The sequence below is a fragment of the Streptococcus sp. HMSC073A12 genome, from assembly GCF_001812815.1.
GTDB classification, from domain to species: domain Bacteria; phylum Bacillota; class Bacilli; order Lactobacillales; family Streptococcaceae; genus Streptococcus; species Streptococcus vaginalis.
This window is the reverse complement of sequence record NZ_KV810536.1, coordinates 75,499-132,322: the sequence shown is the minus strand read 5'-3', so window position 1 is coordinate 132,322 and position 56,824 is coordinate 75,499. Positions and strand designations below refer to the sequence as shown.

Sequence of the window (56,824 nt, the reverse complement as noted above, 5' to 3'; positions counted from 1 at the left end):
AAAACAAAGTCTGAAAACGACAGTATAACGTGCCAAAACGAAAGGGAAATAAAATGACAAATAATTTAACAAAAGTATCGCACAAAGATTTTTTTAATGCACCGGCAGTAAAAGCGAAATTTCAAGAGGTGTTAAAAGGCAAAGAAAACGAGTTTGTAGCTAGCTTGCTGTCAGTTGTCACAAATAATAACTTGCTGATGAAAGCAAGCAACGAATCTATCATGACTGCAGCGATGAAAGCAGCAGTATTAAACCTGCCGATTGAACCAAGTTTAGGTCAGGCTTACATCGTTCCTTACGGACAAGAAGCACAGTTCCAATTGGGCTACAAAGGACTGATTCAGCTTGCGCAACGGAGCGGAAAGTATAAGAGTATCAACTCGGGTGTTGTCTATAAAGAACAATTCATCTCATACAATCCACTTTTTGAAGAATTAGAAATCGACTTTACGCAGCCGCAAGATGAAGTTATCGGCTACTTTGCAGCTTTTAAACTGCTAAACGGCTTTGAAAAAGTCACTTATTGGACGAAAGAACAAGCGTACGCTCACGGCAAACGATTCTCAAAATCCTTTAATAATGGACCTTGGAAATCAGATTTTGACGCGATGGCACAGAAAACGCTGCTTAAACAAATCATTAGTAAGTATGGTCCGCTGTCAATCGAAATGGAACAAGCGATTGTGGCAGATAACGAAACTGAAAACGAAAAAGCGGCACCAATTGACGTCACCCCGCAAGAAACCGAAAGCCTTGATGACGTTCTTGGAAATCCAACTGTTTCCGAATCGGAAAGTGTTGAGAATCCGCAAGAAACTGCCGAAGAGCCGAAAAATAAAGTGGCTGTTTCCAAAACAGAAACAACCACACCAAAAGTCGACGAAGAAACGGGCGAAGTTTTGGACGGCGAACAAGGCGAATTATTTAAAGAACTTGAGGATTTGATGTGATGGTCGAACTAACGCAAGAGAACTATTATCAAGATACTAGTCGCTTGTCATACTCGCGTTATAAACGCTACAAGCAATGTCAAGCTAAGGCTTACGCGGTTGATAATGGTATCTGGGTAGAAGAGCGTGACGAAACCCCTCTTCTGCTCGGAAACTATGTACACAGCTATTTTGAAAATCCGGAAGCACATGAAAAGTTTATGGCAGAGAATGGCAATAAACTTCTTGCGAAAACTGGCAAGAACAAAGGAAACCTCAAGTCTGACTTTATTATCGGTGACAAGATGATTGAGAGCCTGAAAGATGACGATGGCTTCAATCGCTTATATCATGGCTATCCAAGTGATAAAGTCGAAAAAGAAATGATTGTTTGCGGAGAAATTGAAGGTGTGCCAGTTAAAGGCAAATTAGATAGCGTGAACTTATCAAGAGGTTATTTTGTGGATTTGAAAACCATGAAATCTATCTACTCCGAAGAATGGAACGCAGACCTAAGAAAACGAGTTCCTGCGGCAGTCAATAACATTTTAAACTTTGGCTATCATGGTCAGTTAGGACTGTACAGAGAACTACTCAAACAGATGACGGGGCGAGAGTTTAGACCTCTAATTGTCGCAGTCAGCAAAGAAAACGTGCCCGATAAGGATATTTTAAAAATTGATGAGGACTGGCTAGTAGAGGGTTTGGGCAACCTAAAATCCGACATTGTCGAAGTTTGGAATGTTATACAAGGCAAACAAAAGCCAAAAAAATGCGGACGGTGCGACTATTGCCGAAGCCAGAAGAAACTGAACGCAGTAATCAGCCTAAATGATTTGATAGAAATTTAAAACCAACGAGCCGTGAATCTCGTAAAAAGCGAACTAGAAAGCGTTAGTTTACAATTATGTGACTAACAGACGAATATAGCGACTGCCCGTATTTAGCCAATCTCACAAAATGGCAGTCGCGATTTTTGGAAAAATAAAAACGTGATATGTAATATGAAATTAACACTAAACATTGAACCCAAGCCACAATCACGCCCACGATTTACTAGGCGTTGGAACTCTACCACGACTTACGAAGATGAAAACATGAAAGAGTGGCGCAGAAGATGTAGCAATTTAATAGCTGAAGAATGTTGGCGACTGCAAGGTTTTCCAGATTGGGCGTTTGACAAGGCGCAAGAGGTGAATAGTAATAGTCAACTATACAAGCAAGCAGGAAACAGCGTGACAGTCAACGTTATTGCTGCAATAGTAAAAGAATTGAAATGAAAGGAAGTAAAAAATGCAAAACAAAATCGATATACCAAACACAACAATAACACTCGAAATTGTTGATAAAGTTATCACGGTGACAAACGAAATCAATTATGACATTCAAATGCAATTTAAAAATCAAGATTTAGAAACGTCTTTAGACACAAACGGAGATGTATTCGAACCTCTCTTTTGGCTAGATGTAACGGCTAAACCTAAGGAATCTAGCGAGTATCATTCTAGTTCAGCAGTTAAAGTAGAAAAGCAGAACTTGACAGAATTACAGAAGTTTTTTGAATTTATCGAAGATAACAAGCAAAACCTCTTTAATTTATGTGGATTCAAAGGAGAACTCGAATGAGTAATCTAACACTATCATTAGATGCTTCTACATCTGTGACTGGTTGGGCTGTATTCAACGGCTCAACCCTTGTCCAGAGTGGGGCAATAAAGCCAAAATCAAAATCAAAAACATTCTACGAACGTGGGCGCTTGATGACTAATAAGTTAAAGATGATTCAGCTACGAGCTATAGAATCTTACAAAAAGCCATTTGATTATATTGTGATTGAAAAAAATAACGTTATGGGCTCGAATCAACAATCTATGATGAGCATAGGGATTGTAACAGGAATGATTTTAAGTAGATTAGTTGCAGATGAGGTTTACTTTGTAAACGTGTCAACGTGGCGGAAACATTGGAAGTTTAGCTACAAAGACCGCAGCAAGAAGTCAATGAAAAAACAATCTATCGAGACTGTCGAGCGAGAGTTTAATAAGACTGTCAAAGATGATGAAGCAGATGCCATTCTGATCGGTTCGTACTTTGTTAATGGCGGACTAGAATCAGGGAAATTAGAGCATCATAGTAATTGAGGTAGAACATGACTAAAATACCATACACAAAAGAAAGTGCACGCAAGCTATGGACAGAGGCGAGAGATAAATATCAGAATCAATTGGATTCTAAGACAAGGAAGAATTCGCATTCGCACGAAATGCACGAAACGATACTAGAAGATAGATGGCTGAAATATCGGATACGTTTCTGTAACGATAGAATAAAAGAGTTGAGTTGAGGTGAGGCAACAAAATGAGAAACAGGCCAAAGCGCTATCCATACTCACGTAATCAGTGGAAAAAAGTCGTATCAAAAGTTTACGCATTTAATGGCGTTGAATATGCTAGATTTGTAAAATTGGAAAATAGAATTACAGGAGAAGTAAGAGATGTTTGATTTTTTAGACAAAATGAAATATGAATTGAAATCATTATTTGAAAGAATTATAACGAACACAAGAAGATTCTTCTGCAAGCATTATTACGTTAAGATACATGGTCGTTGGCTATTTTGTTATGTGGAGTGCAAAAAATGCGGCCGTGTAAAAAAAGAAAAACCATACATGACGATTCACGAAAAGTAAAAAAAGCCGAGCGCACACTCGACCCCTTAGTTATAAATTTCACAACACTATTATAACATAAAAAGGAGATTGAGAGTGAGCAAAGCGAAAGCTATTTTAAAAGACTTGAGGAATTTAGATCTGTACATCGCGAGTTTAATTAGACGTAGAGACAAAATTGAAGCTTCGCTTTTGTCTAGTCAGAAATTCTCTGCAGATAAAGTTTCTGGAGGAATTAAGCGTAAGCAAGATGATGTATATGTTGAGTTGCTAACGACTGCACAAGACATTGAACGCAAAACTGTTGAAGCTTTGAAGAAGCAAAGAGAACTGCAAGATTTAATCGATGGGCTGGATAACTCTGATAGTCAAACAATTTTGAGTATGGTCTATGTTGATAAAATGACGCGTTGGCAAGTAATGGACGAACTCAATTGTAGTGAGAGCACATACTTTAGATTGTTGCGTATAGCCACTAAAGAATTAAACAATCTGACAGTAAATGACAGTGATTGACAGTAAATAACAATAATGACAGCATTTGACAGTGCATGACAGTTTCAACGTGCTATTATAGTATCATCAAGAAAACAGGGGTGAGGTGCTATTGAGTACCCCGCCCCTGTTAATTTCCAAGAGGTGCGCATGGCTAATCTAAGAGCTGATAAGAGTGGACCGCATAGAGTTGCGTTTGAGAAGAATAAGAAGCGGTTGCTGAAATCAAGTACACACTGTGGCATCTGTGGACGACTGGTCAATAAGAAATTGAAGTATCCTGACCCGATGAGTCCTGTGATAGACCACATCGTTCCTATAGCCAAAGGTGGTCATCCGTCAGCTATAGAGAATCTACAGTTGGCGCATTGGCAATGCAATCGACAGAAGTCTGATAAATTGTATGCAGAAGAACGTGTAACAGGTTCTGCAGTGATTGGCAATCGTAATTTGCCACAAAGTTGTGATTGGATTAGATATAAAGGGTAGAAAGTCCAAGAAGGGGGGTGACCCCCTACCCTTGGCAAGCGCGGAGCTTCACGCCGTCACTGTACATTTTTTCTCGCGTTAGGATTTGAAAGGTAAAAAATGAAGAAAATCAAGTGTTCAATTTGTGGTAAAAAGTTTGAACCCACATCCAGCAGGTCGAAATATTGCAGTGAGAAATGCCGTAAGGACGGGGCCAGAGAGAATCAGCGGAAGTTGATGAAGAAAAAGCGTGCGGCTAAAAAACAGGAAAAAAACAAGAAAGTTAATCCTAACATTTTGCCGGTTAAAAAACGCAAAAAAAGTAAAAATTTGCTAAAACACTATCGAGATTTTAAAAAGCGGATTTTGGCCAACGAGGAAAAATTTAACTTTGTCAGCAGAACATTGGTCGAAGGTATCGAAGTGCACGAAGATAACTTTGAGCAACTAGTAACCGAAAAAATAAAGGAGCAATCAAAATGAATTACTATGGAATGGGCTATCTTAGGAGAAAACTAGCCCTCTATCAATTGGGCGTCAAAAAGCGCTATCGATATTATGCGATGGCAGATAGAGAAGCCTCTCGCAGTATTGTTATGCCAGATAATGTACGAGATATGTATAGGTCAGTTTTAGGATGGACAGCCCACGGAGTGGATGCACTGGCCGATCGGATTATTTTCCGTGAATTTGCAGATGACGACTTTAATGCGACAGAAATTTTTAATGCTAACAATCCAGATATTCTGTTTGATACAGCTATTCAGTCCGCCTTGATTGCATCTTGTTGCTTTGTGTATATCATGCCTGGCAATCAGGATGAGATACCTAGAATGCAGATCATTGAAGCCAGTCGAGCGACTGGGATTTTAAATCCAACAACCTTTTTACTGACAGAAGGCTATGCGGTCTTAGAACAAGATGAGTATGGTGTGCCAACTCTTGAAGCGTATTTTACGCAGGACGCAACCTGGTATTATCCAAAGTATGGTAAGGAATACTTTGTTAGCAATCCTACTGGTCAACCGTTATTGGTTCCTATTATTCATCGTCCGGATGCGGTACGTCCATTTGGTCGTAGTCGTATTACGCAAGCTGGTATGTACCAGCAAAAAGCTGCTAAACGTACGCTAGAGCGGTCGGAAGTAACGGCAGAGTTCTATTCGTTTCCTCAAAAATATGTGTTAGGGCTTAGTCAAGAAGCAGAGCCGATGGAAAAGTGGAAAGCGACTGTGTCAAGCTTATTACAGTTTACCAAAGACGAAGACGGAGACAGTCCAACGGTTGGTCAATTTACAACAGCTAGCATGTCACCGTTCATTGACCAGCTTAAGATGTATGCCGCTTTGTTTGCAGGCGGTACAGGCTTGACTATGGATGACTTGGGTTTTCCGTCTGATAATCCATCATCAGTAGAGGCCATCAAAGCTGCTCACGAGAATTTGAGGGCGGCTGGAAGAAAAGCGCAGCGGTCATTTGCATCGGGCTTGCTAAATACGGCATATGTGGCAGTGTGCTTGCGGGATGAGTTCCCATACTTGCGCAACCAATTTATGGCAACATCAGTCAAATGGGAGCCACTCTTTGAGGCAGACGCAAACACATTGACTATGATTGGTGATGGTGCTATTAAGCTCAATCAAGCCATTCCTGGATTCGTTGGAAGTGATACTATCCGTGATTTGACGGGTATTAAGGCATCAGATGGGTCAGTTTCCGCAGTAGGTGGTGATGGCAATGGTTGAGGACGTCGTCCCTGGACTACTCAAGCAAATCAAGAAAGATTTCGAGCGTGGTCAGCTTAGTAGTTCAACGATTAAAGGGCTACTCGATAAACTTGGACAGAAACAAGCAAACTATTTAGATGCAAATGACTACGCTATAGAAATTGGCGGAATTCTTTCTAAAGTTCTAGGAAGCTCTCTAAGCAACGACACATTGCCAGACGGTAAAATGTATTACAATATTGCAAAACGCCTCTTAGAAGACACGTTAGGGCGGAATTATGAACTTGTGAGTAGTTATGCTAGTGATGTTCAGAAACAATTGAATGAACGCGCTAATATTCACCTCAAAACACAAATACCTGCATTGAATCAGGATAGAATTGATGGAATCGTCAATCGTGTTTCTTCTGAACAGGATTTTGATGATATTAAGTGGATTTTGCAAGAACCAATTGTTAATTTTACTCAAAGCATTGTGGATGATAGTATTGAGAAAAATGCAGAATTTCATCACAAGGCAGGATTGCAACCTGAAATTGTTAGAAAGTCAGTCGCTAAGTGCTGTGATTGGTGTCAAGAGGTTCAAGGTATCTATAAATATCCACGAGTTCCAAAAGATATTTATCGGAGACATCAACACTGCCGTTGCATAGTTGATTATGACCCTAAAAATGGGAAAGTTCAGGATGTTTGGAGTAAAATATGGCGGAAACAAAAGGATAGTGATAAGATTAAAGAAAGGAAAGGGTTAAACAAAGAAGAGAATATCAGCGTTGTTAGAAAAAGCGCGTTGCAACATGGAATTAAAGTTAATCCTATCAAGAGATCTAAAGTAAAAAAGACTGAAGAAGCAATTATTAAAGCTGTTGGAGGGGGAGACCAGACAAAGGGGTCTTGCTCTTCTCTTGCGCTGGCCTATATTGGCAATAAAGCAGGTTTTGATGTTTTGGATTATCGTGATGGAAAAAGCAGAACTTTTTTTGCAAGCATGCTAAACATCAAAAACATTAGTGAGTTGCCGAGTGTTCATTCGCATGTTGTTGCAGATACAAACGACTTTACTGCTGTGAAAAAATTAATTGGTCAAATGCAAGATGACAAAGAATATTATTTAGCAACAGGAAAGCATGCGGCAATTGTGCGAAAAAAAGAGGGGCGGTTCCAATACTTGGAATTGCAAGCTCCTTTTGAAGGTAACGGGTTTAAACCTATAACCAATGCAGTTTTAAAAGAGCGCTTTGGTTGTCAACGTTCTCATTCAGTGTATGGACAAAAATTACAAGTTCCGAATGTATTAATAGATTCTGATAGTTTAGGAGAAAATGAAGAATTTCAAAAGATTCTAGGATTTATTAATACTAAGAAAGGTCAGCAAAATAAAGGAGATAAGGGCTATGTCAAATAACGATGATTTTTTAGAAGAACTATCTGAATTAGCTAATCAAGAAGATGACAGAATATGGTCTGAATCTCATTTAGATGGTTATAGTGACTTTTATAAAGAAAATGAAGCTTCGAAAGTTTGGTGGATTGATAAACTAGATGCTATAGGTGAGCATTTGTTTAGTTTTGACCAGAAAAAAATCTACAACTTGTTTGTGGACTATCCACATAATATGATGGACAAGGAAGTTGAAATTTTTGATAAAGAAAATCCGTATTGGAAAGAATTTTTATCAAATAGAAAAAAATAATCAGAATGGCGCTCGAAAGGGTGCTTTTATTATGCTTAAAAAGGAGAAAGAAAATGAAATACAGAAAGAAACCTGTGGTGATTGAAGCGGTAAAATGGACAGGGAACAACGTCAGAGACCTTGCTAATTTTATGGGTGAGTCACAAATTAACTATGAAATAGAAACTCGTAAAATGTTCATCAGAACATTAGAAGGGATTATGGAAGCATCGGTCGGCGATTACATTATCAAAGGCGTGCAAGGTGAATTTTATCCATGCAAGCCGGATATCTTTGCTGAAACATACGAAAAAACGGAGGAATAAAAATGTTAGAAAAAGCAAAACAATTAGCATCACAAGAATTTTCGCGTCTTTCAGGCCGTGAAATTAAAGCAGAAGAATGCTTTATCGTCTGGTTTAGTAAAACCTTGCAGAATTGGAAGGCCCTTGTCAGCACGAATGCAATTTCATCAAACGAGAAGTGCGGTGACTATGCAGAAATTACTCATAACGGTGATAAGAAAGAAACTTATGTAGATGTATATGCAAAAGTTTCAAATCGGGCTATTAAAGATTAGGAGGTGATCCAATGTCTCCCAGCGATAGGGTTATCATGCGATGACGATTGAAAGGAAAGGTTATGGTTACTAAAACTAAGATTAGATTTGGCAATCAGCATCCTACTCAATCGGTAACTTTACATTATACTTATAGCTTGGCTCAGGAAGCCATAGAGTTTTATCAAAAGTCTGGTCGGGATTGTTATCCTTGGCAAGTATCTTTGCTTGAAGCTATTATGGCCATAAATGATGACGGTCTGTGGGTGCATCAAAAGTTTGGTTATGCTATCTCTCGACGAAACGGTAAGACAGAAGATGTCTATATTGTGGAGTTGTGGGGTCTGCATAAAGGACTTAGAATCCTGCACACCGCTCATCGTATCAGTACGTCCCATTCATCTTTTGAGAAACTTAAAAAGTATTTGGAAGACATGGGCTATGTGGACGGTGAGGACTTTGTTTCAAACAAAGCAAAGGGACAAGAGCGTATTGAGTTCAAGGAAACTGGAGCGGTTATCCAATTCCGTACCAGGACATCAAATGGTGGTCTGGGTGAGGGATTTGACCTGCTTATCATTGATGAAGCCCAAGAGTACACTGCAGAACAGGAATCAGCTCTCAAGTACACGGTAACAGATAGCGAGAATCCGATGACTATCATGTGCGGGACGCCGCCAACGATGGTATCAACAGGAACTGTCTTTGCTAGTTACCGCAAAAAAGTATTGGCTGGCAACAGCGAGTATTCAGGATGGGCAGAATGGTCTGTTGAGAAAATCCACGACATCAACGACATGGATGCTTGGTACTTGACGAATCCGTCAATGGGTTATCATCTCAACGAACGGAAGATTAAAGTCGAACTCGGAGATGACGAATTGGATCATAATATCCAGCGTCTGGGCTATTGGCCGACCTTCAATCAGAAATCAGCTATCTCAGAAAAAGAATGGTATGACCTTAAGGTTGAACTAATGCCTGGACTTAAAGGTAAGCTCTTTGTTGGAATCAAGTACGGACAAGACGGGACAAATGTTGCAATGGCAATTGCTGTGCGGACGGATGACAAGCGAATATTTGTTGAAAATATTGATTGTGTCTCTATTCGGAATGGCATGCAGTGGATTATCAATTTTCTCAAATCTGCAGACATTGAGAAAATTGTTGTCGACGGTGCAAGCGGACAAGAACTGCTAGCAGCAGAGATGAAAGAATTTGGAATCCAGAAACCAATCTTGCCAACAGTCAAGGAAATTATCACGGCTAATTCGCTTTGGGAACAGTCGATTGTGCAGCAAACGCTTTGTCACAATGACCAGCCTTCGCTGACTGCAGTTGTGACCAATTGTGATAAACGCAACATTGGCTCAAATGGCGGCTTTGGCTATAAGTCGCTATATGACGACCGAGATATCAGTTTAATGGACAGCGCTTTGCTGGCGCACTGGGCATGTTATACAACGAAGCCTCGTAAAAAGCAAAAAAGTTATTACTAAGTGAGTGCCGCAAGGTGCTTTTTTTAGTGCACAAAATTACCGAACTGCCGGGAAAGCAGGAGAAAGGATATTTATATGTCAGATTTTACAGCAATCACTACACAAGAAGAGCTTGACACAATTGTGAAGGCGCGCTTGGCTCGTGAGAAAGAAAAGTACGCAGATTATGACCAGCTCAAAACTCGTGTGAGTGATTTGGAAAAAGAAAACGGTGTGCTGAAGTCAGCAGCTGAAGCAAGCAAGAATAGTGCTGCAGATTACGATAAACAAATCGCAGATTTGAAGAAACAGGTAGCTAGTTATGAGACAGCAAGCTTGCGTACTCGTATTGCTTTGCAAAATGGTCTGCCAATTGACCTTGCGGATAGACTGCAAGGAAACGATGAGGAGAGCCTGAAAGCTGACGCAGAGCGTTTGGCCAGTTTCGTGAAGCCGGCTGAACCAAAGGCACCACCAAAATCAAATGAGCCGAATGTCGGTTCAGAAAATGACGAAGATGCAGCACTAAAAGGAATGCTGCGAAATATGAGAGGAGAATAATTTATGGCAACATTGCAATCAGGGGATATGTTCCCTGTACAAACAGTACAAGATATTTTTAGCAAAGTAAAAGGGCATTCAACCCTTGCGAAACTTACCACACAAGAACCTATTCCATTTACTGGTACAGAAACATTTGTATTCAACCTTGAAGGAAACACTGAAATTGTAGGTGAAGGAAATCCTTCAAGTGCTGGAAATGCAACTATGAAACCAAAAGTGATCAAACCAGTTTTAATTACTTATCAAGCACGGGTTTCGGAAGAATTTGTACATTGTTCAGAAGAAAAACAATTATCATATCTTAAATCATTTATTGATGGTTTGGCTAAGAAAGTGGCACAAGCAATTGATATTGCTTCTTTCCATGGTTTAGAACCCAAATCGATGACAGATGCTTCTTTTAAATCGACCAACTCGTTTTATGGCTTAATTACAGGAAATGTAGTAACTTTTGAAGCGGATAAAATTGATGAAAATATTGATGCTGCTGTTGCGACTATTACAGCAAATGATTGTGAAGTGAACGGAATTGCGTTATCTCCGGCAGCAGGAGCCGCGCTTGGTAAAATCAAAGTAAACGGAGTAGTTCAATATCCTGAATACCGCTTTGGTCAAAATCCCGATTCATTTTACGGAATGAAGTCTGATGTTAATAAAACATTGACAACTGTTGCAAGTACAGCTAAAAAAGACCATGTTATCGTGGGAGATTTTGAAAATGCGGTGAAGTGGGGATATGCAGAAAATATTCCACTTGAAATTATTGAATACGGCGACCCTGACGGAGCAGGTCGAGACTTGAAACGTTATCGAGAAGTATGCCTGCGTACAGAAGTATATGCTGGTTGGGGAATTCTTGATGAGCAAGCATTTGCTCGTGTGGAGGCTTAATATGGAATATATTAATAAAGAAACTCTTGCAAGTATTGAAACAGACTGCGAACTTGGCGGGGATTGGGTCCCCGCTTCGGAGCTTAAAGAGGATTATAAGCTGACTGTTCCTGAAATCAAGTCTAAACTTGATGAACTTGGAATTGAATACGATAGCAAAGCAGTGAAATCAGACTTGATTGCCTTATTAGAACAACACGAAGGGTAAAAGATATGAAGAACTTTGCAACAGTAGATGAGCTGCAGGAATTGTGGCGACCTTTAAAGCTTGATGAACAAAAACGAGCTGAGGCACTGTTGAAAGTTGTCTCTGCTTCGTTGCGTGTTGAAGCTGAAAAGGTTGGTAAAGACTTAGACAAATTGTTTGTAGCCAATGAATCGTATGCCTATGTTGTTAAGTCTGTAGTAGTGGATGTTGTGGCTAGAACTTTGATGACTTCAACAGATCAAGAACCGATGACACAAGTTTCTGAGGGCGCTCTGGGGTACACTTGGAGTGGCTCTTATCTTGTGCCAGGCGGTGGTCTGTTTATCAAAGATTCAGAACTAAAACGACTTGGTTTTAAAAAACAAAGATATGGGGCGATTGATATTTATGGTACGGATTAAAGGTATCACCGTGACCTTAATCGATAAGGTCAAGACGGGTCAGGATGATTTTGGTCACTCAATCTTTGAAGATAAGGAAATCGAAGTTGAGAATGTGCTAGTCAGTCCAACTACATCAGACGATATTACAACACAGCTTAATTTAACCGGTCGAAAGGCAGCCTATACATTAGCTATTCCGAAAGGTGATACTCATGATTGGGAGAACAAAGAGGTACGTTTTTTTGGAAAACGTTGGCAGGTATTTGGCCTTCCACTTGAGGGAATTGAAGATTTAATCCCACTTGACTGGAACAAGAAAGTGACGGTAGAACGGTATGAAATTTAAACTGAATCGTGCGGGTGTAGCTGATTTGATGAAATCAGGAGCTATGCAAACTGTTTTGAACAAACATGCTAGCAATATCAAAAATCGGTGTGGTGATGGATACGAGCAGGATGTCTATGTCGGGCGTAATCGTGCAAATGCTATGGTGAGCGCTAAGACAACCAAAGCTAAAAAAGATAATCTAAAAAACAATACTTTACTCAAGGCGGTGCGTTAAATGATTGAAATTATTATTAAAAAATATCTTGACGGTCATTTACATGTACCGTCTTTTTTTGAACATGAAACAAAAATGCCTGATAGTTTTATCTTGATTGAAAAGACTAGTGGCAGTGAGCGAAACCATTCTAAATCGGCAACTTTTGCTTTTTAAAGTTATGCAAGCTCTATGCAGAAAGCAGCAGAACTGAATGAAAAAGTCAAAGAAGTTGTTAAAGAAATGGTTGAGCTCAATTCCATTAGTGGCGTTCATCTCAATAGTGATTATAATTATACAGACACGGAAACAAAGCGATACAGATATCAAGCAGTATTTGATATCAATTATTTTTAAAAAAGGAGAAATTATATGTCTAAATCATCAAATGTGACAACGGCAAAACCTAAGGTCGGAGGTGCAATTTATTCAGCCCCTCTTGGTACAGAATTGCCTACAGATGCAACAGCTACACTCAATGCAGCTTTTAAATCATTGGGCTACATCTCAGAGGACGGACTTACTAACACGAATAGCCCAGAATCGGAAGATATTAAGGCCTGGGGTGGCGATGTGGTCAACTCTTCTCAAACTGAGAAAAAGGATACGTTTGGTTTTACACTAATTGAAGCGCTAAACTTAGCGGTGCTTAAAGAAATTTATGGAGATACTAACGTAACGGGAGAACTAGCAACAGGTATCACTGTCAAAGCAAATTCTACTGAATTAAAAGAACATTGTCTTGTTGTGGAGGTTATCCTTAAAGGTGGTGTACTCAAACGTATTGTTATTCCACAAGGAAAAGTGACCGAAATCGGAGAAGTAGCCTACAAAGACGGTGAAACGGTAGGTTATGAGACAACTGTTACTGCGTTTCCTGATAAAGAAGGGAACACGCACTATGAATATATTAAAGGAGCTTAATAGATGTCAAAATCAATTAAAGGTACGACTACATCAGGTTTTTCGTTTGAAATTTCAAGTGAACGTTTAAGCAACTATGAACTAGTAGAAGCAATCGCAGAAGTGGATACGAATCCTCTTGTGTTGCCTAAATTGCTAAAACTTTTACTAGGCGATCAAGCATATGCTTTGAAAGAGCATGTGCGTGATGAAAACGGTCTTGTGCCAATGGACAAAATGGGAGAAGCTATTAAAGAAATCTTTGAAGCTCAAAACAAGGTAAAAAAATTGCCCTCCTCGCCAAAATGATACAAGCAGATGAAGACGCATTGATTTGCGACCTTGCTGAGGTGTATAACATATACGATTATAGACAGTTGCCTGCTTATCAGGTAGCTGTTTTTTCTTATGGTCTCAGAGAAGATTCTCGTATTAAGTTAGTGATGTCTGGACAAAGAGTGTCATTTGATACTCTTTTACAAGCCAGCATTTTAGATAGGCTTTCCCTGCTTACATGGTTTAAAACCAAAGATGGGCAAAAAGGGAACAATAGACCTGTTTCTATTACGGAGAAATTAACCGCAATAGAAAAAGAAAGCAATGAAATGGTCTTTATTTCTGGCGAGGAATTTGAAAAAGCGAAAGCAAAAATTTTAAACAAGACTGGAGGTGAGAACTAGTGGCAACAGAATTAGGACAAGCTTATGTGCAGATTATGCCATCTGCTAAAGGTATTAGTGGAGCGATTCAAAACGCTATTTCACCGGAAGCTAGTGCAGCAGGTAAAAGCGCTGGGTCAACCCTTGGATCTACTCTTGTAAAGGCCGTAACGGGTGTTATTGCCGCAGCTGGCATCGGTAAGGCTTTTACTGCAGCTCTGTCAGAGGGGGCAGCTCTTCAACAATCACTTGGAGGAATCGAAACTCTCTTCAAGGGTTCGGCTGATAAGGTCAAAGCCTATGCAAATGAGGCTTATCGCACTACCGGACTGTCCGCTAATGCTTACATGGAAAATGTAACTGGCTTCTCTGCTAGTCTCTTGCAGTCTTTGGGTGGAGATACCGAAAAAGCTGCAGATGTGGCTAATATGGCCATGGTTGATATGTCTGATAATGCCAACAAAATGGGTACATCTATGGATCGTATTCAAGATGCCTATCAAGGATTTGCTAAGCAAAACTATACCATGCTAGATAACCTTAAACTTGGTTATGGTGGTACTAAAACGGAAATGGAACGCTTACTGGCAGATGCTACTAAACTGACGGGTGTTAAATATGACATCAATAATCTTTCAGACGTTTATAGCGCCATCCACGCTATTCAGAAGAATCTGGATATTACTGGGACAACTGCAAAGGAAGCGTCAACAACTTTCACAGGCTCTTTTGAATCCATGAAAGCAGCTGCTCAGAATGTGCTTGGAAAATTGGCTTTGGGTGAAGATATCAAGCCATCTCTTGAAGCGTTATTGAATTCAACAGAAACATTCCTTATTGGAAATCTTGCACCGATGATTGGAAATATTCTAGCACAGCTACCAACACTATTAATGGGCACTTTAAAAGGGGTTTTCACAAAATTATTCGGAGAAGGAATTGGGAGTGCACTAGCTGGAGTATTAACAACTTTGGCAGGTGCATTTGCTGGTTTTAAACTTTTTTCAGTATTTTCTGGACTCCTTTCTGGTTTACCAGGGATTATTGCAACAGTTAAAACTGCGGTGACGGGCTTCTTTGCACTTCTTAGCGCGAATCCAATAGGCATTGTAATTACTGCTATTGGTGCTTTGGTTGCAGGTCTAGTATATTTCTTCACTCAAACAGAAACAGGTAAAGCAATATTCCAAGATTTCATGACATGGCTATCAGCAACATGGAATGAATTAGTACCAGTGCTTACTGAAGTATGGAACAATATAGTTACAGCGGCTACTACTGCATGGAATGCAATGGTTGAGTTTGTTTCGCCTATCATTCAATCGGTTGTTGACTTTATCAAATCTGTCTGGGATGGTATCTCGGCTTGGTGGTCTGAAAATCAAGGATTGATTCAACAAACTTTTGAAACTGTATGGAACGCAATCCAGACGGTAATTCAGACTGTTATGCCAATTATTCAATCTATTATTGAAACCGCAATGAATATCCTTGCTCCTTTTATTGAGACAACATGGAACAATATTTGCACGGTTGTTACGACTGTCTGGGAATTGATTAAGATTGCTATTCAGACAGCTATGGACGTTATTGGTGGAATCATTACGGCTGTTATGGCTGTTATCAATGGTGATTGGGAAACTGCATGGAACGCTATAAAGAGCGTTGGGGAATCAATCTGGAATGGATTGTCCGCTGCAGGGCAAGCTATCTTTGATGGATTTTCTCAGATATTGTCTAACATCTGGGAAACTATTAAAAGTGTAGCAAGTTCTGCGTGGGAAACTTTAAAAGCTAGCGTACTAAGTATCATTGACGGTCTGGTATCTGGAGCACAAAATGCATGGGATACCATGTCAAATGCCGTATCTACGTTAGTAAGTAATGTGACTGGATTTTTTGATCAGTTGTGGAACATCAATCTTTTCAGCGCTGGTCAAGCAATCCTTCAAGGGTTCTTGGATGGATTGCAGTCGGTGTGGTCTTCTGTAACTGACTTCGTTGGTGGTATTGCTGGTTGGATCGCTGACCATAAAGGACCTATCGAATATGACCGGAAATTGTTGATTCCTGCAGGTAATGCAATCATGAAAGGGTTAGACCAAGGATTGCAAGATCAATTTAAGGATGTTAAACAAACGGTCGGAGGCATGGCTGGTGAAATTTATGATAGCTTTGGAACAGTAACATTTGATACCAACTTTTCTGACATCGATAAGGCAAGTGCTCAACTAACTTTATCAAATAATCGACTAGCTTCTCAATCAAATACAGATTCTAGTCAAGATTATGATTACAAAGACGTAATGGATATTTTAGCTAAATTAGCTAATCGACCTACTGTAGTATTGGTTCAAGCCAACAAGCAAGAAATTGCTAAAATCTACGCTGAACCAGTTGCAGAAGAACAGGCAAAACGACAAGCAATTCTAAATGCTGTCGATGGATTGGGGTGGTAAATTGGTAAAAGTAACTTTTAATGGTGTAGAGCTAACAAAATGGATTACTGTTTTGGACGGCTTTACACTTCTTGACGGCGCAGACTATGAACCGATATTCCGAGATTACGAAACAATAGACGGTTCTGAATATGTTTACTCTCGCAAGAAAAGTAAAAAGATTTCGGTACCTTTTTATGTCAAGTACGAGTCTATGGACAACCACGATGACCTGCAGAAGGTTCTCAACGTAAGCGAACCCAAAGAATTAACATTTAGTATTGCGCCGGATCGCGTTTTCTATGCTATTCCAACAGGAAATTTGGACTTTAAAGAAATCAAATTAAATGGCAAAGGCACTATTACTTTTGTTATTTCGGACGGTCTAGCCCATGCTAAGAATCCGGAATATTTTGAGTTCAAGAAGAACGCGCAAGGTGTGCTAGAAGCTGAAATTATAAATAATGGTAGCGCAGAGATTCCGGTCAACTACCGAATCAAGCTCAAACATGAATCGGGCTATGTTGGCATTGTCAGCCAATATGGAGCTATGCAATTTGGAAAAATTGAAGAAACGGATTTAGTGGAAGAAAAGAAAAATGTCCTCTTGGCCGCAAATGGCAAAGGGGACTTTAACAACTGGACAGACGGCTCTATTTTTCACGAAAATCAAAATAAGAGGGTGGTTACAAAAATGTCTGCTGATTCTTCTTTTGGTGGACGTTTGGGATTGCTGCCGGCTAATTTTACAAATACAGCTAATGGGGCGTATTTTGGAGCGGTTAAAGAATTGAAACTCTCTGAACAAGCTAAAGATTGGTACATCTGGGCTCGCGCTTGGTTTGAAACAGGTTTAGTTAGTCAGACAGGAGCTTGGTGTTTGTCGGTAGTAGATAGTGAGAATAAGTTTATCGCTGGTATGGCCATTGAAAAAAGTGAACGAGCACGAAATAAGGCACTCGTTCTTTTTCTCATGGGTGATGGTGCTGGCGGTAGTCGGGTTGTCAAATCTATCGAGTTCTCGCCGACCCTTTGGGTAAAGGATAACCCATATAGCTTAGAGGGTAAAGACCAAAACCGAAACATGTTTGACTTACGCAAACAAGGAGATAAAGTCACCTACTTTTGGTATGGCGGCTATCATTCTTTCTTCGAATCAAGGATTAAGGATAAACAAGCTTCCAAAGTGCAGTTTTTTGTCGGTCAATATAAAGGGGGCAACTCAACTATCAATCAGTTAGTTACGCACCATTATTTGAATGACTTCTCCTTTTACAAATTGAACGTGCCGTTTTGGCGCGATGTCCCCAATCGTTATCCAACAGGGGCAGAACTGTTTATTGACGCAACAGGAGAAGTAAATCCAGAAGAAAAGGGGCGCTTGTATGTCAATAACTTGTTAGCTCCTGACGACGAAATATTGGGAACGGACTACTTTAAAGTGCCGCCCGGCAAAACAAAAGTACAGTTGCTTGTGTCTAGTTTTGCGGAAGTAGAGAGCGCACGAGCAGAAATTGAGGAGGCTTGGATTTGAGTAAAAGAAATGTACGAATTGCCATCCGTGATACAACCGACAGCCATAATGTCGGTTTTTTTGATAATAAGAGTGGTATCAAATATAACTCTGCCAATCTAACGCAGTTTTTAAAAGGCGCTTGTAGTGTCCTTGTGCTGACTTATCACTCAAAGAAAATGATTGCTCAAAGTGGACAAAAGTTAGCTTTTCGATTTAAAGATAAGGACTTTTGGCTGAATATTAACAGCGTCAAGAAAACGGGCTATAAGATTGAGTTAACAGCTTACTCATTGAGTTTGGAAGCGAACAAAGAAAAGCGTGGCCCACACAAACCAGCCAATGCCATGACCATTAAGCAGTACATCGATTACTACGACCCTGAACACTCATTTGAGATTGGAATCAACGAAGTAGCAGACAAGTCTATCAAGCTAGAGTGGAGCGGAACAGACACGATTCTGGCTCGTCTTTATTCGGTCGCCAATAGTTTTGGCGCAGAGCTGGAATTTGTCACAGAGCTAAATGATGATTACTCGCTGAAACGTCATGTGGTTAATATTTACCGCGAGGGGAATCTCGGCAAAGACAAGACGGGTATGCCAGTTCGTGTGGGTGAAAAGCTGAAAGTCATCAATTACTCGGACAACATGGATGACTTTTATACCGGGATTCGTCGTACTGGTAAAGACGGTCTGACGATTGCTGGGCTAAATAAAAAAATCTATGACGACAAGGGAAATTTACTCTTTTACAGTAGCGGTGATACACTCTACGCACCGCAGGCAAGAGATAAATACCCGTCTATTGCTCGAAAGACGAATGACGGGTATATCGTCAACGAAGATAGCGAAACTGAACACGAAAATAAAGAAGCGCTGTTTGGTTACATGCTGTCTGAACTCAAAAAGCACTGTGAATTAAAAGTAGATTATGAAGTAGAGGGCGCAGTAGATGGTAGCATCGGTGACAGAAAGACGCTGATTGATGCACGGCACTTTGACCCGCCACTTTATGTGCAAGCCCGAATCAGCGAACAGACAGAAGCTCTCCTAGAGACAAGCAATGTCAAAACCACCTTATCAAACTACGTTCGCAAGTCGAGCCAGATTGCCAACGAGCTATTGCAAAGAGTTGAGCAGTTGGCGCTCGAAGCAGCGCCCTACACAATTAAACTTGCGACCAATAACGGGATTGTCTTTAAGAACAATCAAGGACAATCAACAATCTATCCGAGCTTAAAGAGAGGCCAGAAGCCAGTTGAGTGTACGTGGAAATGGTTAGTTGATAATCAAGGATTTGGCACATCTCCAACTTTTGAAGTTCAGGCGGCTGGCATGTCCAGTAAGCTAGTGTTGACAGCTATTGCCTTGATTGATGGAAAAGAGGTTGCCAGAGAGCAAGTTACTTTTACCAACGTCAATGATGGGAAAAATGGCTCAGACGGTAAGTCTATTACGGTTACTAAGGCTGAAAAGCAAGCGGACGGGGTGAAAGTCACCTTTAGCGATAATAAGTCTATTGTTGTTCCAAAAGGTGATAAGGGAGCGATAGACGAAGAGAAGCTCAAAGAAATCGAACAGAACATCAACTCAAAAGCTGATGGTGTTTTAACTCAAGAGCAAATAAATGCTTTAAATGAAAAAAACAGCATTATGCGGGCTGAACTGGAAGCCAAAGCCAGTCTTGGTACCTTAAATAAGGCAATCGCGGAGTACAAGAGCTACACACTGCAAAACAACAAAGACAAGGCGAAGTCGGAAAAAGATTTGATCTCCCTTAATCAACGACTGGTTGAAAATATTAGAAATTTAAAGGAATTAGCCGAGCGCTGGAACTTTCTTGATAAATATTTTCAAGTCGGAAACGAGGGTATCGTCTTTGGTGAACAGAACGGAAATACTTGTGCAAAAATGAGTAATAATAGATTCTCGATATTCTCCGCAGGTACCGAAGTTATGTATATATCGCAAGGAACGCTATTTATCGAAAACGGTATTTTCTCTAAATCGATTCAAATCGGGCGTTTTAGAGAAGAACAGTACCACTTAAATCTTGACATGAACGTAATTAGATATGTAGGAGGTATTTAATGGCAAGAGCAACATTTAGTGGAGCTTACGGACACAATTTACAAATAGAAATTGTGTCAGGATGGAACAAGCAAATTGTTGAAGGTAACTACTCAATAGTTAATGTGCAAGTTCGATTGATTGCTAACGGATATGCTGCTTTGTGGGGCGCCGGAGGAAAAACTTTAACCATAAATGTAGGAGGTGCATCTAAGCAGGTATCAATTGATGCTAGCATATCACAAGGCCAAACAAAAGGAATTTATGCAGAAGATTTTCAAGTGCCTCACAACCCGGATGGCACAAAATCTGTTTATATAACTGCTAGACTTGATATAAATCAAGGTAATTATGGTTGGGGGGCGGCAGGTATTTATGTGCCTTTAGCCAATATCGCAAGAGCCAGCACGGGTTCGCCTGCTAATGGCGTTATAGGGCAACCTATCGCGCTCAATATTTCCCGACATAGCGATGTCTTTAAACATTCTATTTGGGTCAAATTCGGAACTTATGACAAAAAGATTGCAGGCGATAACATAGACACATCGTTTACGTGGACGCCCGAAATGTCTATGTGTAACGAAATTCCAAATGCCAGTAGTGGTTATGGCACGTTAACCTATATCACATATAGTGGCGGAATCGAAATTGGCAGGAATACTCAACCGGTTACGCTATCTGTACCAGATAATATCAAGCCAACTTTGACAGGCTTTACTTTAACGGACACCAATACCGCAGCAGCTAGCGTTGTGCCGGGCGAGCAAGCCTTTATTCAAATCTTGTCTAATATTAAGGTCAATTTTGGGCAAATGACAGGCGCTTACGGTTCAACGATTACAGGTTATTACGCAGAAATTGTCGGCAAGAACCAGTCTACAACAACGCAGGGTGGCACTCTTGGAATCATGAACTATACAGGCAATGTGACAATTAGAGCTAGCGTGACCGATAGCCGAGGACGTACTAGTAACACGATTGAGAGAACGGTCAACATTCTAGAATACTTCGCACCAATTCTGAACATATCTGCTGCACGTTCGGGCGCGCAATCTAGCACTTTAACAATTACGCGCAATGCTAAAGTCGCCCCGCTAACCGTAAACGGTGTGCAAAAAAACCAAATGAAGTTAACATTTAAAGTTGCCAAATTTGGCTCGAATGATTATAAGGTTGACACAGGCTCAGCGGGTGGCACATGGACGACTGTATCTAGTCTAGTCAATTCAAACGCTAATTTACAAGGCGAGTATGCCGCTAACAGCTCTTGGACTGTACTGGGTATATTAGAAGACAAGTTCACAAGTAGTGAGTTCGCAGTTAATGTTGCGACCGAGCAAGTGGTGTTGTCTTATGATAGATATGGCATTGGTGTTGGTAAAATACGAGAGCGTGGAGCGCTTGACGTCAAGGGAAACACATATATTGACGGGTTCTTGCGGCATTGTATTGAACGGTCTGGTAACGTTAGCACGAACGACCTTATCGAAGGTGGTGACGCTTGGACGAATAAGGATACACCAAACAATGACTGGGGTGTCTTAGAAACATTTAAGATAGGTAACGTATCGGAAAAAGAAGCGACTCAACGTTTTACCCATAGGAATGGGGGTAAAGTCTGGTATCGTTATAGACATTATCAGACTGGCAACTGGACACCTTGGGTTGTGGAAGGAATCGACAATTTTTATCCTATTGGCTCTATCTACCAGTCCACCGCGCCAACTAATCCCACGACATTTATGGGTGGTGTTTGGGAACGTTTTGGTAACGGCAGGGTGCTAGTTGGCGTTGATGAGGCAGACGCAGACTTTAACACAGCTAATAAGACAGGCGGCGAGAAAACTCACACTTTGACAATTGACGAAATGCCGTCACACAGCCACAGACAATATGTTTCGGCTAACAACGGCAACGACTCGATACGTAGAGACTGGAGTTCTGACGGAGCTAGTAAAGCCTACGACCAAGGAATGAATACAGGCGCGGCTGGTGGAGATAAGCCACACAACAACTTGCAGCCTTACATCACAATATATCGCTGGCGCAGAACAGCGTAAAAAATCCCTTACTAGATAGAGGATAATATTTACAAAAGGAGGAAAAATGAAACTAGAATTTTTAAGTAAATCAGTAGACTATAAAGGCGGAGAACCTTACAAAACTCGTGTTGTTCTAGGTAACTCAGAAGGTGCTATTTATCCAGTGTTTTTTGCTCCGGACGCCATAGCAGAAGAAGCGGGCGTGCTGTACAAACGGGCAATGGATACCGTTTTGATGGAGAATTTTCCCGACAAGGGACAGAATGAGAAATTAAATAAAATCGACGAACAATTGGCAGAAAACAAAAAAGCTGCCGGAGACAATCAGAAGAAAGTGGCAGACATTAAAGCTTTGACAGATGTGTTGGTTTCTGTTGCTATATCTGTGCAGGGTGGTATGGATAGAACAGCATATTCTAAAGTTGCCGCCCTTATAGCTCCTCTTACGCAATACAAACGTTACACAAACGGAGATATTGTGGCTATGTCTTATCCGTTTGATGCAAATCCAAAATGGCCGCAAGGGGTAGCGACTATTTTTAAATTCACCACTCGCGAAGGTGATGGATATACGTACAAGGGACAAAGTGTTGAAGAAATGCTGCAGAAAGGTTCTTTGAGTGTTGTTATGCCAAAACTTAATTAAATTTTGAAAGGAGGACATATGCCAGAAAAAGAGCTTATGCACTGGCTTATCACGGTTGTTTTTCCTGTGCTGGTTACGGGTGCTAGTTTTTATGTAGCATCAAAAAACCGCACGGCAGACCTAGAACACAGACTGACAGAGCTTGAGGTTATTAATCGGCAACAGGAGAAAACAATCGATAGTCACAATAGACGACTTGATAAGCAGGAAGAAGAACAAAAAATCACGTTAGCTTTGGTTGAGCGCATTGATAGTCTTAGTCGTAACATTAACGACTTAAAAAATGATATGAGCGAAATCAAGGACACTATTGGAAAATTATAAGGAGAACGAATATGTCTAAAATTAACTGGAAAGTGCGTTTTAACGCAAAAAATAAAGCTTTTATCGCTCGTGTGTTTGTGGCGGTATTAGTACCTATTCTGGTCTATTACGGACTAGAGGTCAAAGATTTGACAAGCTGGGGAGCAGTCTTTGAAATTATCAAGAAAGCTCTTGCCAATCCATTTGTGATTGGAACGGCAGTCGTCAACTTTATCAATATCTTGCCAGACCCTACAACGGTAGGATTTGGCGACTCAGAGCGAGCTTTGGGATATGAAGAACCGCACAAGACAGAAGCGAGAACTGAAGGAGAATGAACATGAGTAGAAAAGAATCAAGTATTGCACGCATGTTCCACTTACAAAGTATCCCGGTCTACTACGACATGGGTGACCGCTACGGCAACGATGCAGACGGAGACGGGCGTATTGAGTATGACTGCTCGTCGGCTATTAGCTATGCTTTGGACATCAATCTAAACAACAACACAGAGAGCTTACAACAAGCCCTCCCTACAATTGGTTATGGTAAAATCTTTGACGGTGTAGACGGCGAATTTGAAGCCCAACGTGGAGATGTGGTTATTTGGGCGCCACGAGACGGCTCTATCTCCCTTGGTGCGTTTGGGCATGTCCTAATCATGACAAGTCCGACTACAGCAATCCATTGCAATTACGGTAGCGACGGCATCACAGACAACGACTACAATTACATCTGGGAGCTCAATGGTCGCCCCCGCGAAATTGTTTTTCGTGAGGGGGCGAGTGGGCAAACCCCAGCGCCTGCACCAGCTCAACCACAAACAAGCAATAAGTTAAAGGTTTATCAAGTCAACGACTTGCAGTTTGTCAACGGCATTTGGCAAGTACGTTGTAACTACCTTGCGCCAGCCGAATTTGACTGGACGCAGAACGGCATTGCCTGCGAAGACATTGACCTTGTGGACGGAAACGGCAATTTGTTAGCAGACCAAGTGACAAAAGTAGGTAGCTATTTTGTCATAAACCCTAATAAAATTGTCTCTGATAGTGGGGGAGCTTACGGCTCTGGTGGTTACTATTGGCGACACGTTACACTTGCAGCAAGCGGTCAAATTTGGCTCTCTGTTTGGAGCGTTGACCATTTGTTACATGGCTGAAATCTCTTTTTAAATAAAACAAGTAACCCCTAGCAAAAGCTAAATGGACTATCAAGCGACCTCATTTATGCAGGTGTAACTTATAGGATAAAATAAGATAAGTAGAGCCCTTTGGAAAATCCAGAGGGCTTTTTTTCGTGGCCGGAAAGTGGTATAATAGCGTAAAAGAAATCACAGGTTAATTTTTATGCCCCAAAGAATCCAGAAAGCCCTGTTGGGGCAAAACTGGGGCATAAGTCCAAAACTTACTCGGACTTATTAAATAAATTTAAATAGGTTTGCTATTTATAACTCCTTATATAAAAAGAATTTCTACTATATAAAATTAACGGAAAATATTAATATTGAAAAGACGCTGTTAAATAATTGAGATTAAAAAAGCCTGTTGTATCAACATTTATTCGTTGTCCAACAGGTTTTTTCCGTATTCAGGGGGAAATAAAAGGGGTAAAAATGATGTTGAAGTTTATCATTTGTGTTTATTTACAATCATTCTAAATACGCATTCTTATATTTTCGTGATATAATAAAGGAAAAATAATGATGAGTGAGTAGGAAATGAATTTACATCCTTATTTAGAAATCACAGACCAAAGTGATTATGAAAATATTATTCAACGATTAAAAGCCAAAGGTGTACGTATTACAGAAACTCGAAAAGCAGTCATTGCTTATATGATTCGGACACATGAGCACCCAAGTGCTGAAAAGATTTATTCTGATTTGCTGTCTAATTTTCCAAAGATGAGTCTAGCAACGGTTTATAACAATCTCAAAGTTTTGGTGGAAGAGGGGTTTGTAGAAGAAATCAAAATTAGCCATGATAAGACAACCTATTTTGATTTTATGGGGCATGAACATCTGAATGTTGTCTGTGAAAAATGTGGTCGAATTGCAGACTTTGAAGATGTGGATATTCCTGATTTGAAGCGTGAAGCTGAAGAACAAACAGGTTATAAAATTACAAAGACACAAGTTTTGATGTACGGAATTTGCCCTGAGTGCTCGAAAAATAGTTAAGGAATTGATGTACATTGCTTGAATAAAGTAAATTATCAAAAATCAAATATTCTCCCATTGATACTGGATTTTTTTGAAAAAATTTTGTAAAATATAGTAGTGACTGTGAGACAGTTTTCAAAAATCAAAGGAGAATTTCTAATGGTAAAATTAGTTTTTGCTCGCCACGGTGAGTCTGAATGGAACAAAGCAAACCTCTTTACAGGTTGGGCTGATGTTGATTTGTCTGAAAAAGGGACGCAACAAGCTATTGATGCTGGTAAATTGATTAAAGAAGCTGGTATTGAGTTTGACCAAGCTTACACATCTGTTTTGACACGCGCTATCAAAACAACAAATCTTGCCCTTGAAGCGGCAGGTCAACTTTGGGTGCCAGTTGAAAAGTCATGGCGTTTGAATGAACGTCACTATGGAGGTTTGACAGGTCAAAACAAAGCTGAAGCAGCTGAAAAATGGGGTGACGAACAAGTTCATATTTGGCGCCGTTCTTATGATGTATTGCCACCAGCTATGGCAAAAGATGATCAATATTCAGCACACACTGACCGTCGTTATGCAAATCTTGATGACTCAGTTATTCCAGATGCAGAAAACTTGAAAGTAACCTTGGAACGCGCTCTTCCATTCTGGGAAGATAAAATCGCTCCAGCTTTGAAAGACGGTAAAAATGTATTCGTAGGTGCACATGGTAATTCTATTCGTGCCCTTGTAAAACACATCAAAAAATTGTCAGATGACGAAATCATGAATGTGGAAATTCCTAACTTCCCACCACTTGTATTTGAATTTGATGAAAAATTGAATCTAGTGAAAGAATACTATCTTGGAAAATAAGTCCAATATAATATTAAGAGGCTCTGCGTAAGCAGGGCTTTTTAATATCATGCAAAGCTTTCATTTTTTAGCTGTGTTTTTTATCAATGTTTTCCATTTTCCACGACTTCATTTAGGTGGATTTATGGTACAATAAAAGATAGCATTTTGACTAGAATGAGAGATACCATGTCTAAGAAAAAAAGAACATTTAATAGCCATTCAATCCCACGACGCTTGAATTTATTATTTGGAATTGTGATTTTACTGTTTATGAGTTTAATTGTGCGTTTGGGCTATATGCAGGTTGTCCATAGAGATTTTTATACAAAAAAATTAGCGACAGCTAGCAAGACTAAAGTGACAACCAGTTCGGTTCGGGGGCAGATTTATGATGCGAGTGGGAAACCTTTGGTTGAGAATACAACCAAGCAAGTTGTCTCTTTCACACGCAGCAACAAAATGACGGCTGCAGAGATTAAAGAAATTGCTCAAAAATTGCGTCCATTGGTTTCTATTTCCAGCGCAGATGTTACTGAGCGTCAACAAGTAGATTATTATTTGGCAGACAGCGAGGTTTATAAGAAGGTCGTTAATCAGCTGCCTAAAAATAAAAAATATGGTACAGATGGAAATCGTTTGGCAGAGTCTCAGATTTATAATAATGCCGTTAAGAATGTTGATTTAGCAAAGTTAAACTACTCAGATGAAGATAAAAAAGCTATTTATTTGTTTAGTCAGATGAATGCTATTTCTAATTTTGAAACGGGAAATATTCGTACGGATAATTTATCAGCTGATCAGATTGCGACAATCGCCTCTAGCTCGAAAGAACTGTCTGGTATCAGTATTACCACCAGCTGGGACAGGAAAGTGTTGGATACTTCTTTGGCTTCTATCATCGGAAGCGTTTCAAGTGAAAAGGCAGGGCTACCCGCAGAAGAAGTGAATGCTTATTTGAAAAAAGGCTATTCTCTTAATGATCGTGTTGGGACGAGTTATTTGGAAAAACAATATGAGTCTACACTTCAAGGAAAACGCGCAGTCAAAGAAATCAATCTTGATAAAAATGGAAATATGGAAAGCGTGAAAAATATTTTCAATGGTAGTAAGGGAAATAATCTAAAATTAACAACAGATTTAGCTTTTCAGAACGGTGTAGAAGACATTTTGAGAAAGTATTTTAGTGCGGAATTAGCGAGCGGAAATGCGACATATTCTGAAGGCGTATATGCTGTTGCGATGAATCCTAAAACGGGTGCTATTTTAGCCATGGCTGGTCTGAAGCACGATACCAATACAGGAGAACTAACAACAGACTCTCTTGGAACGATTATGAACAACTTTGTGCCGGGCTCTGTAGTGAAAGGAGCTACTTTAACAGTTGGCTGGGAATCTGGAGCCATCACAGGAAATCAAGTTATGACGGATCAACCAATTTCTTTTGGAGGCTCCTCTGCCATCACTTCTTGGTTCACGCAATATGGAGCTCGTCAAATTACGGCTTTAGAGGCACTAGAATATTCATCCAATACTTATATGGTTCAACTAGCTTTAAATATGATGGGAACGCCTTATACGCCCAATATGGCAATTGATTTAACGAATTTGGACTCCTCTATGGACAAATTGCGTAAAGCTTTTGCTCAATATGGCTTGGGAGCATCTACAGGAATTGATTTGCCAAGTGAATCAGAAGGTTACACACCTAAGAAATATACGTTTGCGAACTACTTAACCAATGCTTTTGGGCAGTTTGATAACTATACTCCAATGCAGTTGGCGCAATATGCTGCAACGGTAGCTAATGGCGGTACTCGTATTGCGCCGCACTTAGTAGAAGGAATTTATGACAATAATGAGACGGGCGGGCTTGGAAAGCTGATTGAATCCAAGTCAACCAAAGAGCTGAATAAAGTTGATATTTCAAAAGAGAATATGGATTTGATTCGACAAGGTTTTTATCAGGTAGTTCATGGTACAAGCGGATTTACTACAGGGCGTACTTTGTCACAAGGTGAAGCAGTGCCGATTAGCGCCAAAACAGGGACAGCAGAAACCTTTGCAGGTGGAAAGGAAGCCATTAATACGAATGTAGTGGCTTATGCGCCAAGTAACAACCCGCAGATTGCAGTGGCAGTTGTGTTCCCGCACAATACAAACTTATCGTCAACCGTTAGCCATAGTATAACTCGTGATATTATTAACTTGTATCATCAACAGCATCCAATGAATTAGAAAGGATACTATGCTTTATCCAACACCGATTGCAAAATTGATTGATAGCTTTTCAAAATTACCAGGAATTGGCATAAAAACAGCAACGCGTTTGGCGTTTTATACCATTGGTATGAGTGATGATGATGTCAATGAATTTGCTAAAAATTTGCTTGCAGCGAAACGTGAGCTGACCTATTGTTCTATTTGTGGTAATCTAACGGATGATAATCCTTGTGCTATCTGCACCGATGAGACACGGGATCAATCTACTATTTTGGTTGTAGAAGATAGCCGAGATGTATCTGCTATGGAAAATATTCAAGAATACCATGGTTTGTACCATGTTTTGCAGGGATTGATTTCTCCTATGAATGGTATTGGACCAGACGACATCAATCTGAAAAGTCTCATTACACGGTTGATGGATAGTGAGGTAACAGAGGTAATTGTGGCAACCAATGCGACAGCAGATGGGGAAGCGACTTCCATGTATATCTCGAGGGTGTTAAAGCCAGCTGGTATCAAGGTAACGCGCCTGGCTCGTGGATTAGCAGTTGGTTCTGATATTGAATATGCAGACGAAGTAACGCTGCTTCGGGCTATTGAGAATCGTACAGAATTGTAAAAAAGAAAATAGAGCTTTCCTTTAAAAGAAAATGAAAGCTCTTTTTCTATTCAAAAACAATCTAAAATATGATATACTAAAAAGCGATTAAATTTGTAGATTTCTTTTAAGATAAGAAGGTTAGGTATAAAAATGGCAAAACAACAAATTATTCTCCTTTACGGTGGTCGCAGTGCCGAACGAAAGGTCTCTGTCTTATCAGCGGAGAGTGTCATGCGTGCGATTGACTATGATAAATTCTTTGTGAAGACTTATTTTATCACACAAGCGGGTGACTTTATCAAGACGCAAGAATTTTCACGCAAACCTGCTGATGATGAAAAATTGATGACAAATGATACCGTCATTGAGAGTCAAAAAATGAAGCCGAGTGATATTTACGAAGAAGGAGCTGTTGTGTTCCCCGTTCTTCATGGTCCAATGGGAGAGGACGGGTCTATCCAAGGATTTCTTGAAGTATTGAAAATACCTTATGTGGGTTGCAATATCCTTTCTTCTAGTGTGGCTATGGATAAAATCACGACTAAACGTGTATTAGCTTCTGCTGGCATTCCGCAAGTTCCCTATGTAGCAGTGATTGAAGGGGAAAATATAGACGAAAAGATTGCAGCAGTAGAAGCCAATCTAACTTATCCAGTTTTTACAAAACCGTCAAATATGGGCTCTAGTGTCGGCATTTCTAAGTCTGAAAATCAAGATGAATTGCGCTCTGCTCTTGAATTGGCTTTCAAATATGATAGCCGTGTCTTGATTGAGCAAGGTGTCAATGCGCGTGAAATTGAAGTTGGTTTACTTGGAAATGAAGGAGCCAAAAGCAGTTTGCCAGGTGAGGTAGTGAAAGATGTTGCTTTCTATGACTACGAAGCCAAGTACATTGACAACAAAATCACCATGGATATTCCTGCAAAACTCTCTGAAGATGTCATTGCCACTATGCGGCAATATGCTGAAAAAGCATTCCATGCTATTGGCGGTGTTGGTTTAGCTCGCTGCGATTTCTTTTATACTGATAAGGGCGAGATTTTCCTTAATGAGTTAAACACGATGCCAGGTTTCACTAAATGGTCGATGTATCCGCTGCTTTGGGAAAATATGGGCATTTCTTATACAGATTTGATTGAGAAATTAGTTCTCTTAGCGCAAGAAACATTTACAAAACATGAAGAGCATTTGTTGTAAGACAAGATTGAAAGAGCCAAAAGGTTCTTTTTTCTATTGTTTTAGTATGTCTTTGGCGAGTGTGTGTAAAAGTAGGTTATTCTGTGGTATAATGAGAGAGTTAGAGAAATTTAAGACATATAGGTGAAAAAATGCAATTAACATTTTATGAAGTAGCTTCTGTATTGAAAGCAAAAAATGATGTTCATCAATTTCCAGATTGTACATTTGGAAAAGCAGAATTTGACAGTCGATTGATTGAAGAAGGAGACTTATTTTTGCCTCTTAAAGGAGCACGTGATGGGCATGACTTTATTGCGACAGCATTTGAAAATGGTGCTGCGGCAACCTTGTCAGAAAAAAAATTGGGCGATTATCCTTATATTTTAGTTGATAATGTGTTGGCAGCATTGCAGCGTTTGGCACAGTATTATCTGGAAAAAATGAAGGTAGATGTCTTTGCAGTTACGGGTTCTAATGGTAAGACGACGACCAAAGATATGCTGGCTCACCTCTTGTCAACAACTTACAAGACTTATAAAACGCAAGGAAACTACAATAATGAAATTGGTCTTCCTTATACTGTTTTACACATGCCAGATGATACGGAAAAACTCGTTTTGGAAATGGGACAAGATCACATGGGAGATATTCACCTTCTGTCCACAATTGCGCAGCCAAAAGTAGGTATTGTGACGCTGATTGGCGAAGCGCATTTAGAATTCTTTAAAAGTCGTTATGAAATTGCAAAAGGAAAAATGCAAATTGTCGACGGCATGAAAGACGGGGCTCTTTTGGTTGTTCCAGCGGACAAGATTATTAATGATTTTCTACCGAGCCAGCTAAATGTAGTCCGTTTTGGTCCAGATGAAGATATTTTCCTAACGAAATTAGAAGAACGAAAAGATAGTTTGACTTTTGAACCCAATTTCTTAGATAACGCCATTGACCTTCCAGTAACTGGGAAATACAATGCAACAAATGCCATGATTGCAGCTTATGTGGCATTGAAAGAAGGAGTAACACAAGATAAGATCCAAAAAGCATTTGCAACGCTTGAATTAACACGAAATCGCACCGAGTGGAAGAAAGCTAAAAATGGTGCGGATATCCTTTCAGATGTTTACAATGCCAATCCAACCGCTATGCGATTGATTTTAGAGACATTTTCAACGATTCCGTTTAATGAAAAAGGTCGGAAACTGGCAGTTTTAGCTGATATGAAAGAATTGGGGGTTGATTCTAAACAAATGCACAGTGCCATGATAACCAGCCTAAATCCAGAAATTCTCTCAGAAATTTTCCTTTATGGAGAGGACATGGCTGCTCTATTTGCCTATGCTAAGGAAATTTTCCCGCCTGGAAAAGCCCATTATTTTGTAAAAAATGCTGAAAAAGATCAATTTTCTGACTTAGTAAAAGCTGTTAAAGAAGCACTCAAACCAACGGACCAATTGCTGATAAAAGGAAGTAACTCTATGAACTTAGCTAGTTTAGTGGAGAAATTGGAGAATGACGGATAACAATAAAGTACAGTATCTTGCCCTCCTTCGTGGCGTGATGCCAACAGGACCAAATCGGATCCCTAAGATGAGTGATTTGGTTCAAATGTTGGAACAATCTGGTTTAGATAATATTTCAAGTTATATTCAATCAGGCAATGTGATTTGCGAAACAAGCCTACCAGCCGAAGAATTAGCACAACACATGCATCAGGTGATATTGGAAAGCATTGGTGCAAATTTATCCATTATCGTAAAAGAAAAGTCCGATTTAGAAAGGGCTATTTTAGGAAATCCCTTTTCTGAGGAGTTGGATTCATCACGGATTCATCTCGTTTTTACAAACAATCTCATTTCAACGGAGCAATTGGCAGAACTGCAAGTAATGAACTTTATGGACGAAATATTTGCAGTTGGAACTGCTTGCCTTTATATGTATTTACCAAGAGATGCCAGAAAAAAGAAGTTAAATAATAATTTTCTTGAAAAGAAGTTAGGTATTGTCGCTACAACAAGAAAGCTAAGTGTTATCAAAGAATTAAGTAATAGGATGGATGAGTAGGAGATGAATCTACAAGAATTTTTTACAAGTTATAAAACGGAGGCCCCTCAATTAACTCCATTTTGGTATGGAATGATGTTTTTAGGAATCATTTATGTCATGTATAGTGCTGTAAAATATCATAAAAACAGGCGCTATCAGAACTTTTTGAAAGCTGTACAAGGTTTACAAATTTTAGTGCTTTATGGCTGGTATGTTGAGACCTTGTCACCAATTTCTGAATCACTTCCTTTTTATCATTGCAGATTGGCGATGTTTGCCGTTTTGCTACTGCCTGATTCTTCAACCTATAAACAGTATTTTGCGCTTTTAGGAGTATTTGGACCTATTTGTGCATTGGTCTATCCTTTATTTGATCCATTTGCTTTTCCTCACATCACTTTAGTCTCCTATTTGATTGGTCACTATGCTCTTTTGGGAAATTCTCTCACTTATTTGCTGAATCATTATGATAGCGAGTTATTGAATTTACGGCGAATTGTAGAGATTAGCTTTAGTATGAATCTTTTATTGATATTTATAAATCTGGTGAGCGGTGGAAATTATGGTTTTTTGAAAGTACCACCTTTAGTTGGAAGTCATGGAATGATTGCTAACTATATTTTTGTTTCATTGACCTTGATTTTAGCAATTTTCGTGGTCTCTCTGATTTTTAAACAAATCAGACAAGAACAAGAAGAAACAGTAAGACAGGAAAATTAAGCTATGCTGAATGATTTTTTAACGACTCAAAAGACAGCACCACCTCCCATTTCTGCTATGGGCTATGTGACGATGATAGGAACTCTCTTTTTCCTCATTTATATTTCAGTTCGCTATGCGCAACCCCCACTGTATCAGAAAACTTTTAAATATTTACAAGCTTTTCAATTAGTTATACTTTATTCTTGGTATTTTGGTTTCCATATTTCATTTGCAAATAACCTGCCTTTTTATCATTGCCGCTTAGCCATGTTTGCCATGTTGCTGCTGCCAGATAAATGTCGAAGCAAGCAGTATTTTGCTCTTTTAGGTGTCAGCGGGGCGATTTTTGCAATTGGTTACCCAGTTTTTGACCCTTATGATTTTCCGCATCTCACCAGTTTTTCATTTCTTCTGGGGCATTACTGCCTGCTGGTTAATTCGCTGGTTTATCTTATAAACCACTATGACAAGCAGCTGTTGAAGAAGTATGAGATTGTGGGCTACACATTTGCTTTGGATTTGTTTTTAGTTGGTGTCAATGCCGTAACTGGTGGAAATTATGGATTGATGACTCATCCCCCGCTTATAAAAGGAGACCGGATATGGGTGAATTACGTACTTGTCTCACTGGTTCTGGCCACCGCTTTGCTCCTTTTTGATGAATATTTTAAAAGGCGATGGAAAAAGCAATCAAAATTAGTTTAAAGCTTTAAGCATTACATCCTCTGTCAAATTTATTTGGCAGGATTTTTTATTGTTTTTTCTCAATGTAAAAAAATTTTGCTAGATTTTATAAACGAAAATAGTAAAATAAAAGTAGAAAGATAGGAGTGAGGTAATGGAAATTGGAAGAAAATTAAAAGAAGCACGTCAGATGAGGGGCTTGACACAGGAAAATGTCGCAGAAAAATTAAATGTATCTAGACAAACTATTTCAAATTGGGAAACAGAAAAATTTTATCCGGATATGTTATATGTTTTGCAGTTAAGTGATTTATACCAGGTTAGCTTGGATGAATTGCTGAAAGGAGATGAGCGCATGATTCAGCACTTAGAAGATTCGACGAACGTTGTAAAGAGCAACCAAAAGATTTTACTGGCTTTTATATGTAATATTTGTCTTTTATTCCTTTTCTTTATTTTTATCATTCCAATCTCCAAGAGTTATCTGCTGACCTTGTTGGCAGTAGCTCTGGTGGTTGGCACCACAGGTTATATATTAGTACAAATTATTCGTAAAATATAGGAGGTTCTATCATGACTTGGTATCTATTGACCTTGATTGGCTTACTCGTCGTAACAAATGGGCTGTTTGTGTATCAATTGTTTAAACTAGTTGAATTAGATGCTGCGGTTCGCGGGATGAAACATCCTAAGTTCTGGGGAGTTTTGGCAGCTGGCAGTCAACGGGGAGAAGGCTTGATTTTATACTTATTAAACCGAAACAAGGCTGTTTTTTCCATGACGGAAGAAGAAAAAGAAGAACTTCAAATGAGAAAACAACGGATTATTTATTTACTGGTTTTAATCATGATATTGGTAATTTTTCTCTTTGCTAGTGTAATTGTGAGATTATAAAATGTAGTCTCTTGTATCAAGAAACAGAAAATCGCTCGAAAAGAGCGATTTTTATATGTTCTAAGCAATTGAAAAAATCCTTTGAATCCGCTATAATAGGTAGGTTGAAACAAGTTAGGAGCAGTCCAATGTAATAAGAGTTTTCACAGAAATCGAAAGAAAAAGTATAAAAAAGAAAAAGAGGATATAATGACGATTCAAGATGAAATAAAAAAACGCCGTACTTTTGCGATTATCTCTCACCCGGATGCAGGGAAGACCACGATTACAGAGCAGTTGCTCTACTTTGGAGGCGAGATTCGTGAAGCAGGTACGGTCAAGGGTAAGAAGACCGGAAACTTTGCCAAATCTGACTGGATGGATATTGAGAAACAGCGGGGGATTTCAGTGACCTCTTCTGTCATGCAGTTTGACTATGCTGGAAAACGGGTCAATATTCTTGATACACCAGGGCACGAAGATTTTTCAGAAGATACCTACCGTACCCTCATGGCTGTGGATGCAGCAGTCATGGTGGTGGACTCTGCAAAAGGGATTGAAGCCCAGACTAAAAAGCTCTTTGAGGTTGTCAAACACCGCAATATCCCAGTCTTTACGTTTATCAATAAACTGGATCGCGACGGACGTGAACCCCTTGATTTGCTGGAAGAATTAGAAGAAGTACTTGGTATTGCCAGCTATCCGATGAATTGGCCGATTGGGATGGGGAAATCCTTTGAAGGTCTCTATGATTTGCACAATCAGCGGCTGGAGCTCTATAAAGGTGATGAACGCTTTGCCAGCATCGAAGAGGGAGAAAAAATATTTGGCAACAATCCCTTTTATGCTCAGGTTTTGGAGGATATTGAACTCCTACAGGAAGCGGGAAATGAATTTTCACAGGAAGCTATTTTTAATGGGGAATTAACCCCTGTCTTCTTTGGTTCAGCCCTAACTAACTTTGGAGTGCAGACTTTTCTTGACACTTTCTTGGAGTTTGCACCAGAGCCTCATGGACACAAAACCACAGATAATCAGGAAATCAGTCCGCTGGATAAGGATTTTTCAGGATTTGTCTTTAAAATCCAAGCCAATATGGATCCAAGACACCGTGATCGCATTGCTTTTGTCCGCATCGTATCGGGCGAATTTGAGCGCGGTATGAGCGTAAATCTGACCCGTATCAAAAAAACTGTCAAACTCTCAAATGTCACCCAGTTTATGGCAGAATCACGTGAAAATGTAGAAAATGCGGTGGCCGGTGATATCATTGGGGTTTACGATACCGGCACCTACCAAGTCGGCGATACTTTGACAGTTGGTAAAAATAAGTTTGAGTTTGAGCCCCTGCCAACTTTTACCCCAGAAATTTTCATGAAGGTTACAGCTAAAAATGTCATGAAGCAAAAATCCTTCCACAAGGGAATTGAGCAGCTGGTCCAAGAAGGAGCCATCCAGCTCTACACCAACTACCAGACTGGTGAGTACATGTTGGGAGCTGTCGGTCAGCTTCAGTTTGAAGTCTTTAAGCACCGCATGGAAAATGAATACAATGCCGAAGTAATCATGACACCCATGGGCAAAAAGACGGTCCGTTGGATTTCACCAGATGATCTGGACGAGCGTATGTCCTCCAGCCGCAATATTTTAGCCAAGGACCGCTTTGACCAGCCTGTCTTTCTCTTTGAAAATGACTTTGCCTTGCGCTGGTTTACCGATAAATATCCAGATGTCAAGTTGGAAGAGAAGATGTGAGAGCGTTAAAAATCCGACAGAAAATTAGGAAATCTGACGAAGAAGCGATTGCTTCTAGGAGGATTTATCTATTTTCCGAGGATTTAGCTCGAACTCAGTTAGAGAAAATGTAAGACGTTGCCAATGACTAGTAACTGAAGGTTCCTAATTGTTGGACGCTAGCCACTGTAGGGGGACTAGCTAACTGCCTTACTAACTTCGTCAGACGAATAAAATCGATTCGTCTGACTCTGTATCGTAACACTCCAAAGTTACTTGATTGCAAAGCAATCTAAGTAACTAACGCCAAGTTCTATATGGGACTTAGCTAGGTGTCTTACTAACTGCGTCGAACAATTATGATCGAATTGTTCGACTCCGTGTCGTAACGCTAGGAAAAATAGGAAGCTTTATCTATCTTCAGAGGATTTAGTTCAAACTCAATTAAAAAGATGTGAGACTTGCCACGGCATATTAACGAAGTGATTCACATAAAAACTATGCTATTGTTGGAGTTTTATCATAATGATTTTTGAAACAGAACTGGGTTAAGTGAGTTCGTTTGTTAGCATATCAAGCATTAGATAAAGAAGTACAATAACGATTGATGAAGGATTGAGCGTTTTTCTCAATCCTTTAGATTATTTAAAGTCAAGAAAGGGGAAAAGGGTGTTTATTGAAAAAAAGTTGAAAAATGGAATGTCTTGGATAAACTTAGATGCAGATATTTTAAGTCAACATCCAGATTCTTATAAGGAATACAATATTGATGAAGAAACGATTGAGTACGCGCTAGATAAAAATGAACGAGCACACATGGATTACAATCGTGAAACAGGAACAGTCGTTTTTATTTTCAACGTATTAAACTTAAAAAGGGATAAGGACTATTATGAAACTATTCCTATGACCTTTATTGTACAGAAAGACAAACTCTTAACAGTCAGCAATAAAGCAAATACTTATGTCGTAGATATGATGAAAAACTATATTGAACACCATGAGCCTGTAACAGTTTATAAATTTCTATTTGCTAGTTTAGAATTAGTGTGCAATTCTTATTATCCTGTAATTGAAAAAATGGATGAGACAAAGGATCGTATTAATCAGTTATTGCACAAAACGACCACCAAGAAAAATCTCTTTGCTTTAGCAGACTTAGAAACTTCCATAGTCTATTTGGTAGCAGCTGCAAAGCAAAATCGTATGCTGTTAGAGCACATTAAAGGACATGCAATTTATCGCCATTTAGATGAGATTGAAAAAGAGCAGTTTGACGATGTCATGATTGAAGCTCGCCAATTAGTAGCAATGACAGACTTGATTTCTCAAGTTCTCAGTCAATTGTCAGGTTCTTACAACAATATTTTGAACAACAATCTGAATGATAATTTGACTGTTTTAACAATTATTTCAGTCCTCCTAGCAGTCCTAGCAGTTATCACGGGATTCTTTGGTATGAATGTGCCACTTCCGTTGTCTAATGATAAAAATGCTTGGATTTATATAGTTATTATCAGTCTTATTCTTTGGATTGTATTGACCAAAGCTTTGAAATGGTTAGCCAATAAAAAGTAAAATACGCCAAGTGCATGAAGAAATTATCGTTTTCAATTAGCGTGTTTTCACGATAAATATCACTTTTTAAGTATAATTTATGCTATAATTCATTCAAAATGAATGTATTTAGTTTTAATCGGTAAATCTGTTTGAAAAATGTATGTATTCCGAGAAAAAGGGTTACATGCATTTTCTTCATGCGTACGGCGTGGAAGTAAAAAATAAAACCTATCTTTTTATCATTCTTTGTGTTATACTAGATAAGTTGCAAATAACTATGTTTTATAAGGTGGCTTCGCACTGCCTTTTTAGAAAGAAGAAAAAATTGAAATTTAATGAATTACATTTGTCTGCTGAATTACTAGCAGAAATTGACAAAGCAGGCTTTGTGGAAGCCAGCCCAATCCAAGAACAAACAATCCCACTTGCTATGGCAGGAAAAGATGTGATTGGACAAGCTCAGACTGGTACAGGAAAGACAGCCGCTTTTGGTTTTCCGACTCTTGAAAAAATTAACACAGAAAATCCTGTTGTTCAGGCTTTAGTCATTGCACCAACTCGTGAATTGGCTGTCCAAAGTCAAGAGGAACTCTTCCGCTTTGGTCGAAGTAAAGGAGTGAAAGTTCGCTCTGTTTATGGTGGATCTAGCATTGAAAAGCAAATCAAGGCTCTCCGTTCAGGCGCGCACATTGTTGTTGGAACTCCAGGACGTTTATTAGACCTCATTAAGCGCAAAGCACTGAAACTCAATCATGTAGAAACGCTTATTTTAGACGAAGCGGATGAAATGCTCAATATGGGTTTCTTAGAAGACATTGAAGCAATCATCTCACGCGTGCCGGAAGAGCGTCAGACCCTTCTCTTTTCAGCTACTATGCCAGATGCTATCAAGCGGATTGGCGTGAAGTTTATGAAAGAGCCAACACATGTCAAAATTGCAGCAAAAGAATTGACAACAGAACTGGTGGATCAATATTATATCCGTGTAAAAGAAAATGAAAAATTTGATACCATGACACGTCTAATGGATGTGGAACAACCAGAACTTTCTATCGTTTTTGGGCGTACCAAACGCCGAGTTGATGAATTGACTCGTGGGCTTAAAATCCGTGGTTTCCGCGCAGAGGGGATTCATGGTGATTTAGACCAAGGAAAACGTCTCCGTGTTCTTCGCGACTTTAAAAACGGAAATTTAGATGTTCTTGTTGCGACAGACGTTGCTGCGCGTGGTTTGGATATTTCTGGTGTTACACATGTTTACAATTATGACATTCCACAAGACCCAGAAAGTTATGTACACCGTATTGGGCGGACAGGTCGTGCTGGAAAATCTGGTCAGTCCATTACATTTGTTGCACCAAATGAAATGGGTTATCTTCAAATCATTGAAAGTTTGACCAAAAAACGTATGAAAGGCATGAAACCAGCCACTGCAGAAGAAGCCTTTCAAGCTAAGAAAAAAGTTGCACTTAAAAAGATTGAGCGAGATTTTGCGGATGAAAACATTCGCAACCAATTTGAAAAGTTTAGCAAAGACGCTCGCAAGTTGGCAACTGAATTTACACCGGAAGAATTGGCTTTATACATATTGACCTTAACCGTACAAGATCCAGACACTCTACCAGAAGTAGAAATCGTGCGTGAAAAGCCATTACCATTTAAGTATGTTCCGGGAGCTAATAAAGGCAATCGTAACAGCAAAAATAGACGTCGTAGTAATGATCGGTGTGACCGTACTAATGGGCGTGACAATTACAAAAAGAGTGGTCGCCACGATCGCTTTGACAAAGAAAAGCGTTACCGCAAAGACCACAAAAAACCTCGCAATACTTCAAGTGAGAAGAAAACAGGATTTGTCATCCGTAATAAAGGTGATAAGTAATTATACAATAATAAAAAGGCGAATAACGATTCGTCTTTTTATGTTTTTATAAGGAGATACAAAGTTATTTAAATACCATAGGCGTAGCAGTCTCTTGGAGAACGGCATCTAATTCAACAATATTTTGTTTACCTATTGTTTCAAGCCATTTAATTGTAGCAGCTTCGCCACCTTCTTGGTATGCTTTGGTAGCACCAGCCCAAGTTGCACGACCGCAAAGGACACCGTTGAAAGTTGATCCGGATTCCTTAGCAAAGCGAAGTGTATCTTGGAAAAGCTGTGCGGATACTCCAGCAGATAAGAAAATAAATGGAAGAGAAGTTGCATCACTTTGTTCTTTGTAGAAGGCAGCAGCTTCTTCTTTGGTGTAAAGAACTTCATTTTCTGCGAATCCTTCAACATATTTCATATTGACTGGAACTTCAACTTTGAGAACATCTACGCCAAATCGTTCTTGTGAGTAAAGCTTCATTGCTTCAATGACTTTGCGAGGTTTGAGTTTGGCATATTCCTTTTCATCTGTCACCTTGGCATCATAAGAAACCAACTCAAGGAAAAATGGCATGTCTTCTGCTTTACATTCAGAAGCAATCCGTTCGATAAAGGCTTCTTTGATGTCATTGACTGCTCTAGCTTCGTCAATATCTATATAGAGTAAGACTTTCACAGCATCAGCACCGTTTGCTTTGAGGCGTTGGACGGAGACATTTTCGACGAGGTCAGGATAGCGACCGGGAACAGTTTTGTCATAACCTGTTTTTTCATAGGCAACTAATAATCCAGCGTTTTTATCACGAGCTTCCGCCGCTTTCCAACCTAACTCTGGATCAAGAAGAATAGAAGAAGCGTATTTTGTTAAGTATTTCGAAACTAGCACTTTAAAGGTTTCCAATTGTTCAACTGGAGTATCTTCACCAAGAATACGACGCAAAGCCCCTCGTTGGTCAATAGCCAAAGCGCCGATAATTCCGTTTTTATCACATAAACGTTTTAATTTTTTTTGTTTTGTTGTCATCTTCAGACTCCTTTTGTTTTGTATAGTTCAATTATAGAACACAAATAAAACAAAGTCAAACAATATTTTACAAAAATCAAAAAAAATATTGTTTTTAATTTTTCAAAATGAATAAATTGTTGTATAATATATTTGAGGAATAAAATTATATAAAACTAGAAAGGAGACAAAATGAAAGAAGGACGGCATAGAGTGATTCTCCAAGAATTGGATCAGCAAGGAGTGGTTTCTGTTAAGAACTTAAAAGAGTTACTAGATGTAACAGATATGACGATACGTCGTGATTTGATTGACTTGGAAAAGCAAGGTTTGTTGACTCGTGTTCATGGAGGAGCTCACAAAAAAGTAAAAAATGGCTTGAATGAAGCCTCCCATACTGAAAAAACGATGTTAAATATTGAAGAAAAACGAACAATTGCTCAAAAATGTGCCAATTTGATTTTTTCTGGTGATACAGTTTTTATCGGTTCGGGAACAACGACGGATTTTATCGGAGATTATTTGGCTGATAAAAGTGTGAGTATTGTGACAAATTCGCTTCCTATTTTTGAAAAATTAAAAGATAATCCCAATTGTGATATTATCCTGATTGGCGGTCGTTATCGGGTGAAGACACAAACGTTTGTCGGACAATTTGCTAATAAATTATTGAAAGAAATCAAAGTTTCTAAAGCATTTATTGGTGTCAATGGAATTGACGGTCATAATGTCACGACTGCCAATGAAGAAGAAGGAAATGGCAATGCTATTATCTTGAACAATGCGATTGAAAAGTACATTGTGGCAGATAATAGCAAATTTGACAGCTATTCCTTCTATTGTTTCTATCAGTTGGATGATTTGGATGCAGTAATCACAGATGATCATATCTCACCAAAGGTCAAAGAAAAGTATAAATCATATACAAATGTTTTATAGTTAATATTTTAATCACCTGTTCATAGAGGAACAGGTGATTTTTGTTTTGTATCTTTCGTGCGGTATTGACACATCCTATTTAAAAACAGGCCATGTCCATATTAGACTGAGCCTGTTTTTCTGAGTATTGAGTTTTTAGTCGTGGTATTCACCGCGAGCCCATTTAGCATTTTCTTCATCGAAAATATGGTCATTTTTAGCGATTTCAGGATTAACTTCAATGCTATTATCGATTTTTTCAATCAATTGTTTGTTGGCTTCTGTTGGTTCGTACTCTGTTTCAAGAAAGACATCAACGATATTATGAATCAGATTTTGACCAAGAATACGTCCACCAAAAGCGATGATATTTGCATTGAGTTCTTTCTTTGCATAGCGTGCGGTTAGAACGTCACCAACAAGAGCTACACGAGTACCGGGAACTTTGTCAGCAGAAGCAGAGATACCGACTCCTGTACCACAAAGGGCAATTCCAAGATCAGCTTTTCCTGAAACAACATCTTCTGCAATCAGACGACCAAAGATTGGGTAATGAGTCCGGTGAAAGTCATAGGTTCCGACATCAATGACTTCATGACCGAGGTCTTTTAAATGTTCAGAAATTTTCATTTTTGTATCTGTTACGATATGGTCACAGCCGAGAGCGATTTTCATAATTTTTCCTCCTACCCTTTAACATAATTTATTAAGCATATCAATGCGAACTTGGTGGCGTCCAGCATCATAGTCAGCTTTTAAATAAGCTTCTGCACAGGCATTTGCCAATTCTTCACCGAGAATAGCTGCACCGAGAGTGATAATGCGTGTAGAATTGTGACGAATGGTCATCATGGCAGAATGCTCATCTGAAACAGCAGCACAAATGATGCCACGGTGTTTATTCGCAACCATATAAGAACCAATTGCAAAGCGATCAAACAAAATACCACGGGCAGTATCATCTTTTCGCAATTCTTCAACAAGAGCATCTGTAGAGTCGACAAAATCAGCAGCACCTTCTTGTTCGTTGAGATCTTTAATGTCATAACCAAGTTGGAGTAAATGAGTTTTTACTTTATTTTTTAACTCAAAACCATCACGGTCTGTACCTAGTATAACTTTCATTGTTATACCTCCTTTTTTTATTTCACAACAACATCATAACATCTCACGCAAATATTGTCAAACAAAAAATAACATAAAAAAACAAAACAAACTATTGACACCGTTTACACATAATGATATAATTTGATTATAAACAAAATAGAACAAAATAGAAGGAGGCTATGATGGAACTTTATCAGTTGTTCGATAAAGATTTAGTCTTTTGTCTGCATGCTGACAGTCAAGAAGAGCTTTTCAATCAGGTTGCAAATCTCCTTGAGGAGAGGCACATTGTAACGTCTTCTTATAAAGACGCCTTGATTGAGCGAGAGAAGTCCTTTCCTACGGGGCTGGACATGGAATTTTTAGGGAAAGATTTGCCGAATGTAGCAATTCCGCATACGGATATTGTCCATAATTTAGCAGAAAAGGTGGTTGTAGTCCGCTTAGATCAGCCGGTGACTTTTCATAATATGATTGTTCCGTCAAATGAAGTACAAGTATCGCTTTTGTTCTTCATTATCAATAATTCTAATGCCAGTCAAACGAATATATTGGCTCAATTGATGGATTTCTTTACTGCTGACGGCAACCTAGAGTCCTTATCCGAGCTGGATGAGGCAGATAAACTATTTCATTATATATCGGAAACAATAAATCATTAAAAATAAAAATGGAGGATGTTACAATGATTAAAATTTTAGCAGCTTGCGGAGCAGGAGTAAACTCAAGCCACCAAATCAAAAATGCTCTTGAAGAAGAACTTTCAAATCGCGGCTATGATGTCCAATGCGATGCGGTAATGGTCAAAGATGTGAATGAAGACTTGATAAAAGGTTATGATATTTTCACACCAATAGCAGCCACGGATTTGGGATTTGAACCGGGGATTCCTGTTATTGAAGCAGGACCAATTTTATTCCGTATTCCAGCCATGAGTGCACCAGTATATGACAATATTGAAGCAGCTATTAAGGAACATGGACTTAGTTAAAGTAATTCATTAGAAAAAAACAAAAAAATGAAAAATTGAAACGCTAGATAAAAACAATTTTTATCTACTGAAATAGTTATTTCACTTTTCATTCACTATCATTCAAAAAATAAAATCGGGAGGATTTTTTATGAATGTCATTATTGACTTAGCGAATCGCTTCTTTAAACCCATTTTGGATATGGGTGCACCAATTATCATGTTGATAGTCTTGACGGTGCTTGCTTTATGCTTTGGAGTGAAGTTTTCCAAAGCTTTGGAAGGTGGTATTAAACTTGCCATAGCTCTTACGGGTATTGGTGCCATTATCGGTATGTTAAATGGTGCTTTCTCGGCTTCACTTGCGAAATTCGTTGAAAATACAGGAATTCAACTTAATATTACAGACGTTGGTTGGGCACCATTGGCGACGATTACATGGGGTTCTGCTTGGACGCTTTACTTCTTACTCATTATGCTCATCGTCAATGTTGTGATGTTGATTACAAAAAAGACAGATACCTTAGATGTTGATATTTTTGATATTTGGCATCTATCAATCACAGGTCTATTGATCAAATGGTATGCGGACAATAATGGTGTTAGCCAAGGTGTTTCTCTCTTTGTCGCAACGCTTGCTGTTGTACTCGTTGGAGTAATGAAAATTATTAACTCGGATTTAATGAAGCCAACATTTGATGACTTGCTCAATGCACCAAGTTCGTCTCCAATGACATCTACTCACATGAACTACATGATGAATCCAGTCATTATGGTTTTGGATAAGATTTTTGATAAATTTTTCCCTTGGCTGGATAAGTATGATTTTGACGCTGCCAAGCTGAATAAGAAAATTGGTTTCTGGGGCTCTAAATTCTTCATTGGATTTATCCTTGGGATTGTAATTGGAATTATGGGAACGCCGCATCCAGTATCTGGCGTTGCCGAAGCAGCAAAATGGTCACTTGTTATCAAAGGTTGGTTGTCTCTTGGTTTGACAGCTGGTGTCTGCTTGGAATTGTTCTCACTTATTGGTTCTTGGTTCATCGCGGCAGTAGAACCTCTTTCACAAGGAATTACAAATGTTGCAACAAAACGTCTTCAAGGACGTAAATTCAATATTGGACTTGACTGGCCATTTATCGCAGGTCGTGCAGAAATCTGGGCATGTGCCAATGTTTTAGCACCAATTATGCTAGTAGAAGCAGTCCTTCTTTCTAAAGTCGGAAATGGTATTTTGCCACTTGCTGGGATTATTGCAATGGGTGTTACTCCAGCACTTCTGGTTGTTACACGTGGTAAGCTTATCCGAATGATTGCATTTGGAACTTTGTTGCTTCCGCTCTTCCTTCTATCTGGAACACTTATTGCGCCATTTGTTACGGACTTAGCGAAAGGCGTAGATGCATTTCCTAAAGGGGTAGCTAGCACACAATTGATTACCCACTCTACTCTTGAAGGTCCAATTGAAAAATTACTTGGTTGGACAATCGGAAATGCTACAACAGGCGATATCAAAGCTATCTTTGGTGTTATTGTCTTTCTAGTGTTCTATATTGGTATCTTTGCTTGGTATAGAAAACAAATGATTAAGCGAAATGAAGAATACGCTACAAATGCAAAATAGAATAATAAGATAACAATAAGCTGGACTATTCCTTTTGAAATAGTCTGGCTTTTGATTGAAAAAAAGAAAGGAAGAAACATGATCCATTTAGTTTGTCCAAATCCAGCTTTGGATCGGACAGTTTTACTTAGTCAGTTTAAAGAAGATGTGGTCAACCGACCAAGTCAAGTGCATGAAAATGCTGGCGGAAAGAGTTTTAATGTGGCTTATGTCCTGAATTGCGAAAAAGGCGAAGAACAAGGAAATTTTTGCATTCATACAATGTTAGGTGGCAAAATGGGCGAATATATTCAACGATTAAATGAAGAAGACGGTATTCCGCTCGTTGTGACAGAAGTTGATAAAAATACGCGTACTTGTACAATTATGATTGATACAGAATTAGGAAAAACCTATCTTGTGTATGAAGCGGGATTTGAGCTGAATAAGGATTTATTAGAACAATTCACTGCAAATCTTATAAAGCGCATTCAATCTGGCGATAGCGTTGTGTTTTCTGGCTCTTTGATGAAAGGGATGCCAGATGATTATATTGCACAAATTGGTCGTCTTTTGCCAGAGAATGTGAATTTAGTAGTAGACACAAGCGGTGTCGCACTAAAAGCAGCTTTTTCAGCACAACCTGACATTGTAAAAATTAACGATGAAGAATTGGCAGAATTAACAGGATGTCCAGTTGAAACTGCAGAAGAAGCAGCAAAACTTCTCAAAGAATATGATGAAATTCCCTATTTCATTGTGACAATGGGAGGAAAAGGAGTCGTAGCACGCCTGCAGGATGATGTTTTCCAACTGACGTTTCCAACAATTCATGTTAAAAATCCTATTGCGTCAGGCGACTTTTTCCTTGGAAGTCTCTGCCATGCTTTAGAAAGTAAGGAGAGAGTTGATAGAGAGGCTGTCATTCGTGCCTGTGCTTATGCAACAGCTAACTGCCTGCAATGGACTCCAAAAGTAGACCCAGCCGATGTAAAACGAATTGTAGACGAAATCGAACTAACAACATTGTAAATTCTTTCTACAGTTTATATGATATTTTTTGAATGTATTGACTTAGGAAATCCCCACTTTATATAATAAAATAGATTATTTTATTATAAGGAGGTCGTATGACTTTATCAGGACTTATTGTTTTAGCGGTATTTGTATTTCGGTTGGTATTTCTAAAAATATCGATGAAGAATGAGAAAGCGATATTGGCAAATGGTGGGCGCGAATATGGCGTGCAAAATACCAAGTATATCACTATTCTTCACATTTTATTTTACCTTTCTTGCTTTGCTGAAGCTACGATACGTCAGGTTTGGTTTGACGCACTTAGTGCTATAGGTTTGGGGCTATTGCTATTTTCAATGTTTATGCTCTATGTTGTGACGCAATTATTAGGGGACATTTGGACAGTGAAATTGATGCTTGTAAACGATCATAAGTTTGTCGATCATTGGCTTTTCCGCTATGTGAAACACCCAAATTATTTCTTGAATATCGTTCCAGAGTTGATTGGTTTAGCATTACTTTGTCATTCACTAATTTCATTTTGTATTCTATTTCCTCTGTATGTGGTAGTTTTGTATAATCGCATCAAGGAAGAAGAGAAACTGCTCAAAGAAGTCATTATCCCAAATGGTATTGCGCAGAAGTAAGTTATTTTTTTAAGTGTAGAATGAAAGATTTTAAATTTATACAAATTATCCATTTTGTATAAATTTTTAAAAAATAAAGTAAGAAAGGGCTTACAAAAGTTTGAAAATGTGTTAAACTCTATTCATAAAGTTAAATAAAACATGGATTGTAACTAAGAAATTAGGCGAGACCATAAATGACCCAAGTAAAAAGTCTTGGTTTGTTTATGGCTTTTTTTATGTTTTACAGAAAGATTGTTAGGAAGGAGGACACGAATGTTTCGAATTGTCCAGCCACTAAATAATAATGTTGCGGTGGTCAAAAATAAAAGTGGTGAACAGGCTGTTGTCATGGGGCTCGGTATCATTTTTAAAAAGAAAAAAGGGGATTTGCTGGCAGAAGAACGAGTAGAAAAAGTCTTTCAACTAAAAAGTGAAGAATCGCGCGAAAACTTTTCTGCTTTGTTAAAAGATGTTCCCTTGGACTTTATCACGACTAGTTATGAAATTATTGATTATGGTATTCAACAGTTCCAATTTCCAGTTCAAGAGTACATCTATGTAACTTTGACAGATCATATTTATTGTAGTTATCAAGCGCTGCAAAGAAATACTTATAAAAGTAATCACTTGCCGGATATGTCGGAGCAATATCCGACGGAGTACAAAATTGCTGAGCATGCTTTGGTGATTTTAAAAGAAAAATTGGATGTGGATTTTCCAAAAGATGAGATTGGGCGGTTAGCCTTACAGTTTATCAATGCGAAAGGCGAAGATGTCGTGATTAGTAAAGATGAACAAACACTGACCCGACAAATGATTGCTTTGGTGCAAGAGGAACTTTTAAAACATGGTATTAAGCGGACAAAAAAGAATAGTAATTTTTATGATCGTTTAATGATTCATTTGACGTACTTTATTGAGCGTTTGGATCAAGATGACAGTGATTCAAAAGTCTCAATGAAGAGTTTGGAAGAACATATCAAAAAGGATTATCCAGAAGCCTATCAGATTGGTGAAGATATTTATGAAGTCATTCATCAGCATTTGGGTGGGGGACTTCATCCAAATGAGAAAGTGTATTTGGTGATTCATATTCAAAGATTATTGTAAAGGAGAAGACATGTTTCAATTACCAGAAGATTTTATTTTTGGCGGTGCAACAGCTGCTTATCAAGTAGAAGGAGCTACAAAAGAAGGTGGAAAAGGTCCGGTCGCTTGGGATGAATTTTTAGAAAAACAAGGACGATTTTTGGCAGATCCAGCCAGCGATTTTTATCATCAATATTCAAAAGATATTGAGTTGTGTGAGGAGTTTGGCGTCAATGGTTTGCGCTTGTCTATTGCTTGGAGTCGGATTTTTCCGAATGGACGTGGTGAAGTGAATCAAGAAGGAGTAGATTTTTATCACCGTGTTTTTGCTGAATGTGCGAAACACCACGTCCTGCCGTTTGTTACATTGCATCACTTTGATACTCCGAAAATTTTGTTTGATCAAGGTGATTTTCTCAATCGTGATACGATTGAAGCGTTTGTGGAATATGCTGAATTTTGTTTTCAAGAATTTCCAGAGGTTCATCATTGGAGCACTTTTAACGAAATTTATCCTGTGGCGACCAATCAATACTTGCTCGGTGTCTTTCCTCCGGGGATTCAGTACGATTTGAGTAAGGTGATTCAATGCCTGCACAATATGATGTACGCGCATGCGCGTGTAGTAAATCTTTTTAAGGAAAAGGGTTACCTCGGTGAAATTGGAGTGGTGCATTCTTTGGAAACAAAATATCCAGCAACAGACAGCGAAGAAGATAAGTATGCAGCTTTTCTGGATGATGCGCTTTCTATTCGTTTCTTGCTAGATGCTACTTATCTAGGTTATTATTCAAACGAAACAATGGAAGCTCTTAATAAAATTTGCGCTGCTAACAATGCTAGTTATGAATTCCTTGAAAGCGACTTTGAAGAAATGAAAAAAGCTAGTCACCGAAATGATTATCTTGGAATCAATCATTATCAATGTCATTTTGTTAAGGCTTATCAGGGCGAATCAACTATTCATCATAATGGAACGGGTGATAAAGGCACTTCAGTTTATAAAGTGAAAGGCATTGGAGAACGGATTTACAAGGAAGGGATTGAACGAACAGACTGGGATTGGATTATTTACCCAGAAGGCTTGTATGACCTTTTATTGAGAATTAAGAAAGACTATCCACATTATCAAAAGATTTATATCACTGAAAATGGAATGGGCTATAAAGATGAGTTTGACAATGGTATCGTCATGGATAAGCCACGGATTGATTATTTGAAAGTGTATTTGCAATCTTTAAGCAAAGCTATTGATGCCGGTGTTGTGGTAAAAGGGTATTTCCTTTGGTCTTTGATGGATGTTTTCTCGTGGTCAAATGGCTACAATAAACGCTATGGCTTGTTTTACGTTGATTTTGAAACTCAAAAGCGTTACCCTAAGGAATCCGCTTATTGGTACAAGCATGTTAGTGAAACAAAGATTGTGATTTAAGAAGGGAGATAAGATGAATAAAAACGAATTACAAATGTTGGGATTTGAAATCGTAGCTTATTCGGGGGATGCACGTAGTTGTTTACTGAATTTGCTGAAAGAGGTTCGTCAAGGGAATTTTACAAATGTAGATGCTGCTTTAAAAGAAGCAGATGAAAATTTGAATTTAGCCCACAATTCACAAACGCAGATTTTAGCACAAGAGGCAGCTGGGGAAGATTTAGATTTAGGATTTATCTTTATTCACGGTCAAGATCATTTGATGACGACATTATTGTTAAAAGAATTAATCATAGATTTTATTGAATTATATAAAAATCAATACAAGGAGGACTAATTCCATGAACGGAATTATCAAACAAATCGAGAAAGGAAAACCTTTCTTTGAAAAAATATCACGCAATATTTATCTTGGCGCTATTCGTGACGGATTTTTAGCCGCCATGCCTGCAATTTTATTTTCAAGTATTTTTATCTTGCTAGCAGCAATTCCAGAAATTTTTGGATTTAAGTTGCCAAATGACGTTTCCACCTGGCTTTGGAAAGTATATGGCTATTCTATGGGTGTAGTAGCTATTCTCGTGTCCGCAACGACCGCTCGTTGTTTGTCAGAATCAATGAACCGCAATATGCCGACCAACAAGACTATCAATTCGGTTTCTGTTATGTTGGCTTCCATTGTGAGCTTCCTCCTTTTAAGTGTGGATCAAATTGAAAACGGTTTAGCGAATGGCTACATGGGAACAAAAGGGATTTTAGCGGCTTTTGTAGCAGCTTTTATCACGGTAAATGTTTATAAATTCTGTGTATTGAAAGACATTACTATTAAGATGCCAAAAGAAGTTCCTGGAACAATTTCTCAAACTTTCCGTGATGTCTTTCCATTTTCATTTGCAGTATTTGCTGCTGTTCTGATTGATACAATCGTACGTTATTTCTTTGGGCATTCGTTTGCAGAAGCTGTTATCACACTTCTCCAACCTTTGTTTACCGCAGCTGATGGCTATTTAGGAATTTCAATTATTTGGGGAGCAATGGCGCTCTTCTGGTTTGTTGGTGTGCATGGTCCTTCAATTGTAGAACCAGCTATTGTCGCGATTATTTATGCAAATGTGGAAACAAATTTACAGTTGGTAAAAGCAGGTCATCATGCTTCAAACGTGTTGACAGTTGGACTTGGAAACTTCGTTGGCACAATGGGGGGTACAGGTGCAACATTGGTTGTTCCATTCCTCTTCATGCTCTTTGCAAAATCTAAGCAATTAAAAGCTGTCGGGAAAGCTTCCTTTGTTCCGGTTTGCTTTGCAGTCAATGAACCATTGTTGTTTGCAACACCGATTATTTTAAATCCTTATTTCTTTATTCCATTTTTAATCACTCCAATAATCAATGTTTGTGCTTTCAAGTTCTTTGTTGATGTGTTAGGTATGAATAGCTTTATGTATGTCCTTCCTTGGGCAACGCCAGCACCGATTGGCTTGATTTTAGGTACGGGTGCAGGAATCTTATCTATTGTCTTGATGCTGTTGTTGATTGTAGTTGATTCTTTCATCTACCTTCCATTTATCAAAGCGTACGATGATTCATTAGTAGAAGAAGAAGCGAAAAAAGCAGAAGTGATGGAGCTCGAAGAAGCAGCAGAAGCAGAAATAGACGATCAAATTCAAGCGGTTGCAGATGGAAGGCATCATAATATTTTGGTTCTATGTGCCGGTGCAGGGACAAGCGCCATGCTAGCAAATGCACTAACAGAAGGCGCAGTAGAACTAGGCATAGACCTTAGTTCAACAGCTGGTGCTTATGGTTCGCACTACGATATTATGAAAGATTTTGACATGATTGTGCTAGCTCCACAAGTCAATTCTTACTATGAAGATATTAAGAAAGATACGGATAAATTGGGCATCAAACTTGTTGCGACAAAAGGTGCTGAATATATCAAATTGACGCGTGATCCTAAAGGTGCTGTGCAATTCGTTCTTTCGCATTTTGAATAACTAGCCTTCTTATAAAATGTTCGTTTAAAAACTGATAAAACCTATTTCTTGTTTTATCAGTTTTTTAAAGCGAATACTAAAATATTAAACCAATTAGAAATAGGAAAACTGTATGAAAATAGGATTAAGATTGTCGCTTGTTTTTGCTGCTAGTCTTTGTTTGCTTGGAGGAGTCATTCCTATTAAAGCTAATGAAAATACTAAGATACGTGTTGATAAAGTAGAAAATTTATCATCTGATTTTATCATGGGGACGGATATTTCAACAGTAATTGCTCAAGAACAAAGTGGTGTAGAGTACAAAGATGAAAATGGGAATGTCAAAGATATCTTTGATATTTTGAAAGAAAATGGTGTGAATTACATTCGCGTTAGAGTATGGAATAATCCTTATGATAATAACGGACATGGTTATGGCGCTGGAAATAGCGATATAGAAAAGGCGATTGAGATTGGCAAACGAGCTACAGCACATGGTATGCGGCTACTAGTGGACTTTCATTATTCAGATTTTTGGGCTGATCCAGGACGGCAAGTTCCACCAAAAGATTGGACAAATATGAATGTGTCTGAAAAATCAGAGGCTTTATATCAATACACCAAAACGAGCCTTCAAAAAATAAAAGCAGCTGGTGTCGATGTTGGAATGGTTCAAGTTGGTAATGAAACAACGAGTAGCGGGATAGCAGGTGAAGCAGGAGAGGAACGCTATCAGTTGTTTGCAGCAGGCGCCAAAGCAGTGCGAGAAGTGGATGCAACTATACTGATAGCTTTTCATTTTACAAACCCAGATAAAACGGAAACGATACTAAATTACGCAAAAGGTTTATCAGATCACCATATTGATTATGATGTATTTGCTACTAGTTATTATAGTTTTTGGCATGGTAATTTAGATAATCTGACTTCAGTTTTAAAGACAGTGACCGAAAAGTATGGGAAAAAGACACTTGTAGCAGAGACTTCTTATGCCTATACATTAGAAGATGGAGATGGTCAACAAAATGTTATCCGAACACAAAATCAAATGCTGGTAGGTGGCTATCCCGCCTCTGTTCAGGGGCAATCGCATGCCTTACGAGATGTCATTGATGCAGCGAATAAAGCAAGTGCATTAGGCATCTTTTATTGGGAACCAGCTTGGACACCGGTTAGTTCCAAAGGAAAAGAAGTAAATACACCTATTTGGGAAAAATACGGTTCGGGCTGGGCTTCTAGTGCCGCCATTGGGTATGATCCAAATGTTAATCAGGAAAATTACGGTGGCTCTGAATGGGATAATCAAGCATTGTTTGATTTTACAGGAAAAGCTTTGCCATCACTTGCAACATTTAAATATGTTTATACTGGGTTGAATACAAATCTAAAATATGATAAGAATGAAGAAGCAGAGCTGCAAGAGAGTTTGTTATCAAATTCTAGCTTTGAGGAAGAAGATCTTTCAGATTATACTTTTAACGATTTTATCAAGCGTAGACAAGACACGCCTAAAACAGGCAAGTATGCCATGAATTTCTACAATGGCGCAAACGATTACACAACTGGCATTGAAAGAAAGATAACACTTCCAGCAGGAACTTATCAATTTTCTGCTCAAATTCAAGGTGGTGATACGAATGGCTCTGAAGATATTTATGCTTTTGCTCGTGCTGAGGCAGTAAATGTTCAAAGTGAAAAAGTCAAACTAGCTGGTTGGTCAAATTGGCAGACAGCGAAATTGAACTTTACACTAACAAAAGAGACAGAGGTGACACTGGGAGTATTTGTGAAAGCAAATAAAGGTTCATGGGGAACAATTGACGATTTGCTTTTAACCAGAGAAGGAGTAGATAAGACAAAGTTGGGAACCGCTCTTTCTTCGGCAAAAGAAAAATTAGCGGAAACTATGCATTATACAAAGGATTCACTTGTGAACTTAAAAGAACAAGTAGAAGAGGCGCAAGCTATTTTACAAAAAGATGATGCGACACAAGCAGAAATTGATGCAGAATGTGAAGCATTACAGACTGCCATTCAAGCCCTTGTACCACTAGAAAATCAATCTTTATCTAATGTTCAGCATGAAGATGGTAAAAAAACAAAGGAAAATTCTAATAATAAAGAACAAAAAGGAGAAAACTCCCATGCTGGGTTGACAGATTCTGATTCGTCTAATAAAAATGGGAAGTCTTCTCAAACGAATAGGAACAAGGAAACTTTGCCTACTACAAGTGACAAAAAATTAGCTAAAACCAAAGAATTATTACCAAGTACAGGAACTAGCATGTCATATTTAGCTGGTATCGGTGTTGTTTTTCTGAGTGTATTTGTTGCTGTCATTTCTAAGAAAAATAACCAATAAATCATTGCAAAAAAGTAGAAAGACCTCCCGCTTTCTACTTTTTCTTATCTGCAATATATTCTAATTTTTGTTGTCGTGTTTTTCTTTTAAAGAGGGCCTCGGCTGACATGGCAGAAGGTTTGTCGGGAAATTCTTCTTGATACAAAAGAGTAACAGGTAATCGTGCACGGGTATATTTGGCGCCTTTTCCAGCATTATGTGTGTCTACTCGTCTTTTGACATCGGTCGTATACCCTGTGTAAAGAGAGCCATCGGAACATTCCAGAACGTACATATAGGCTTTAATTTCCATAGTAAATCTCATGAATTTCTGGAGTGTAGCTGCCATCTTCATTATGAATGAAAAGCGGTGGCAGGATTTTTAGACCATCACGAGAACCATCTTTAATAGCTTCAATGAGGAGCATATTGGCTTCGCGATTTGCTTTTGGGTAAACAAACTGAATGCGTTTCGGAGCTAAATTGTGAGCTGTCATGGTCTCAATAATATCAAGGAAGCGTTCAGGACGATGGACCATTGTTAAACGTCCGTTTGATTTTAAAACCCGTTGAGAAATTTGACAGATTTCTTCCAAATTTGTCGCAATTTCATGACGTGCAAGCAAATAATGTCGGCTTGCATTAAGATTAGAATGTTCATCTACTTTAAAATAAGGCGGATTGCAGAGGATCATGTCTACTTTGCTACCACTGATATATCTGGTGAGATATTTCAAATCATCTTGAATGACCTGCATTTGGCTGGTTAGATTATTTAGCTCAATAGAGCGCTGGGCCATATCTGCGAGACGTTCTTGAATCTCAACAGCAATGATTTGGGCTTGTGTGCGCGTGCTTGCAAAAAGTCCAACAGCACCATTTCCGGCACAGAGATCCACGATAAGACCACGCTTAGGTAAGTTTGGAAAGCGGGAGAGGAGCACGCTATCTACTGAATAGCTAAAGACCTCTCGATTTTGGATAATTTTGACGTCAGTAGAAAAGAGCTGATTGATTCGCTCACCGTCTTTTAAAAGAATTTCTGCCATATACCCTTATTATATCATGATGTAGAGGAAAAGAAGTAATAAAAATAAGCAGTAAGACAAAAATGTACGGCTTTTCTTACTGCTATAGGTTAAATTTTACAAATTCTGTTCCCGTTCATTCTGTCTGTGTGTCACAACAATAAAAATAATTGTAAAGAGGAGCATCAGAATGAAATAGATTGGCAAACTGTTGCTGGTTAGAGTAGCGATTTCGATGTACTTTTGCAGGAGAACGGCTGTTCCAAAGAAGCCAATGAGTGACCAGAGGATCAGCAGAATCCGCCAGAGATTGAGTGGCAGGCAGGCACGGATAACAGATAGAAAGCCGATAGAGCCTAATAAATAATAAAGCAGAGTTGAGATTTCTATTTGTGACCAGCCATGTAGTCCACCGAAAATATTGACAAATAAAACGCTAAAGACGACCATTAAACCGCTCGGTAGAGCCTTAAAAATAGCTTTTTTAAGAAAGTCGGGTTCGACTGGTTTGATATTGCGCTCAAAGGTGAGGACAAAAGGTGGTAAACCTTCAACAAATTGGTCAATTAAGGTGATTTGAATGGGGATAAATGGAAAGACCAAGAGCCATTCTGCTCGTCCCAGTAAGATACTAGAAATACAAATGATTGTCAAAATGAACGAATAGGTTGTTTTAATGAGGAAAATTGGTGCAATGCGGGCGATGTTATTAACAACACGGCGTCCTTCAAAGAGAATTTCAGGGACATCGTTAAAGTCAGAATTGAGCAAAACGAGATTGGCAACCTGTCGTGTTGCGGGATCTCCTTCAGCCATGGCAATGGAGCAGTCTGCTTCCCGTAATGCCAGAATATCATTGACTCCGTCACCAGTCATAGCTGTGGTGTGTCCTGCTTTTTTCAGGGTTTGAATGATAAGTTTCTTTTGATGAGGAGAAACACGACCAAAGATAGCAGTCGTTTCTGCCAGCTCAATCAACTCTTGATTCGTTACTTTTGAGCAATCAACATAACTTTGGTAGTTTGCAAATCCTGCCTTTGCAGCAATGTTTGATACAGTAATTGGATTGTCGCCTGAGATGATTTTTAATCCCACTTCTTGTGAGCGTAAGTATTCCAAAGTATCAGCTGCTCCGTCACGAATCGGATCTGTGATTTCTAAAATGGCAATGGGTTGAATGCTACTTGGTAAGTGAATGTGTTTATGGTCAATGCGTTCAGGACTAATAGCTAAAGCAAGCACACGCGAACCACGCTTTTGAGCTTCCTGTGCTAGCTCAATTTCTTCATGAAAGAGCATTTCAGGCGCACCGAGAAAGACAGTACCTAAGTCCGACATTTCCATAGCTCCCCATTTACGGTCACTCGAAAATGGAATCATATTACTTGTTTGATAGTCAGTCGGAGTAGTAAATTGCTTGCGAATGGCTTGGGCAGTTGGATTATTGTCATCGCTTGCAGTGATATAAGCACTAAGAATGTCAGAGATTGCTTGTTCTGAAAAATCTTCTGTGAGTGGGCTGAAGGTTTCAACGTGCATTTTCCCTTGTGTAATGGTGCCTGTCTTATCAAGACAGAGCATATCAACACGGGCCAATGTTTCAACGGAGTACATTTCCTGTACGAGGACTTTTCGTAAGCCCAGCTTGATGACAGCTGTTAAAAGAGAAGTAATCGTTAAAAGAGCAATTCCTTTTGGCAGCATTCCCAGAAGAGCCGTTGAGGTATTGACAACTGAGTCTTTGACAGGTAAATGTTTTACAAAGAGAGCTTCTAGAAAGAGCGCAATTCCGAAAGGGATAATGATTTTTCCTGTAAAACCTGCAATCTTGTCCATGGATTTCATGATACGAGAATTGATTGGTTTGACAGTCTTAGCCTCTAGCATCAGTTTAGAAGCATAATTATCAGAGCCTACATGAGTGATTTTAGCAATAACACGCCCGCTGGCAAGAAAACTTCCTGAGAGCAATTGCTCCCCAATCTCCTTTTGAACAAGGTCACTTTCACCTGTCAACATGGCTTCGTTCACTTCTGCAAAACCGTCTAAAACAGTTGCGTCACTTGGAATCTGCTCCCCC

Annotated in this window: 61 protein-coding genes and 3 pseudogenes (1 of these 64 cut by a window edge); 58 read left to right on the top strand and 6 right to left on the bottom strand. The window is 39.0% G+C overall.

The window, feature by feature from the left end; all coding sequences use genetic code 11:
- The first annotated feature begins 29 nt into the window (after nt 1-29).
- The 46 genes and pseudogenes from HMPREF2876_RS04770 (at nt 30) to HMPREF2876_RS04535 (ending at nt 39,637) form a co-directional block, all read left to right on the top strand.
- Nucleotides 30-950, top strand: a complete 921-nt coding sequence (locus HMPREF2876_RS04770) for a recombinase RecT (protein WP_261674199.1) — start codon at nt 30-32, stop codon at nt 948-950.
- Entirely contained in the window at nt 950-1,780 is an 831-nt protein-coding gene (locus HMPREF2876_RS04765) for a PD-(D/E)XK nuclease-like domain-containing protein (RefSeq protein WP_070584364.1), read from the top strand. The genes HMPREF2876_RS04770 and HMPREF2876_RS04765 overlap by 1 nt, the downstream gene beginning before the upstream one ends.
- Nucleotides 1,781-1,933: 153 nt before the next feature.
- Nucleotides 1,934-2,209, top strand: a complete 276-nt coding sequence (locus HMPREF2876_RS10160; RefSeq protein ID WP_083306993.1) for a DNA cytosine methyltransferase — start codon at nt 1,934-1,936, stop codon at nt 2,207-2,209.
- A gap of 13 nt (nt 2,210-2,222) precedes the next feature.
- Entirely contained in the window at nt 2,223-2,555 is a 333-nt protein-coding gene (locus tag HMPREF2876_RS04755; RefSeq protein ID WP_070584362.1) for a hypothetical protein, read from the top strand.
- Nucleotides 2,552-3,070, top strand: coding sequence for a RuvC family protein (locus tag HMPREF2876_RS04750; protein ID WP_070584360.1), 519 nt, complete (start codon nt 2,552-2,554; stop codon nt 3,068-3,070). The genes HMPREF2876_RS04755 and HMPREF2876_RS04750 overlap by 4 nt, the downstream gene beginning before the upstream one ends.
- A gap of 623 nt (nt 3,071-3,693) precedes the next feature.
- The gene (locus tag HMPREF2876_RS04735) at nt 3,694-4,113 is read left to right on the top strand and encodes a DUF1492 domain-containing protein (RefSeq protein WP_070584353.1); all 420 of its coding nucleotides are present in this window, start codon (nt 3,694-3,696) and stop codon (nt 4,111-4,113) included.
- A gap of 129 nt (nt 4,114-4,242) precedes the next feature.
- Entirely contained in the window at nt 4,243-4,581 is a 339-nt protein-coding gene (locus HMPREF2876_RS04730; protein ID WP_070584351.1) for an HNH endonuclease, read from the top strand.
- 99 nt (nt 4,582-4,680) lie between these two features.
- Complete coding sequence (locus HMPREF2876_RS04725; RefSeq protein WP_070584349.1) at nt 4,681-5,043, top strand: hypothetical protein; 363 nt, start codon at nt 4,681-4,683, stop codon at nt 5,041-5,043.
- Nucleotides 5,040-6,305, top strand: coding sequence for a phage portal protein (locus HMPREF2876_RS04720; RefSeq protein WP_070584347.1), 1,266 nt, complete (start codon nt 5,040-5,042; stop codon nt 6,303-6,305). Before HMPREF2876_RS04725 ends, HMPREF2876_RS04720 begins: the two co-directional genes overlap by 4 nt.
- The gene (locus tag HMPREF2876_RS04715) at nt 6,292-7,692 is read left to right on the top strand and encodes a hypothetical protein (protein WP_261674198.1); all 1,401 of its coding nucleotides are present in this window, start codon (nt 6,292-6,294) and stop codon (nt 7,690-7,692) included. The genes HMPREF2876_RS04720 and HMPREF2876_RS04715 overlap by 14 nt, the downstream gene beginning before the upstream one ends.
- Complete coding sequence (locus tag HMPREF2876_RS04710; protein ID WP_070584343.1) at nt 7,682-7,981, top strand: DUF7675 family protein; 300 nt, start codon at nt 7,682-7,684, stop codon at nt 7,979-7,981. The genes HMPREF2876_RS04715 and HMPREF2876_RS04710 overlap by 11 nt, the downstream gene beginning before the upstream one ends.
- Before the next feature lie 53 nt (nt 7,982-8,034).
- A complete protein-coding gene (locus HMPREF2876_RS04705) occupies nt 8,035-8,286 on the top strand; it encodes a hypothetical protein (protein WP_070584341.1) in 252 nt (83 codons plus the stop codon).
- Between the two features lie 2 nt (nt 8,287-8,288).
- Nucleotides 8,289-8,540 (top strand): DUF6275 family protein, encoded by a 252-nt coding sequence (locus HMPREF2876_RS04700; RefSeq protein WP_003693347.1) that lies wholly within the window; start codon nt 8,289-8,291, stop codon nt 8,538-8,540.
- Between the two features lie 62 nt (nt 8,541-8,602).
- Nucleotides 8,603-10,018 carry a DEAD/DEAH box helicase family protein gene (locus HMPREF2876_RS04695; RefSeq protein WP_070584338.1) on the top strand — a complete coding sequence of 472 codons (1,416 nt, stop codon included), beginning with the start codon at nt 8,603-8,605 and terminating at the stop codon, nt 10,016-10,018.
- A gap of 75 nt (nt 10,019-10,093) precedes the next feature.
- Nucleotides 10,094-10,558, top strand: a complete 465-nt coding sequence (locus HMPREF2876_RS04690) for a capsid assembly scaffolding protein Gp46 family protein (RefSeq protein WP_070584335.1) — start codon at nt 10,094-10,096, stop codon at nt 10,556-10,558.
- 3 nt (nt 10,559-10,561) lie between these two features.
- Nucleotides 10,562-11,452, top strand: coding sequence for a phage major capsid family protein (locus tag HMPREF2876_RS04685; RefSeq protein ID WP_070584334.1), 891 nt, complete (start codon nt 10,562-10,564; stop codon nt 11,450-11,452).
- Nucleotide 11,453: 1 nt separating this feature from the next.
- A complete protein-coding gene (locus tag HMPREF2876_RS04680; protein WP_070584332.1) occupies nt 11,454-11,660 on the top strand; it encodes a HeH/LEM domain-containing protein in 207 nt (68 codons plus the stop codon).
- A gap of 5 nt (nt 11,661-11,665) precedes the next feature.
- Nucleotides 11,666-12,061, top strand: a complete 396-nt coding sequence (locus HMPREF2876_RS04675) for a phage Gp19/Gp15/Gp42 family protein (RefSeq protein WP_070584330.1) — start codon at nt 11,666-11,668, stop codon at nt 12,059-12,061.
- On the top strand, nt 12,048-12,389 hold the full coding sequence (locus HMPREF2876_RS04670) for a hypothetical protein (RefSeq protein WP_070584328.1): 342 nt from the start codon (nt 12,048-12,050) through the stop codon (nt 12,387-12,389). The genes HMPREF2876_RS04675 and HMPREF2876_RS04670 overlap by 14 nt, the downstream gene beginning before the upstream one ends.
- Nucleotides 12,379-12,606, top strand: a complete 228-nt coding sequence (locus HMPREF2876_RS04665) for a hypothetical protein (protein ID WP_003074804.1) — start codon at nt 12,379-12,381, stop codon at nt 12,604-12,606. The genes HMPREF2876_RS04670 and HMPREF2876_RS04665 overlap by 11 nt, the downstream gene beginning before the upstream one ends.
- Nucleotides 12,607-12,942, top strand: a pseudogene (locus HMPREF2876_RS04660) (hypothetical protein).
- Nucleotides 12,943-12,957: 15 nt separating this feature from the next.
- On the top strand, nt 12,958-13,509 hold the full coding sequence (locus HMPREF2876_RS04655) for a phage tail tube protein (protein ID WP_070584323.1): 552 nt from the start codon (nt 12,958-12,960) through the stop codon (nt 13,507-13,509).
- 3 nt (nt 13,510-13,512) lie between these two features.
- A complete protein-coding gene (locus HMPREF2876_RS04650) occupies nt 13,513-13,797 on the top strand; it encodes a hypothetical protein (protein WP_070584320.1) in 285 nt (94 codons plus the stop codon).
- Nucleotides 13,794-14,168: a DUF5361 domain-containing protein gene (locus HMPREF2876_RS04645; protein ID WP_070584318.1), complete on the top strand. Its 375-nt coding sequence runs from the start codon at nt 13,794-13,796 to the stop codon at nt 14,166-14,168. Before HMPREF2876_RS04650 ends, HMPREF2876_RS04645 begins: the two co-directional genes overlap by 4 nt.
- A complete protein-coding gene (locus HMPREF2876_RS04640) occupies nt 14,168-16,606 on the top strand; it encodes a phage tail protein (protein WP_070584316.1) in 2,439 nt (812 codons plus the stop codon). The genes HMPREF2876_RS04645 and HMPREF2876_RS04640 overlap by 1 nt, the downstream gene beginning before the upstream one ends.
- Nucleotides 16,581-18,119: a distal tail protein Dit gene (locus HMPREF2876_RS04635; RefSeq protein WP_315940893.1), complete on the top strand. Its 1,539-nt coding sequence runs from the start codon at nt 16,581-16,583 to the stop codon at nt 18,117-18,119. The genes HMPREF2876_RS04640 and HMPREF2876_RS04635 overlap by 26 nt, the downstream gene beginning before the upstream one ends.
- The gene (locus tag HMPREF2876_RS04630) at nt 18,116-20,191 is read left to right on the top strand and encodes a phage tail protein (protein WP_070584313.1); all 2,076 of its coding nucleotides are present in this window, start codon (nt 18,116-18,118) and stop codon (nt 20,189-20,191) included. The genes HMPREF2876_RS04635 and HMPREF2876_RS04630 overlap by 4 nt, the downstream gene beginning before the upstream one ends.
- Nucleotides 20,191-22,230, top strand: coding sequence for a DUF859 family phage minor structural protein (locus HMPREF2876_RS04625; RefSeq protein ID WP_070584311.1), 2,040 nt, complete (start codon nt 20,191-20,193; stop codon nt 22,228-22,230). The genes HMPREF2876_RS04630 and HMPREF2876_RS04625 overlap by 1 nt, the downstream gene beginning before the upstream one ends.
- Before the next feature lie 46 nt (nt 22,231-22,276).
- Nucleotides 22,277-22,858 carry a DUF1366 domain-containing protein gene (locus tag HMPREF2876_RS04620; RefSeq protein WP_070584308.1) on the top strand — a complete coding sequence of 194 codons (582 nt, stop codon included), beginning with the start codon at nt 22,277-22,279 and terminating at the stop codon, nt 22,856-22,858.
- 18 nt (nt 22,859-22,876) lie between these two features.
- The gene (locus tag HMPREF2876_RS04615; RefSeq protein ID WP_070584305.1) at nt 22,877-23,182 is read left to right on the top strand and encodes a DUF7365 family protein; all 306 of its coding nucleotides are present in this window, start codon (nt 22,877-22,879) and stop codon (nt 23,180-23,182) included.
- Nucleotides 23,183-23,193: 11 nt separating this feature from the next.
- Complete coding sequence (locus HMPREF2876_RS04610; RefSeq protein WP_070584303.1) at nt 23,194-23,499, top strand: phage holin; 306 nt, start codon at nt 23,194-23,196, stop codon at nt 23,497-23,499.
- Nucleotides 23,500-23,501: 2 nt separating this feature from the next.
- Nucleotides 23,502-24,320 (top strand): lytic exoenzyme target recognition domain-containing protein, encoded by an 819-nt coding sequence (locus HMPREF2876_RS04605; RefSeq protein WP_070584301.1) that lies wholly within the window; start codon nt 23,502-23,504, stop codon nt 24,318-24,320.
- A 558-nt stretch (nt 24,321-24,878) separates the two neighbouring features.
- Nucleotides 24,879-25,340: a Fur family transcriptional regulator gene (locus HMPREF2876_RS04600; RefSeq protein WP_024052825.1), complete on the top strand. Its 462-nt coding sequence runs from the start codon at nt 24,879-24,881 to the stop codon at nt 25,338-25,340.
- 141 nt (nt 25,341-25,481) lie between these two features.
- On the top strand, nt 25,482-26,174 hold the full coding sequence (locus HMPREF2876_RS04595; protein ID WP_003023729.1) for a phosphoglycerate mutase: 693 nt from the start codon (nt 25,482-25,484) through the stop codon (nt 26,172-26,174).
- 156 nt (nt 26,175-26,330) lie between these two features.
- Complete coding sequence (pbp2b, locus tag HMPREF2876_RS04590) at nt 26,331-28,391, top strand: penicillin-binding protein PBP2B (RefSeq protein ID WP_171021856.1); 2,061 nt, start codon at nt 26,331-26,333, stop codon at nt 28,389-28,391.
- Between the two features lie 10 nt (nt 28,392-28,401).
- Complete coding sequence (gene recR, locus HMPREF2876_RS04585; RefSeq protein ID WP_003023742.1) at nt 28,402-28,998, top strand: recombination mediator RecR; 597 nt, start codon at nt 28,402-28,404, stop codon at nt 28,996-28,998.
- Between the two features lie 132 nt (nt 28,999-29,130).
- Nucleotides 29,131-30,177, top strand: a complete 1,047-nt coding sequence (locus tag HMPREF2876_RS04580; RefSeq protein WP_024052823.1) for a D-alanine--D-alanine ligase — start codon at nt 29,131-29,133, stop codon at nt 30,175-30,177.
- 131 nt (nt 30,178-30,308) lie between these two features.
- A complete protein-coding gene (gene murF, locus HMPREF2876_RS04575; RefSeq protein WP_024052822.1) occupies nt 30,309-31,679 on the top strand; it encodes a UDP-N-acetylmuramoyl-tripeptide--D-alanyl-D-alanine ligase in 1,371 nt (456 codons plus the stop codon).
- Nucleotides 31,669-32,220: a DUF1697 domain-containing protein gene (locus HMPREF2876_RS04570; protein WP_024052821.1), complete on the top strand. Its 552-nt coding sequence runs from the start codon at nt 31,669-31,671 to the stop codon at nt 32,218-32,220. The genes murF and HMPREF2876_RS04570 overlap by 11 nt, the downstream gene beginning before the upstream one ends.
- Nucleotides 32,221-32,223: 3 nt before the next feature.
- Entirely contained in the window at nt 32,224-32,922 is a 699-nt protein-coding gene (locus tag HMPREF2876_RS04565; protein WP_024052820.1) for a YwaF family protein, read from the top strand.
- A 3-nt stretch (nt 32,923-32,925) separates the two neighbouring features.
- Nucleotides 32,926-33,609 (top strand): YwaF family protein, encoded by a 684-nt coding sequence (locus HMPREF2876_RS04560; protein WP_024052819.1) that lies wholly within the window; start codon nt 32,926-32,928, stop codon nt 33,607-33,609.
- 133 nt (nt 33,610-33,742) lie between these two features.
- Nucleotides 33,743-34,150: a helix-turn-helix transcriptional regulator gene (locus HMPREF2876_RS04555; RefSeq protein ID WP_024052818.1), complete on the top strand. Its 408-nt coding sequence runs from the start codon at nt 33,743-33,745 to the stop codon at nt 34,148-34,150.
- Nucleotides 34,151-34,161: 11 nt separating this feature from the next.
- The gene (locus HMPREF2876_RS04550; protein ID WP_024052817.1) at nt 34,162-34,482 is read left to right on the top strand and encodes a hypothetical protein; all 321 of its coding nucleotides are present in this window, start codon (nt 34,162-34,164) and stop codon (nt 34,480-34,482) included.
- 189 nt (nt 34,483-34,671) lie between these two features.
- Nucleotides 34,672-36,216, top strand: coding sequence for a peptide chain release factor 3 (locus HMPREF2876_RS04545; protein ID WP_024052816.1), 1,545 nt, complete (start codon nt 34,672-34,674; stop codon nt 36,214-36,216).
- A 648-nt stretch (nt 36,217-36,864) separates the two neighbouring features.
- Nucleotides 36,865-37,773, top strand: coding sequence for a magnesium transporter CorA family protein (locus tag HMPREF2876_RS04540; RefSeq protein WP_024052815.1), 909 nt, complete (start codon nt 36,865-36,867; stop codon nt 37,771-37,773).
- 307 nt (nt 37,774-38,080) lie between these two features.
- Nucleotides 38,081-39,637 carry a degradosome RNA helicase CshA gene (locus tag HMPREF2876_RS04535; protein ID WP_042754156.1) on the top strand — a complete coding sequence of 519 codons (1,557 nt, stop codon included), beginning with the start codon at nt 38,081-38,083 and terminating at the stop codon, nt 39,635-39,637.
- Between the two features lie 64 nt (nt 39,638-39,701).
- On the opposite strand, the gene lacD is transcribed toward HMPREF2876_RS04535, so the two are convergent.
- Entirely contained in the window at nt 39,702-40,652 is a 951-nt protein-coding gene (gene lacD / locus HMPREF2876_RS04530; protein ID WP_070584297.1) for a tagatose-bisphosphate aldolase, read from the bottom strand.
- A gap of 171 nt (nt 40,653-40,823) precedes the next feature.
- Here lacD and HMPREF2876_RS04525 point away from each other — a divergent pair, with 171 nt between their 5' ends.
- Nucleotides 40,824-41,570: a DeoR/GlpR family DNA-binding transcription regulator gene (locus HMPREF2876_RS04525; RefSeq protein ID WP_024052812.1), complete on the top strand. Its 747-nt coding sequence runs from the start codon at nt 40,824-40,826 to the stop codon at nt 41,568-41,570.
- 135 nt (nt 41,571-41,705) lie between these two features.
- Here HMPREF2876_RS04525 and lacB read toward each other — a convergent pair whose 3' ends face one another.
- Together lacB and lacA are read right to left on the bottom strand one after the other, a co-directional pair.
- Nucleotides 41,706-42,224 (bottom strand): galactose-6-phosphate isomerase subunit LacB, encoded by a 519-nt coding sequence (gene lacB, locus HMPREF2876_RS04520; RefSeq protein ID WP_024052811.1) that lies wholly within the window; start codon nt 42,222-42,224, stop codon nt 41,706-41,708.
- A gap of 18 nt (nt 42,225-42,242) precedes the next feature.
- Nucleotides 42,243-42,674, bottom strand: coding sequence for a galactose-6-phosphate isomerase subunit LacA (gene lacA / locus HMPREF2876_RS04515; protein WP_021001918.1), 432 nt, complete (start codon nt 42,672-42,674; stop codon nt 42,243-42,245).
- A gap of 164 nt (nt 42,675-42,838) precedes the next feature.
- Here lacA and HMPREF2876_RS04510 point away from each other — a divergent pair, with 164 nt between their 5' ends.
- The 11 genes and pseudogenes from HMPREF2876_RS04510 (at nt 42,839) to HMPREF2876_RS04465 (ending at nt 53,737) form a co-directional block, all read left to right on the top strand.
- A complete protein-coding gene (locus HMPREF2876_RS04510) occupies nt 42,839-43,318 on the top strand; it encodes a PTS sugar transporter subunit IIA (RefSeq protein ID WP_003023767.1) in 480 nt (159 codons plus the stop codon).
- 23 nt (nt 43,319-43,341) lie between these two features.
- Complete coding sequence (locus tag HMPREF2876_RS04505; RefSeq protein WP_003023769.1) at nt 43,342-43,647, top strand: PTS sugar transporter subunit IIB; 306 nt, start codon at nt 43,342-43,344, stop codon at nt 43,645-43,647.
- 130 nt (nt 43,648-43,777) lie between these two features.
- Nucleotides 43,778-45,253 carry a PTS galactitol transporter subunit IIC gene (locus tag HMPREF2876_RS04500; RefSeq protein WP_070241841.1) on the top strand — a complete coding sequence of 492 codons (1,476 nt, stop codon included), beginning with the start codon at nt 43,778-43,780 and terminating at the stop codon, nt 45,251-45,253.
- Nucleotides 45,254-45,331: 78 nt separating this feature from the next.
- Nucleotides 45,332-46,264 carry a 1-phosphofructokinase family hexose kinase gene (locus tag HMPREF2876_RS04495; protein ID WP_070584294.1) on the top strand — a complete coding sequence of 311 codons (933 nt, stop codon included), beginning with the start codon at nt 45,332-45,334 and terminating at the stop codon, nt 46,262-46,264.
- A 98-nt stretch (nt 46,265-46,362) separates the two neighbouring features.
- Complete coding sequence (locus HMPREF2876_RS04490; protein ID WP_024052808.1) at nt 46,363-46,896, top strand: isoprenylcysteine carboxyl methyltransferase family protein; 534 nt, start codon at nt 46,363-46,365, stop codon at nt 46,894-46,896.
- A gap of 255 nt (nt 46,897-47,151) precedes the next feature.
- Entirely contained in the window at nt 47,152-47,988 is an 837-nt protein-coding gene (locus HMPREF2876_RS04485; protein WP_070241839.1) for a PRD domain-containing protein, read from the top strand.
- Nucleotides 47,989-47,998: 10 nt separating this feature from the next.
- Nucleotides 47,999-49,399, top strand: coding sequence for a 6-phospho-beta-galactosidase (gene lacG, locus HMPREF2876_RS04480; RefSeq protein ID WP_070241838.1), 1,401 nt, complete (start codon nt 47,999-48,001; stop codon nt 49,397-49,399).
- Between the two features lie 13 nt (nt 49,400-49,412).
- Nucleotides 49,413-49,736 carry a PTS sugar transporter subunit IIA gene (locus HMPREF2876_RS04475; protein WP_070241836.1) on the top strand — a complete coding sequence of 108 codons (324 nt, stop codon included), beginning with the start codon at nt 49,413-49,415 and terminating at the stop codon, nt 49,734-49,736.
- Between the two features lie 4 nt (nt 49,737-49,740).
- Nucleotides 49,741-51,046 (top strand): annotated as a pseudogene (locus HMPREF2876_RS04470) (PTS transporter subunit EIIC); the annotation flags it as partial.
- A 44-nt stretch (nt 51,047-51,090) separates the two neighbouring features.
- A pseudogene (locus HMPREF2876_RS11130) lies at nt 51,091-51,396 on the top strand (lactose/cellobiose PTS transporter subunit IIB); the annotation flags it as partial.
- 112 nt (nt 51,397-51,508) lie between these two features.
- On the top strand, nt 51,509-53,737 hold the full coding sequence (locus HMPREF2876_RS04465) for a glycosyl hydrolase 53 family protein (protein WP_070584292.1): 2,229 nt from the start codon (nt 51,509-51,511) through the stop codon (nt 53,735-53,737).
- 34 nt (nt 53,738-53,771) lie between these two features.
- On the opposite strand, the gene HMPREF2876_RS04460 is transcribed toward HMPREF2876_RS04465, so the two are convergent.
- The 3 genes from HMPREF2876_RS04460 to HMPREF2876_RS04450 all read right to left on the bottom strand — a co-directional run.
- Complete coding sequence (locus tag HMPREF2876_RS04460; protein ID WP_024052994.1) at nt 53,772-54,029, bottom strand: GIY-YIG nuclease family protein; 258 nt, start codon at nt 54,027-54,029, stop codon at nt 53,772-53,774.
- A complete protein-coding gene (locus tag HMPREF2876_RS04455) occupies nt 54,019-54,765 on the bottom strand; it encodes a tRNA1(Val) (adenine(37)-N6)-methyltransferase (RefSeq protein ID WP_070241831.1) in 747 nt (248 codons plus the stop codon). The genes HMPREF2876_RS04460 and HMPREF2876_RS04455 overlap by 11 nt, the downstream gene beginning before the upstream one ends.
- 96 nt (nt 54,766-54,861) lie before the next feature.
- Nucleotides 54,862-56,824, bottom strand: the 3' portion of a protein-coding gene (locus HMPREF2876_RS04450) for a cation-translocating P-type ATPase (protein ID WP_070584290.1). Its footprint extends 392 nt past the window's final position; the window shows 1,963 of its 2,355 coding nt (coding positions 393-2,355); its start codon lies beyond the right edge, outside the window; its stop codon occupies nt 54,862-54,864.

What these genes read in the sequence shown, in the direction of transcription:
- HMPREF2876_RS04765 (WP_070584364.1), top strand. Translation starts at nt 950, where the DNA reads ATGGTCGAACTAACGCAAGAGAACTATTATCAAGATACTAGTCGCTTG.
- HMPREF2876_RS10160 (WP_083306993.1), top strand. Translation starts at nt 1,934, where the DNA reads ATGAAATTAACACTAAACATTGAACCCAAGCCACAATCACGCCCACGA.
- HMPREF2876_RS04755 (WP_070584362.1), top strand. Translation starts at nt 2,223, where the DNA reads ATGCAAAACAAAATCGATATACCAAACACAACAATAACACTCGAAATT.
- HMPREF2876_RS04750 (WP_070584360.1), top strand. Translation starts at nt 2,552, where the DNA reads ATGAGTAATCTAACACTATCATTAGATGCTTCTACATCTGTGACTGGT.
- HMPREF2876_RS04730 (WP_070584351.1), top strand. Translation starts at nt 4,243, where the DNA reads ATGGCTAATCTAAGAGCTGATAAGAGTGGACCGCATAGAGTTGCGTTT.
- HMPREF2876_RS04725 (WP_070584349.1), top strand. Translation starts at nt 4,681, where the DNA reads ATGAAGAAAATCAAGTGTTCAATTTGTGGTAAAAAGTTTGAACCCACA.
- HMPREF2876_RS04720 (WP_070584347.1), top strand. Translation starts at nt 5,040, where the DNA reads ATGAATTACTATGGAATGGGCTATCTTAGGAGAAAACTAGCCCTCTAT.
- HMPREF2876_RS04715 (WP_261674198.1), top strand. Translation starts at nt 6,292, where the DNA reads ATGGCAATGGTTGAGGACGTCGTCCCTGGACTACTCAAGCAAATCAAG.
- HMPREF2876_RS04710 (WP_070584343.1), top strand. Translation starts at nt 7,682, where the DNA reads ATGTCAAATAACGATGATTTTTTAGAAGAACTATCTGAATTAGCTAAT.
- HMPREF2876_RS04705 (WP_070584341.1), top strand. Translation starts at nt 8,035, where the DNA reads ATGAAATACAGAAAGAAACCTGTGGTGATTGAAGCGGTAAAATGGACA.
- HMPREF2876_RS04700 (WP_003693347.1), top strand. Translation starts at nt 8,289, where the DNA reads ATGTTAGAAAAAGCAAAACAATTAGCATCACAAGAATTTTCGCGTCTT.
- HMPREF2876_RS04695 (WP_070584338.1), top strand. Translation starts at nt 8,603, where the DNA reads ATGGTTACTAAAACTAAGATTAGATTTGGCAATCAGCATCCTACTCAA.
- HMPREF2876_RS04690 (WP_070584335.1), top strand. Translation starts at nt 10,094, where the DNA reads ATGTCAGATTTTACAGCAATCACTACACAAGAAGAGCTTGACACAATT.
- HMPREF2876_RS04685 (WP_070584334.1), top strand. Translation starts at nt 10,562, where the DNA reads ATGGCAACATTGCAATCAGGGGATATGTTCCCTGTACAAACAGTACAA.
- HMPREF2876_RS04680 (WP_070584332.1), top strand. Translation starts at nt 11,454, where the DNA reads ATGGAATATATTAATAAAGAAACTCTTGCAAGTATTGAAACAGACTGC.
- HMPREF2876_RS04675 (WP_070584330.1), top strand. Translation starts at nt 11,666, where the DNA reads ATGAAGAACTTTGCAACAGTAGATGAGCTGCAGGAATTGTGGCGACCT.
- HMPREF2876_RS04670 (WP_070584328.1), top strand. Translation starts at nt 12,048, where the DNA reads ATGGTACGGATTAAAGGTATCACCGTGACCTTAATCGATAAGGTCAAG.
- HMPREF2876_RS04665 (WP_003074804.1), top strand. Translation starts at nt 12,379, where the DNA reads ATGAAATTTAAACTGAATCGTGCGGGTGTAGCTGATTTGATGAAATCA.
- HMPREF2876_RS04655 (WP_070584323.1), top strand. Translation starts at nt 12,958, where the DNA reads ATGTCTAAATCATCAAATGTGACAACGGCAAAACCTAAGGTCGGAGGT.
- HMPREF2876_RS04650 (WP_070584320.1), top strand. Translation starts at nt 13,513, where the DNA reads ATGTCAAAATCAATTAAAGGTACGACTACATCAGGTTTTTCGTTTGAA.
- HMPREF2876_RS04645 (WP_070584318.1), top strand. Translation starts at nt 13,794, where the DNA reads ATGATACAAGCAGATGAAGACGCATTGATTTGCGACCTTGCTGAGGTG.
- HMPREF2876_RS04635 (WP_315940893.1), top strand. Translation starts at nt 16,581, where the DNA reads ATGCTGTCGATGGATTGGGGTGGTAAATTGGTAAAAGTAACTTTTAAT.
- HMPREF2876_RS04625 (WP_070584311.1), top strand. Translation starts at nt 20,191, where the DNA reads ATGGCAAGAGCAACATTTAGTGGAGCTTACGGACACAATTTACAAATA.
- HMPREF2876_RS04620 (WP_070584308.1), top strand. Translation starts at nt 22,277, where the DNA reads ATGAAACTAGAATTTTTAAGTAAATCAGTAGACTATAAAGGCGGAGAA.
- HMPREF2876_RS04615 (WP_070584305.1), top strand. Translation starts at nt 22,877, where the DNA reads ATGCCAGAAAAAGAGCTTATGCACTGGCTTATCACGGTTGTTTTTCCT.
- HMPREF2876_RS04610 (WP_070584303.1), top strand. Translation starts at nt 23,194, where the DNA reads ATGTCTAAAATTAACTGGAAAGTGCGTTTTAACGCAAAAAATAAAGCT.
- HMPREF2876_RS04605 (WP_070584301.1), top strand. Translation starts at nt 23,502, where the DNA reads ATGAGTAGAAAAGAATCAAGTATTGCACGCATGTTCCACTTACAAAGT.
- HMPREF2876_RS04600 (WP_024052825.1), top strand. Translation starts at nt 24,879, where the DNA reads ATGAATTTACATCCTTATTTAGAAATCACAGACCAAAGTGATTATGAA.
- HMPREF2876_RS04595 (WP_003023729.1), top strand. Translation starts at nt 25,482, where the DNA reads ATGGTAAAATTAGTTTTTGCTCGCCACGGTGAGTCTGAATGGAACAAA.
- pbp2b (WP_171021856.1), top strand. Translation starts at nt 26,331, where the DNA reads ATGAGAGATACCATGTCTAAGAAAAAAAGAACATTTAATAGCCATTCA.
- recR (WP_003023742.1), top strand. Translation starts at nt 28,402, where the DNA reads ATGCTTTATCCAACACCGATTGCAAAATTGATTGATAGCTTTTCAAAA.
- HMPREF2876_RS04580 (WP_024052823.1), top strand. Translation starts at nt 29,131, where the DNA reads ATGGCAAAACAACAAATTATTCTCCTTTACGGTGGTCGCAGTGCCGAA.
- murF (WP_024052822.1), top strand. Translation starts at nt 30,309, where the DNA reads ATGCAATTAACATTTTATGAAGTAGCTTCTGTATTGAAAGCAAAAAAT.
- HMPREF2876_RS04570 (WP_024052821.1), top strand. Translation starts at nt 31,669, where the DNA reads ATGACGGATAACAATAAAGTACAGTATCTTGCCCTCCTTCGTGGCGTG.
- HMPREF2876_RS04565 (WP_024052820.1), top strand. Translation starts at nt 32,224, where the DNA reads ATGAATCTACAAGAATTTTTTACAAGTTATAAAACGGAGGCCCCTCAA.
- HMPREF2876_RS04560 (WP_024052819.1), top strand. Translation starts at nt 32,926, where the DNA reads ATGCTGAATGATTTTTTAACGACTCAAAAGACAGCACCACCTCCCATT.
- HMPREF2876_RS04555 (WP_024052818.1), top strand. Translation starts at nt 33,743, where the DNA reads ATGGAAATTGGAAGAAAATTAAAAGAAGCACGTCAGATGAGGGGCTTG.
- HMPREF2876_RS04550 (WP_024052817.1), top strand. Translation starts at nt 34,162, where the DNA reads ATGACTTGGTATCTATTGACCTTGATTGGCTTACTCGTCGTAACAAAT.
- HMPREF2876_RS04545 (WP_024052816.1), top strand. Translation starts at nt 34,672, where the DNA reads ATGACGATTCAAGATGAAATAAAAAAACGCCGTACTTTTGCGATTATC.
- lacD (WP_070584297.1), bottom strand. Translation starts at nt 40,652, where the DNA reads ATGACAACAAAACAAAAAAAATTAAAACGTTTATGTGATAAAAACGGA.
- HMPREF2876_RS04525 (WP_024052812.1), top strand. Translation starts at nt 40,824, where the DNA reads ATGAAAGAAGGACGGCATAGAGTGATTCTCCAAGAATTGGATCAGCAA.
- lacB (WP_024052811.1), bottom strand. Translation starts at nt 42,224, where the DNA reads ATGAAAATCGCTCTCGGCTGTGACCATATCGTAACAGATACAAAAATG.
- lacA (WP_021001918.1), bottom strand. Translation starts at nt 42,674, where the DNA reads ATGAAAGTTATACTAGGTACAGACCGTGATGGTTTTGAGTTAAAAAAT.
- HMPREF2876_RS04510 (WP_003023767.1), top strand. Translation starts at nt 42,839, where the DNA reads ATGGAACTTTATCAGTTGTTCGATAAAGATTTAGTCTTTTGTCTGCAT.
- HMPREF2876_RS04505 (WP_003023769.1), top strand. Translation starts at nt 43,342, where the DNA reads ATGATTAAAATTTTAGCAGCTTGCGGAGCAGGAGTAAACTCAAGCCAC.
- HMPREF2876_RS04500 (WP_070241841.1), top strand. Translation starts at nt 43,778, where the DNA reads ATGAATGTCATTATTGACTTAGCGAATCGCTTCTTTAAACCCATTTTG.
- HMPREF2876_RS04495 (WP_070584294.1), top strand. Translation starts at nt 45,332, where the DNA reads ATGATCCATTTAGTTTGTCCAAATCCAGCTTTGGATCGGACAGTTTTA.
- HMPREF2876_RS04490 (WP_024052808.1), top strand. Translation starts at nt 46,363, where the DNA reads ATGACTTTATCAGGACTTATTGTTTTAGCGGTATTTGTATTTCGGTTG.
- HMPREF2876_RS04485 (WP_070241839.1), top strand. Translation starts at nt 47,152, where the DNA reads ATGTTTCGAATTGTCCAGCCACTAAATAATAATGTTGCGGTGGTCAAA.
- lacG (WP_070241838.1), top strand. Translation starts at nt 47,999, where the DNA reads ATGTTTCAATTACCAGAAGATTTTATTTTTGGCGGTGCAACAGCTGCT.
- HMPREF2876_RS04475 (WP_070241836.1), top strand. Translation starts at nt 49,413, where the DNA reads ATGAATAAAAACGAATTACAAATGTTGGGATTTGAAATCGTAGCTTAT.
- HMPREF2876_RS04465 (WP_070584292.1), top strand. Translation starts at nt 51,509, where the DNA reads ATGAAAATAGGATTAAGATTGTCGCTTGTTTTTGCTGCTAGTCTTTGT.
- HMPREF2876_RS04460 (WP_024052994.1), bottom strand. Translation starts at nt 54,029, where the DNA reads ATGGAAATTAAAGCCTATATGTACGTTCTGGAATGTTCCGATGGCTCT.
- HMPREF2876_RS04455 (WP_070241831.1), bottom strand. Translation starts at nt 54,765, where the DNA reads ATGGCAGAAATTCTTTTAAAAGACGGTGAGCGAATCAATCAGCTCTTT.